Origin of the sequence: Stenotrophomonas sp. 1337, assembly GCF_031455455.1 — a bacterium.
Classification (GTDB): Bacteria; Pseudomonadota; Gammaproteobacteria; order Xanthomonadales; family Xanthomonadaceae; genus Stenotrophomonas; species Stenotrophomonas indicatrix.
The window spans coordinates 1-56,007 of the sequence record NZ_JAVDSR010000019.1 but is presented as its reverse complement, the minus strand read 5'-3'; the positions used below and the strand labels follow the sequence as shown (position 1 = coordinate 56,007).

52 protein-coding genes, 1 other RNA gene and 1 riboswitch (1 of these 54 only partly in view) are annotated in these 56,007 nt (G+C 66.3%); of the genes, 30 read left to right on the top strand and 23 right to left on the bottom strand.

Annotated features, from left to right (window positions below):
* Positions 1 to 1,103 carry the 5' portion of an acetolactate synthase 2 catalytic subunit gene (gene ilvG, locus J2X70_RS19290; protein WP_059065039.1) on the bottom strand. It extends 634 nt beyond the left edge of the window, so 1,103 of the gene's 1,737 nt are visible here — the first part of the coding sequence; it begins with the start codon at positions 1,101 to 1,103; its stop codon lies off the left edge, out of view.
* A gap of 37 nt (positions 1,104 to 1,140) precedes the next feature.
* A complete protein-coding gene (gene ilvC, locus J2X70_RS19285; protein WP_309911733.1) occupies positions 1,141 to 2,115 on the bottom strand; it encodes a ketol-acid reductoisomerase in 975 nt (324 codons plus the stop codon).
* Positions 2,116 to 2,915: 800 nt separating this feature from the next.
* Between ilvC and ggt the strand changes: the two genes are divergently transcribed.
* Positions 2,916 to 4,577 carry a gamma-glutamyltransferase gene (ggt, locus tag J2X70_RS19280; protein ID WP_080149926.1) on the top strand — a complete coding sequence of 554 codons (1,662 nt, stop codon included), beginning with the start codon at positions 2,916 to 2,918 and terminating at the stop codon, positions 4,575 to 4,577.
* A gap of 551 nt (positions 4,578 to 5,128) precedes the next feature.
* Here the strand turns inward: ggt and J2X70_RS19275 are convergent.
* Positions 5,129 to 6,706, bottom strand: coding sequence for a BCCT family transporter (locus J2X70_RS19275; RefSeq protein WP_059065034.1), 1,578 nt, complete (start codon positions 6,704 to 6,706; stop codon positions 5,129 to 5,131).
* Positions 6,707 to 6,953: 247 nt separating this feature from the next.
* Positions 6,954 to 7,055: riboswitch (TPP riboswitch) on the top strand.
* A 93-nt stretch (positions 7,056 to 7,148) separates the two neighbouring features.
* Between J2X70_RS19275 and thiC the strand changes: the two genes are divergently transcribed.
* The 5 genes from thiC (at position 7,149) to J2X70_RS19250 (ending at position 16,303) form a co-directional block, all read left to right on the top strand.
* Entirely contained in the window at positions 7,149 to 8,993 is a 1,845-nt protein-coding gene (thiC, locus tag J2X70_RS19270; RefSeq protein ID WP_059065031.1) for a phosphomethylpyrimidine synthase ThiC, read from the top strand.
* Positions 8,994 to 9,094: 101 nt separating this feature from the next.
* Positions 9,095 to 9,766 carry an ion channel gene (locus J2X70_RS19265; RefSeq protein ID WP_032976761.1) on the top strand — a complete coding sequence of 224 codons (672 nt, stop codon included), beginning with the start codon at positions 9,095 to 9,097 and terminating at the stop codon, positions 9,764 to 9,766.
* 259 nt (positions 9,767 to 10,025) lie between these two features.
* The gene (locus J2X70_RS19260; protein ID WP_140225553.1) at positions 10,026 to 12,350 is read left to right on the top strand and encodes a winged helix-turn-helix domain-containing protein; all 2,325 of its coding nucleotides are present in this window, start codon (positions 10,026 to 10,028) and stop codon (positions 12,348 to 12,350) included.
* 115 nt (positions 12,351 to 12,465) lie between these two features.
* Complete coding sequence (locus tag J2X70_RS19255; RefSeq protein WP_025874158.1) at positions 12,466 to 13,365, top strand: helix-turn-helix transcriptional regulator; 900 nt, start codon at positions 12,466 to 12,468, stop codon at positions 13,363 to 13,365.
* Positions 13,366 to 13,414: 49 nt separating this feature from the next.
* Positions 13,415 to 16,303: a TonB-dependent receptor gene (locus J2X70_RS19250; protein WP_059065027.1), complete on the top strand. Its 2,889-nt coding sequence runs from the start codon at positions 13,415 to 13,417 to the stop codon at positions 16,301 to 16,303.
* Positions 16,304 to 16,604: 301 nt separating this feature from the next.
* On the opposite strand, the gene J2X70_RS19245 is transcribed toward J2X70_RS19250, so the two are convergent.
* Positions 16,605 to 17,726 (bottom strand): HDOD domain-containing protein, encoded by a 1,122-nt coding sequence (locus J2X70_RS19245; protein ID WP_025874160.1) that lies wholly within the window; start codon positions 17,724 to 17,726, stop codon positions 16,605 to 16,607.
* A gap of 151 nt (positions 17,727 to 17,877) precedes the next feature.
* Positions 17,878 to 18,414 carry an inorganic diphosphatase gene (gene ppa, locus J2X70_RS19240; RefSeq protein ID WP_025874161.1) on the bottom strand — a complete coding sequence of 179 codons (537 nt, stop codon included), beginning with the start codon at positions 18,412 to 18,414 and terminating at the stop codon, positions 17,878 to 17,880.
* Positions 18,415 to 18,596: 182 nt separating this feature from the next.
* Between ppa and J2X70_RS19235 the strand changes: the two genes are divergently transcribed.
* From J2X70_RS19235 to J2X70_RS19215, 5 genes are all read left to right on the top strand, one after another.
* Positions 18,597 to 19,088, top strand: a complete 492-nt coding sequence (locus J2X70_RS19235; RefSeq protein WP_025874162.1) for a hypothetical protein — start codon at positions 18,597 to 18,599, stop codon at positions 19,086 to 19,088.
* Positions 19,088 to 19,564 carry a hypothetical protein gene (locus tag J2X70_RS19230; protein ID WP_263929486.1) on the top strand — a complete coding sequence of 159 codons (477 nt, stop codon included), beginning with the start codon at positions 19,088 to 19,090 and terminating at the stop codon, positions 19,562 to 19,564. Before J2X70_RS19235 ends, J2X70_RS19230 begins: the two co-directional genes overlap by 1 nt.
* Before the next feature lie 85 nt (positions 19,565 to 19,649).
* Positions 19,650 to 20,150: an RNA polymerase sigma factor gene (locus J2X70_RS19225; RefSeq protein ID WP_309911727.1), complete on the top strand. Its 501-nt coding sequence runs from the start codon at positions 19,650 to 19,652 to the stop codon at positions 20,148 to 20,150.
* Positions 20,151 to 20,253: 103 nt separating this feature from the next.
* A complete protein-coding gene (locus J2X70_RS19220; protein ID WP_263929487.1) occupies positions 20,254 to 21,195 on the top strand; it encodes a FecR domain-containing protein in 942 nt (313 codons plus the stop codon).
* 168 nt (positions 21,196 to 21,363) lie between these two features.
* Positions 21,364 to 24,279: a TonB-dependent receptor gene (locus J2X70_RS19215; RefSeq protein WP_080149886.1), complete on the top strand. Its 2,916-nt coding sequence runs from the start codon at positions 21,364 to 21,366 to the stop codon at positions 24,277 to 24,279.
* 142 nt (positions 24,280 to 24,421) lie between these two features.
* Here the strand turns inward: J2X70_RS19215 and J2X70_RS19210 are convergent, their stop codons facing one another.
* Positions 24,422 to 24,679, bottom strand: coding sequence for a DUF2789 domain-containing protein (locus J2X70_RS19210; protein ID WP_032976752.1), 258 nt, complete (start codon positions 24,677 to 24,679; stop codon positions 24,422 to 24,424).
* Positions 24,680 to 24,786: 107 nt separating this feature from the next.
* Between J2X70_RS19210 and J2X70_RS19205 the strand changes: the two genes are divergently transcribed.
* From J2X70_RS19205 to J2X70_RS19185, 5 genes are read left to right on the top strand one after another with little or no spacing between them, the layout of a single operon-like run.
* Positions 24,787 to 25,374 carry a biliverdin-producing heme oxygenase gene (locus J2X70_RS19205; RefSeq protein ID WP_263929489.1) on the top strand — a complete coding sequence of 196 codons (588 nt, stop codon included), beginning with the start codon at positions 24,787 to 24,789 and terminating at the stop codon, positions 25,372 to 25,374.
* Positions 25,375 to 25,405: 31 nt separating this feature from the next.
* Positions 25,406 to 25,873, top strand: coding sequence for a YbaN family protein (locus J2X70_RS19200; protein WP_218787953.1), 468 nt, complete (start codon positions 25,406 to 25,408; stop codon positions 25,871 to 25,873).
* Positions 25,860 to 26,588, top strand: coding sequence for a tonB-system energizer ExbB (exbB, locus tag J2X70_RS19195; protein WP_309911722.1), 729 nt, complete (start codon positions 25,860 to 25,862; stop codon positions 26,586 to 26,588). The genes J2X70_RS19200 and exbB overlap by 14 nt, the downstream gene beginning before the upstream one ends.
* Before the next feature lie 8 nt (positions 26,589 to 26,596).
* The gene (gene exbD, locus J2X70_RS19190) at positions 26,597 to 27,022 is read left to right on the top strand and encodes a TonB system transport protein ExbD (RefSeq protein WP_032976747.1); all 426 of its coding nucleotides are present in this window, start codon (positions 26,597 to 26,599) and stop codon (positions 27,020 to 27,022) included.
* Positions 27,019 to 27,738 (top strand): energy transducer TonB, encoded by a 720-nt coding sequence (locus J2X70_RS19185; protein ID WP_301865709.1) that lies wholly within the window; start codon positions 27,019 to 27,021, stop codon positions 27,736 to 27,738. The genes exbD and J2X70_RS19185 overlap by 4 nt, the downstream gene beginning before the upstream one ends.
* A 93-nt stretch (positions 27,739 to 27,831) precedes the next feature.
* Here the strand turns inward: J2X70_RS19185 and J2X70_RS19180 are convergent, their stop codons facing one another.
* Complete coding sequence (locus J2X70_RS19180) at positions 27,832 to 29,859, bottom strand: sodium-translocating pyrophosphatase (RefSeq protein WP_263929490.1); 2,028 nt, start codon at positions 29,857 to 29,859, stop codon at positions 27,832 to 27,834.
* A gap of 306 nt (positions 29,860 to 30,165) precedes the next feature.
* On the opposite strand from J2X70_RS19180, the gene J2X70_RS19175 reads away from it, so the two are divergent.
* A complete protein-coding gene (locus J2X70_RS19175; protein WP_105164602.1) occupies positions 30,166 to 30,669 on the top strand; it encodes a hypothetical protein in 504 nt (167 codons plus the stop codon).
* A 271-nt stretch (positions 30,670 to 30,940) separates the two neighbouring features.
* Here J2X70_RS19175 and J2X70_RS19170 read toward each other — a convergent pair whose 3' ends face one another.
* Both J2X70_RS19170 and J2X70_RS19165 read right to left on the bottom strand, forming a co-directional pair.
* Positions 30,941 to 31,330, bottom strand: coding sequence for a DUF488 family protein (locus J2X70_RS19170; protein WP_105164601.1), 390 nt, complete (start codon positions 31,328 to 31,330; stop codon positions 30,941 to 30,943).
* A gap of 31 nt (positions 31,331 to 31,361) precedes the next feature.
* A complete protein-coding gene (locus J2X70_RS19165; protein WP_025874176.1) occupies positions 31,362 to 32,618 on the bottom strand; it encodes a 6-phosphofructokinase in 1,257 nt (418 codons plus the stop codon).
* Between the two features lie 136 nt (positions 32,619 to 32,754).
* Between J2X70_RS19165 and J2X70_RS19160 the strand changes: the two genes are divergently transcribed.
* The 3 genes from J2X70_RS19160 (at position 32,755) to J2X70_RS19150 (ending at position 35,584) form a co-directional block, all read left to right on the top strand.
* Positions 32,755 to 33,318, top strand: coding sequence for an adenylate kinase (locus J2X70_RS19160; protein WP_025874177.1), 564 nt, complete (start codon positions 32,755 to 32,757; stop codon positions 33,316 to 33,318).
* Between the two features lie 326 nt (positions 33,319 to 33,644).
* The gene (gene mpl, locus J2X70_RS19155) at positions 33,645 to 35,009 is read left to right on the top strand and encodes a UDP-N-acetylmuramate:L-alanyl-gamma-D-glutamyl-meso-diaminopimelate ligase (RefSeq protein ID WP_032976743.1); all 1,365 of its coding nucleotides are present in this window, start codon (positions 33,645 to 33,647) and stop codon (positions 35,007 to 35,009) included.
* Complete coding sequence (locus J2X70_RS19150; protein WP_032976742.1) at positions 35,006 to 35,584, top strand: LON peptidase substrate-binding domain-containing protein; 579 nt, start codon at positions 35,006 to 35,008, stop codon at positions 35,582 to 35,584. Before mpl ends, J2X70_RS19150 begins: the two co-directional genes overlap by 4 nt.
* Before the next feature lie 144 nt (positions 35,585 to 35,728).
* On the opposite strand, the gene J2X70_RS19145 is transcribed toward J2X70_RS19150, so the two are convergent.
* A complete protein-coding gene (locus J2X70_RS19145) occupies positions 35,729 to 37,726 on the bottom strand; it encodes a VTT domain-containing protein (RefSeq protein WP_309911715.1) in 1,998 nt (665 codons plus the stop codon).
* 85 nt (positions 37,727 to 37,811) lie between these two features.
* Here J2X70_RS19145 and J2X70_RS19140 point away from each other — a divergent pair, with 85 nt between their 5' ends.
* Positions 37,812 to 38,474, top strand: coding sequence for a serine/threonine-protein kinase (locus J2X70_RS19140; RefSeq protein WP_025874181.1), 663 nt, complete (start codon positions 37,812 to 37,814; stop codon positions 38,472 to 38,474).
* A complete protein-coding gene (locus J2X70_RS19135; protein WP_080149893.1) occupies positions 38,471 to 38,959 on the top strand; it encodes a DUF2867 domain-containing protein in 489 nt (162 codons plus the stop codon). The genes J2X70_RS19140 and J2X70_RS19135 overlap by 4 nt, the downstream gene beginning before the upstream one ends.
* Positions 38,960 to 39,006: 47 nt before the next feature.
* On the opposite strand, the gene J2X70_RS19130 is transcribed toward J2X70_RS19135, so the two are convergent.
* Positions 39,007 to 39,690: a hypothetical protein gene (locus J2X70_RS19130; protein WP_059065010.1), complete on the bottom strand. Its 684-nt coding sequence runs from the start codon at positions 39,688 to 39,690 to the stop codon at positions 39,007 to 39,009.
* A gap of 107 nt (positions 39,691 to 39,797) precedes the next feature.
* On the opposite strand from J2X70_RS19130, the gene J2X70_RS19125 reads away from it, so the two are divergent.
* From J2X70_RS19125 to J2X70_RS19115, 3 genes are all read left to right on the top strand, one after another.
* Positions 39,798 to 40,616: an NAD(P)-dependent oxidoreductase gene (locus tag J2X70_RS19125; RefSeq protein WP_059065008.1), complete on the top strand. Its 819-nt coding sequence runs from the start codon at positions 39,798 to 39,800 to the stop codon at positions 40,614 to 40,616.
* A 92-nt stretch (positions 40,617 to 40,708) separates the two neighbouring features.
* Positions 40,709 to 41,701, top strand: a complete 993-nt coding sequence (locus J2X70_RS19120) for a YiiG family protein (protein WP_025874185.1) — start codon at positions 40,709 to 40,711, stop codon at positions 41,699 to 41,701.
* Between the two features lie 157 nt (positions 41,702 to 41,858).
* A complete protein-coding gene (locus J2X70_RS19115) occupies positions 41,859 to 42,806 on the top strand; it encodes a YiiG family protein (RefSeq protein WP_309911711.1) in 948 nt (315 codons plus the stop codon).
* Positions 42,807 to 42,992: 186 nt separating this feature from the next.
* Here the strand turns inward: J2X70_RS19115 and J2X70_RS19110 are convergent, their stop codons facing one another.
* The gene (locus J2X70_RS19110; protein ID WP_309911709.1) at positions 42,993 to 43,865 is read right to left on the bottom strand and encodes an ion transporter; all 873 of its coding nucleotides are present in this window, start codon (positions 43,863 to 43,865) and stop codon (positions 42,993 to 42,995) included.
* A 63-nt stretch (positions 43,866 to 43,928) separates the two neighbouring features.
* On the opposite strand from J2X70_RS19110, the gene J2X70_RS19105 reads away from it, so the two are divergent.
* The gene (locus tag J2X70_RS19105) at positions 43,929 to 45,155 is read left to right on the top strand and encodes an acetylornithine transaminase (protein ID WP_088101212.1); all 1,227 of its coding nucleotides are present in this window, start codon (positions 43,929 to 43,931) and stop codon (positions 45,153 to 45,155) included.
* 72 nt (positions 45,156 to 45,227) lie between these two features.
* Here J2X70_RS19105 and J2X70_RS19100 read toward each other — a convergent pair whose 3' ends face one another.
* A complete protein-coding gene (locus J2X70_RS19100) occupies positions 45,228 to 45,830 on the bottom strand; it encodes an HAD-IA family hydrolase (protein ID WP_309911706.1) in 603 nt (200 codons plus the stop codon).
* 122 nt (positions 45,831 to 45,952) lie between these two features.
* Between J2X70_RS19100 and azu the strand changes: the two genes are divergently transcribed.
* The gene (gene azu, locus J2X70_RS19095; protein ID WP_025874190.1) at positions 45,953 to 46,402 is read left to right on the top strand and encodes an azurin; all 450 of its coding nucleotides are present in this window, start codon (positions 45,953 to 45,955) and stop codon (positions 46,400 to 46,402) included.
* Positions 46,403 to 46,559: 157 nt separating this feature from the next.
* On the opposite strand, the gene hemL is transcribed toward azu, so the two are convergent.
* Together hemL and thiE are read right to left on the bottom strand one after the other, a co-directional pair.
* Positions 46,560 to 47,849 carry a glutamate-1-semialdehyde 2,1-aminomutase gene (gene hemL, locus J2X70_RS19090; protein WP_025874191.1) on the bottom strand — a complete coding sequence of 430 codons (1,290 nt, stop codon included), beginning with the start codon at positions 47,847 to 47,849 and terminating at the stop codon, positions 46,560 to 46,562.
* 15 nt (positions 47,850 to 47,864) lie between these two features.
* Positions 47,865 to 48,500, bottom strand: coding sequence for a thiamine phosphate synthase (gene thiE / locus J2X70_RS19085; RefSeq protein WP_025874192.1), 636 nt, complete (start codon positions 48,498 to 48,500; stop codon positions 47,865 to 47,867).
* A gap of 34 nt (positions 48,501 to 48,534) precedes the next feature.
* Here thiE and J2X70_RS19080 point away from each other — a divergent pair, with 34 nt between their 5' ends.
* Positions 48,535 to 48,759 (top strand): rubredoxin, encoded by a 225-nt coding sequence (locus J2X70_RS19080; protein WP_025874193.1) that lies wholly within the window; start codon positions 48,535 to 48,537, stop codon positions 48,757 to 48,759.
* A 91-nt stretch (positions 48,760 to 48,850) separates the two neighbouring features.
* Here the strand turns inward: J2X70_RS19080 and J2X70_RS19075 are convergent, their stop codons facing one another.
* The 8 genes from J2X70_RS19075 to J2X70_RS19040 form a co-directional block, all read right to left on the bottom strand.
* A complete protein-coding gene (locus J2X70_RS19075; protein ID WP_025874194.1) occupies positions 48,851 to 49,696 on the bottom strand; it encodes a SirB1 family protein in 846 nt (281 codons plus the stop codon).
* A gap of 317 nt (positions 49,697 to 50,013) precedes the next feature.
* On the bottom strand, positions 50,014 to 50,460 hold the full coding sequence (locus tag J2X70_RS19070; protein WP_025874195.1) for a DUF192 domain-containing protein: 447 nt from the start codon (positions 50,458 to 50,460) through the stop codon (positions 50,014 to 50,016).
* Between the two features lie 21 nt (positions 50,461 to 50,481).
* Positions 50,482 to 51,129, bottom strand: coding sequence for a ribose-5-phosphate isomerase RpiA (rpiA, locus tag J2X70_RS19065; protein WP_032976728.1), 648 nt, complete (start codon positions 51,127 to 51,129; stop codon positions 50,482 to 50,484).
* A gap of 24 nt (positions 51,130 to 51,153) precedes the next feature.
* Positions 51,154 to 51,633: an EVE domain-containing protein gene (locus J2X70_RS19060; protein WP_025874197.1), complete on the bottom strand. Its 480-nt coding sequence runs from the start codon at positions 51,631 to 51,633 to the stop codon at positions 51,154 to 51,156.
* Positions 51,630 to 52,223, bottom strand: coding sequence for a 5-formyltetrahydrofolate cyclo-ligase (locus tag J2X70_RS19055; RefSeq protein ID WP_032976727.1), 594 nt, complete (start codon positions 52,221 to 52,223; stop codon positions 51,630 to 51,632). The genes J2X70_RS19060 and J2X70_RS19055 overlap by 4 nt, the downstream gene beginning before the upstream one ends.
* An 83-nt stretch (positions 52,224 to 52,306) precedes the next feature.
* A non-coding RNA gene (gene ssrS / locus J2X70_RS19050) (6S RNA) lies at positions 52,307 to 52,492 on the bottom strand.
* Positions 52,493 to 52,589: 97 nt separating this feature from the next.
* On the bottom strand, positions 52,590 to 52,886 hold the full coding sequence (locus J2X70_RS19045; protein WP_025874199.1) for a cell division protein ZapA: 297 nt from the start codon (positions 52,884 to 52,886) through the stop codon (positions 52,590 to 52,592).
* Positions 52,883 to 53,104, bottom strand: a complete 222-nt coding sequence (locus J2X70_RS19040; protein WP_025874200.1) for a TIGR02449 family protein — start codon at positions 53,102 to 53,104, stop codon at positions 52,883 to 52,885. Before J2X70_RS19040 ends, J2X70_RS19045 begins: the two co-directional genes overlap by 4 nt.
* 153 nt (positions 53,105 to 53,257) lie before the next feature.
* Here J2X70_RS19040 and J2X70_RS19035 point away from each other — a divergent pair, with 153 nt between their 5' ends.
* Together J2X70_RS19035 and J2X70_RS19030 are read left to right on the top strand one after the other, a co-directional pair.
* Positions 53,258 to 53,806 (top strand): YecA family protein, encoded by a 549-nt coding sequence (locus J2X70_RS19035; protein ID WP_059064996.1) that lies wholly within the window; start codon positions 53,258 to 53,260, stop codon positions 53,804 to 53,806.
* Between the two features lie 5 nt (positions 53,807 to 53,811).
* Positions 53,812 to 55,134 (top strand): aminopeptidase P N-terminal domain-containing protein, encoded by a 1,323-nt coding sequence (locus J2X70_RS19030; protein WP_309911742.1) that lies wholly within the window; start codon positions 53,812 to 53,814, stop codon positions 55,132 to 55,134.
* Positions 55,135 to 56,007 lie beyond the last annotated feature (873 nt).

Below are 56,007 nucleotides of genomic sequence, written 5' to 3'. Positions count from 1 at the left end.
TGCTGGCCGGGTGCGTCGTAGCGCGCGGCGAAGCGATCGCGATGCTGGGCGCAGCGCTTGCGCCATGCGTCCTGGTGGGCCTTGGGGGAGGGGAAGGCCGCACGCAGGGCGCGGATGGCGTGGCCGACGTTGCCGGGCACGGCGACATCGGCGCTGCGCAGCTTGGAGATCTCGTACGCATCGGCATCGATGTGCACCACGCGGGCAAACGGTGCGAACTCGGCCAGCTTGCCGGTCGCCCGATCATCGAAGCGCGCACCCAGCACCAGCAGCAGATCGCTTTCCTGCACGGCCATGTTCGCCGCGCGGGTGCCGTGCATGCCCAGCATGCCCAGCGACTGCGGGTGCTGGGGAGGCAGCGCGCCCAGCCCACGCAGGGTCATCACGGTGGGGATGGCGCTGGCTTCGACGAATTCGCGCAGGTCCTGCACGGCATCGCCCAGGGCGATGCCACCACCGGCGTAGACCACCGGCTTCTCGGCCGCCGCCAGAGCCGCGATGGCCTCGGCGATCGCCGCGTCGGCGGGAGCCGGCGGCGGTTCCACATTGGCCGGCACATGCGCCGGCAGGTGGCTGGCATCGGCCAGCTGCACGTCCTTGGGCAGATCGATCAGCACCGGGCCGGGACGGCCTTCGCGGGCGATGCGGAAAGCATCGGCCACCACGCGCGGCAGGTCATCGACGCTGCGCACCAGCCAGCTGTGCTTGACGATCGGCATCGTCAGGCCGAACACGTCCAGTTCCTGGAACGCATCGGTGCCCAGCAGCGGCGTGGCGACCTGGCCGGTGATGCAGACCATCGGCACCGAATCGAGCATCGCATCGGCGATGCCGGTGACCAGGTTCGACGCGCCCGGCCCGGAGGTCGCCACGCAGACGCCGACCTGGCCACTGGCGCGCGCAAAGCCGTTGGCGGCCAGTGCCGCGCCCTGCTCATGGCGCACCAGGATGTGCTTCAGCGACGAATCCACCAGCGCGTCGTAGAACGGCATGATGGTGCCGCCCGGATAGCCGAACAGCGTACGGACACCCTCGGCCTCCAGCGCCTGGGTCAGCCAGCGCGCGCCGTTGGGCGGCGCGCTGCGGTGTGTGGGAGAGTTCATGGGGGAACCTTGCAGAGCGGGTGGGGGTGCCGCGTTGTTACGCGGCTTGACCTTGCAACCAGACCATCTTGGCGCGCAGTTCCTTGCCTACCTTCTCGATCGGGTGCTCCAGGTCGGCCTGCTTGAACTTGTTGTAGTTCGGCAGGCCCGCTTCGTACTCCGCCACCCAGTTCTTGGTGAAGGTGCCGTCCTGGATGTCCTTCAGCACTTCCTTCATGCGCGCCTTGGTACCGGCGTCGATCACCCGCGGGCCGCTGACGTAGTCGCCGTACTGCGCGGTCTCGGAGATGAACTCCAGCATCCGCGAGATGCCGCCTTCGTAGAACAGGTCGACGATCAGCTTCAGTTCGTGCAGCACTTCGTAGTAGGCGATTTCCGGCTGGTAACCGGCTTCGACCAGCGTCTCGAAGCCCGCCTGCACCAGTGCCGAAGCGCCGCCGCACAGCACCGCCTGCTCGCCGAACAGATCGGTTTCGGTTTCTTCCTTGAAGGTGGTCTGGATCAGGTTGGCGCGCGCACCACCCAGGCCGGCCGCATAGGCGAGCGCGTACTCGGCGGCCTTGCCGCTCTTGTCCTGGTAGACCGCCCAGATGCATGGCACACCGCGGCCGATCTCATATTCGCGACGGACCAGTGCACCCGGGCCCTTCGGTGCGACCAGCACGACGTCCAGGTCTTCGCGCGGCTTGATCATGTCGAAGTGCACGTTCAGACCATGCGCGAACAGCAGCACCGCGCCCTGCTTCATGTTCGACGCCAGCACGTCCTCGTACAGCTTCTTCTGCACCATGTCCGGGGTCAGCACCGCGACCAGGTCGGCATCCTTCACCGCATCGGCCGGTGCCTTCACGGTGAAGCCATCGGCCTGTGCCTTGACCTCGGTGGGGCCGCCCGGACGCAGGCCTACCACCACATCGAAGCCGGATTCACGCAGGTTCAGCGCGTGCGCGCGGCCCTGGCTGCCGTAGCCGATGACGGCGGTCTTGGTCTGGGGCAGTTCGTTGGTGCTCATGGGGGAGGTTCCTTGCGGGTGGGAAGAAAAAAGACGGCCGGCAGTCGAAGCGACGTACCGGCCGGTCAGGGAAAAGCGGGGAGGGCAGCGCCGCGCATCGCACAGGTACTGCCACCACGAGGGTTCGTGGTGCAGCAGGTCCAGGTTGTGGAGGAGGCGGTGGTCATGGTGGTTGCGTCTGAAACCAGGTCCTGAAATGAAAAAACCCGCACCTGGGCGGGTGCGGGTTTTTGAAGAGTTCCGGTGTGTTTGTTGCTTACACGCTGGCTCGTCCCGCACCTGTTGGTTGGGTAATAAGTACGAGCACAAGAATCGAACGCAGCGAGGCGGCGCCGGTATCGGCGGCTTCGATGTGGGTTCGCGGTGGTGTGTTGTGATGCAACATGTGATCGAGAAAACCACAGCCATTTCCGCTGTGTCAACCCTCGCAGCACTATTTCCGTCAGTTTCCGCTGCATGCAGTGCAATCGCTTGTGGCACAAGGATGGTTGCTGCTGAAAGTGTTTCGGTGAACCCGAATTCACTCTTTTCAACGGGTTTTTTGCGCGGATTCCGGCGATACCAGCTGCGCTCGCCGGGTCGTGCAGCGCCCCGTGTGCCGCGGGAGGTTCCGCGCGCATTGCGATGCGTTCGTGGCAATGGCGCACGTGGCTCCATGAGGCGCCCCATGACCTATGCCCGATGGCCCCCGGTCGCGGTAGCGGCGAAGATCGGGTCACCACCCCTTCCCTCGGAACCTGACCGTGTCCCGACGTCTTGCCCGTTCCCTGCTGGCAGCTGCCGTGCTGGCTGCCGTGCCCATGCTGTCCCAGGCCGCCGACCGCATTACCGGCCACACCTTCGCCACCCGTTCGGAGGTGATCGCCCCGCATGCGATGGCCGCCACCTCGCAGCCGCTGGCTACCCAGATCGCGCTGGACGTGATGAAGGCCGGTGGCTCAGCCGTCGATGCCGCCATTGCGGCCAACGCAGCGCTGGGGTTGATGGAGCCGACTGGCAATGGCGTCGGCGGCGACCTGTTCGCCATCGTGTGGGACCCGAAGACGCAGAAGCTCTACGGCTACAACGGCTCGGGCCGTTCGCCGAAGTCACTCACCCTGGCCGAGTTCCAGCGTCGTGGCCTGAAGGAGATCCCCGCGACCGGCCCGCTGCCGGTATCGGTGCCGGGCGCGGTTGATGGCTGGTTCGCGCTGCACGAGCGCTTCGGCCGCAAGCCGATGGCCGACAACCTGGCCCCGGCCATCCGCTACGCGCGCGACGGTCATCCCGTTGCCGAAGTGATTGCCTATTACTGGGATCGCTCGGTGCCGAAGCTGTCGCAGTATCCGGGTTTCAAGGAACAGTTCACGATCGATGGCCACGCGCCGCGCAAGGGCGAGATGTGGAAGAACCCCAACCTTGCCGACACCCTGCAGAAGATTGCCGACGGCGGCCGTGATGCCTTCTACAAGGGCGACATCGCCCACACCATCGGCGATTACTTCAAGAAGAACGGCGGCTACCTGAGCTACCAGGACATGGCCGACCATCATGGCGAGTGGGTCGAGCCGGTCAGCAGCAACTACCGCGGCTACGACGTGTGGGAGCTGCCGCCCAACAGCCAGGGCATCGCCGCGCTGCAGATCCTCAACGTACTGGAAGGCTACGACTTCTCGAAGATTCCGTTCGGCTCACCCGAGCACGTGCATCTGTTCGTGGAAGCCAAGAAGCTGGCCTTCGCCGATCGTGCGCGCTTCTACGCCGACATGGCGTTCCAGCCCGCGCCGGTACAGAAGCTGATTTCCAAGGAGTACGCAGCGCAGCGTCGCGCGCTGATTTCGATGGACAAGGCGCTGAAGGAAGTGCAGCCGGGCACGCCCAAGCAGCTGGAAGAGGGCGACACGATCTACATGACCGTGGCCGATGCCGACGGCATGATGGTGTCACTGATCCAGTCCAACTACCGCGGCATGGGCAGCGGCATGGCCCCGCCGGGGCTGGGCTTCATCCTGCAGGATCGCGGCGAGATGTTCGTGCTGCAGAAGAACCATCCCAACGGTTACGCACCGGGCAAGCGTCCCTTCCAGACCATCATTCCGGCCTTCATCACCAAGGGCGGCAAGCCTTATGCAAGTTTCGGCGTGATGGGCGGTGCGATGCAGCCGCAGGGGCACGCACAGATCGTGATGAACCTGGTGGACTTCGGCATGAACCTGCAGGAGGCCGGTGATGCACCCCGCATCCAGCATGAGGGATCGACCGAACCGACCGGGCAGGCGACGGCGATGACTGATGGTGGCGAGGTCAATCTGGAAACCGGGTTCCCGTACGAGACGGTGCGGGCGCTGATGCGCAAGGGGCACCGGGTGGTGTTCGCCGATGGTCCGTATGGTGGTTATCAGGCGATCCTGCGTGATCCGGAAACCGGCGTGTATTACGGCGCGTCGGAGAGCCGCAAGGATGGGCAGGCGGCGGGCTACTGAGGTTTCCCGGCCAACGGGCTGAGCCCCCTCTGCGGTGGTGGCAGCAATGCTGTGGTTGGCCGGGTGGGTAGGTTGCCTGGGGGACGCCGCAAGTACGTCCTTGTAGGCTCGGGCGCGCCATCCATGGCGCTCACGCCCCCAGCCAACCTACCCACCCGGCCACGGACAGTTTCCTGTGGCCGCCACCGCAGCAAGAGAAAGAAGAAGATCAAAAGCAAAGGCAGCAGCAACAGCCGCGTGCTGATGGTTGGGGTCGGATCCGTTTTCCTTTGGAAAACGGATCCGACCCCTCCTTGTTTTCCGATACACCTTCATCCACGCATGGCGTGGATCCACCAACCGTCACCGGGAAATTGTCGGAGGCGGGGAGGGGGCCGATGGCGGGACCGTCCACGGCATGGATGCCGTGGCCGAGCCTACAGGGACGTACTTGCGGCGTGTCCCGCCATCGGCCCCCTCCCTGCCAGGCAAGCAGCAACCCAGAGCCGCCTTGGCTTTGGCCGTTGCCTTTGCCTGAAAAAAGCGGTGCAGCCGCAGGCTGCAAAACACCCTCAATCCTGATCCTGCGCGCGTGCCGCCTCCGCCTGGGTCTCTTCCTGCGCCGCCATCTCGCGTGCGATCCACGCATCGATCATGCGTCGCTGGCGCTGCGCCTGCCGCCGCTCCCGCGTGTACTCCTGGTCCAGCACCCGGTACAGCGACACCATCACCAGCACCATCAGCAGCGCGAATGGCAACGCCGCAATCGTGATCATGCCCTGCAACGCCTCCAGACCACCCGCCAGCAGCAATGCGCCCGCGATCAGTGCGATGCCCACACCCCACGCAATCTTGTGCCTGCGCGATGGCTCACCCGCATCGTCGGTGGACATCGTGGCCAGTACCAGTACCGCCGAATCGGCCGAGGTCACGAAGAAGATCATCAACAATACCAGTGCGATGCTCGACAGCAGCAACGGCAGTGGCAGGCTGTCGAACAGGGTGAACAGCACCGTCTCATAGCCGTTGCCCAGCGCCTGCACCAGGTCGGCGTGGCCGAAGATCTGCGACCAGATTGCGGTGCCACCGAAGACCGAGAACCAGAAGAAGCCCAACAGGGTTGGCGCAAGCACCACACCCACCACGAACTCGCGCACGCTGCGTCCGCGCGAGATGCGCGCGATGAAGGAACCGACAAACGGTGCCCAGGAAATCCACCACGCCCAGTAGAAGATCGTCCAGTCCGCCACCCAGGTGCTGGACGAGAACGGCGACATGCGCAGGCTCATGGTCACCAGCTGGTTGAGGTAGGAGCCCAGCGTGGTGGTGAAGGTGTTGAAGATGGCGCCGGTCGGGCCGAGCACCAGCACCAGTGCCAGCAGCAATGCCGCCAACGCCAGATTGACGTTGGACAACCACTTCATGCCGCGGCCCACGCCACTCAGCGAGGAGGCCATGTACAGCACGAACGCCACTGCGATGATGGTCAGCTGCAGCGGTATGCCTGCGTGCAACCCGAACACCCGTTCTACGCCGGCGGCGATCTGCACCGTACCGAAACCCAGTGCCGTGGCTACGCCGACCGCGGTGGCGACCACGGCGGAGATGTTGACCACCTTTCCGATCCAACCGCGATGGTGGCGGCCGATGATCGGCTGCAGCATGTCGCTGATCTGGCCACCGCCGTTGCGGTTGAACTGGAACCAGGCCATCGCCAGACCGATCAGCGCATAGATCGCCCACGGATGCAGGCCCCAGTGGAAGAACACGTAGCGCATGGCGGCACGCGCGGCATCCATGCTCTGTGGCGCAATGCCTTCCGGTGGCTTGGTGAAGTGTGAGATCGGCTCGGCCGCGCCCCAGAACACCAGGCCGATGCCCATGCCGGCGGCGAACAGCATCGACATCCAGCTGGCGCGCGAAAATTCGGGTTCGGCGTCTTCGCCACCGATGCGCAGGTTGCCGAAGCGGCCGAAGGCCAGGTACATCAGGAACACCAGCGCCAGGAACACCACCAGCAGGTACAGCCAACCGACGCTGCGGATGACATCAGCCAGCGCCGCCTGCACGACGGTATTGAAGGGGCCGGGCGCGAGGCCGGCCAGCAGCACCAGGGCAAGCACCAGTGCGATGGAAATGCGAAACACCATGAAGGAGCTTCTCCGATCAAGGGATTGAGGGGAGCGAGCGAAAGCTTGCAGGGAGTAGGCCGGCGACAGTGTGCGCGCACCGGACAGGCACCGCGATGGCGGCAGGGAAAGCGCCACGTGCAACGGTGCGGCGCGCGTGCACGTTACTGAATGCGACGTCACGGTTCTGTTAACGCGGCTGCGGCAGATCTGCGCCCTGCGTGGATGAACGGCCAGGAGGCCGAGTGGTTTCTATGCTCTAATGCCCACCAAGAAGCGGGGGTACCGCGGCCTTGTGGCCACGGTTGAGATAGTCCCTTGGAACCTGATCCGGCTCATACCGGCGTAGGGAAGCTTTGCAATGCAGCCGTACCCGGAACCTGCCCAGGGAGCGCCTTGGTGCCGTCCGGGCGCGGTGGCAGTGCGCCGCCGCTTCGTCCCTGACCTTCCTGGACGATGCCCGATGAACGCACAGCTCTCCGCCCTGCAGCAACAGGCCCAGCAACTCTCCGAATCCGTGACCCGGCCCATTCCCGGCTCGCGCAAGATCCACGTGCCTGGCTCGCGCCGGGACCTGCAGGTGCCGATGCGCGAGATCGCGCTGACCCGCACGCCGACCGTGTTCGGTGGCGAAGAGAACGCACCGGTCACCGTCTACGACACCTCCGGCCCGTACACCGATCCGGACGTGCGCATCGACCTGTCTGCGGGCCTGCCGGCACTGCGCCGTGGCTGGGTGGAGGAGCGCAACGACACCGAACAGCTCGACGGCCTCAGCTCCTCGTTCGGCCGCGCGCGCGAACATGATCCGAAGCTGGACCCGGTGCGTTTTCCCGCGCGCAGCCTGCCACGTCGCGCGCGGGCCGGCGCCAACGTCACCCAGATGCACTATGCGCGCCGCGGCATCATCACTCCGGAAATGGAATTCGTGGCAATCCGCGAAAACCAGCGGCTGGAAGCGATCCGCGATGCCTCACTGCTGCAGCAGCATCCTGGCGAGGCATTCGGTGCGTCGATCCAGCAGATCATCACCCCGGAATTCGTGCGCGAGGAAATCGCCCGCGGCCGTGCGGTGCTGCCCAACAACATCAATCACCCGGAAAGCGAGCCGATGATCATCGGCCGCAACTTCCTGACCAAGATCAACGCCAACATCGGCAACAGCGCGGTGTCCTCGGGCATTGCCGAGGAAGTGGAAAAGCTGGTGTGGGCGATCCGCTGGGGCGGCGACACGGTGATGGACCTGTCCACCGGCAAGCACATCCATGAAACGCGCGAATGGATCATCCGCAATTCGCCGGTGGCGATCGGTACGGTGCCGATCTACCAGGCGCTGGAGAAGGTCGACGGCCGCGCCGAAGCGCTGACCTGGGAGATTTTCCGCGACACCCTGATCGAACAGGCAGAGCAGGGCGTGGACTACTTCACCATCCATGCCGGGGTACTGCTGCGCTATGTGCCACTCACCGCCAGGCGTGTTACCGGCATCGTCAGCCGCGGCGGTTCGATCATGGCCAAGTGGTGCCTGGCCCACCACAAGGAAAACTTCCTCTACACGCATTTCGAAGACATCTGCGAAATCATGAAGGCCTACGACGTGACCTTCTCGCTGGGTGACGGCCTGCGTCCTGGCTGCATTGCCGATGCCAACGATGCGGCGCAGTTCGGCGAGCTGGAGACGCTGGGCGAGTTGACGAAGATTGCGTGGAAGCACGACGTGCAGACCATGATCGAAGGCCCCGGCCATGTGCCGATGCAGCTGATCAAGGAGAACATGGACAAGCAGCTGCGCGAGTGCGGCGAGGCGCCGTTCTACACGCTTGGCCCGCTGACCACCGACATCGCACCGGGGTACGACCACATCACCAGCGCGATCGGTGCGGCGATGATCGGTTGGTTCGGCACTGCCATGCTCTGCTACGTCACGCCGAAGGAGCATCTGGGCCTGCCCAACCGGCAGGACGTGCGCGACGGCATCATGGCCTATCGCATCGCCGCCCATGCTGCTGACCTGGCCAAGGGGCATCCGGGGGCGCAGGTGCGTGACAACGCGCTGAGCAAGGCACGCTTCGAATTCCGCTGGGAAGACCAGTTCCACCTCGGCCTGGACCCGGAGAAGGCCAAGGAATTCCACGACGAGACCCTGCCCAAGGACGCGCACAAGCTGGCCCACTTCTGTTCGATGTGCGGCCCGCATTTCTGTTCGATGAAGATCACCCAGGACGTGCGCGAGTACGCCGAGAAGGGCATGCAGGAAAAGTCCGAGCAGTTCCGGGCGGCCGGCGCCGAGGTGTACCAGCAGGGCTGATCGCAGATGGGCAGTGCCGGGTCATGCCCGGCACCGTCCAGTCACCCAACTCACCGACATGCCGCTATCCTCGCCCCATCGTTCCCCGGGGACACGGAACCATGCCCATTGCCGTCACCACCCGCTGGCTGGCCATCGCCCGCCGTCATCCCTCTGCCTGGCTGCTCGGCGCACAGCTGTTGTCGGTGCTGCTGTACCCGGCGCTGGACGAAACTGCTGCCGGGCGCGCGGCAGTAGGCGTATTCGGCATGGCCGTGCTCGGCCTGGCACTGTGGGTGGTGCAGCGCAGCCCGCTGGGGACATGGCTGGCGTTGGTGCTGGCCATCCCGGCGGTGGTGTTTTCCCTTTCGGCGGCCCTGCTCGACCGGCCTGCACTGGGCATCACCGCGCAGCTGCTGGAAAGCCTGCTGTATTTCTACACCGCCGGTGCGCTGATCGCTTACATGCTGCAGGACCACAAAGTGACGCGCGACGAGCTGTTCGCCGCCGGTGCCACGTTCACTCTGCTGGCATGGGCATTCGCTTTTACCTTTGCCGTATGTCAGCAGTGGTATCCGGGCAGTTTCCAGGGCGCCAGTGGCGGCGCGCAGCGCACATGGATGGAGCTGCTTTATCTGAGCTTCAGCTTATTGTCGGGGGTAGGTCTCAGCGACGTCGTGCCACTGCATCCGCAGGCCCGCGCGCTGGTAATGCTGGAGCAGTTTTCCGGCGTCATGTACGTAGCGCTGGTGGTTTCGCGGCTGGTTGGCCTGACCATGCTGAAACGCTTCTGAAAATGAACGCCAGATAAAAATATCGCGCCCAAAAGGGCGCGAATGATGATGCGTATTATGTGAATGCGTCGGCGAGAGAGAGCCTGATGTCGACCACGCGATAGGCGAGGTAACTCGCATAGGCTAATATCCGGAGGCTTCGTTTTTTTTGCGGTATGCGCCGATGCTTTGTGCGGAATCTGGCTTCTTGCTGTGCCAAGGATGGGAAGGGATCGATGGTGAACAGTGTTTGCGGCCTGTTTCAGCCCCATAGCAACGAATGATCAACAGCGAAATCCAGTCGCCTGAATCCGACCGCGTCCGCGTCGGTGAGTGCATCGTTACTTTGTCCTCGCGTGAGGTCGAAGTCGCCGGTGCCCGCCGTACACGCCGTTTGACGCCCAAGTCGCTGGGCGTGCTGCGCGTGTTGATGCGGCAGCCGGGGCGGGTGGTGACCCGTGACGAGCTGTTCGCCGAAGTGTGGCCGGACACGCTGCCGACCAACGATGTGCTGACCCAGGCCGTGACCCAGCTGCGCAAGGCGTTCAGCGTCGACGACGACAACGGCCAGGCGTACATCGAAACCATCGCCAAGACCGGTTACCGCCTGCTTGTGCCGGTGCAGCCGCTGGCGGACCACGAGACCGATGCGATCGCCGTTGCAGAGGACTCGACCGCATCACAGCCGCCTGCGCCGGATGCCGTAGCTCCCGCCGGCGTGCCGGTGGTTGAACGCGGAAGCCGCCGCTGGCGCCGTCTGCGCCGTCGCCTGCTGCTGGCACTGGGCGTGGTGATGCTGCTTGCGCTGGTGGTGTTGAGCGTACTGCTGCTGCGCCGCCCGGCGCCGGTGAATTCTCCGGTGGATGCGGCAGTGGAGAACGGCACGCGGGTGATCGGAAGCCCTGAGCGGCCGTATCGATTGATTACCGCGACGGCCGGTTTTGAGACCTATCCCACACTTTCTCCTGATGGATCGCAGGTCGCCTACGAAGGCGCCAACGACGATGGCACCGGCGGCAACGCCATCAAGGTGCAGACCTCCGGCAATGCCCCCGCGCGCCAGCTGCTATCGCCACCGGCAGGTGCCAGCGACCGCTTCCCGAACTGGTCGCCCGATGGCCGCGAAATCGCCTTCGCCCGCTTTGGTGCCGATGCCAGCTGCCAGGTGCTGATCGCCAGCGCCACCGGCGGCGCCGTGCGCCAGGCCACGCGCTGCGACGGCACCGAGCTGCTCAGTTTCGACTGGACGCCCGATGGTCGTGGTCTGGTCTTCGGCAGCATGGTCGGTCGCTATGCCCATCGCGGCATCCGCGTGCTCGATCTGGCCACCGGCCAATGGCGTGCGCTGGAGTACGCTGTCGACGAGGATGATTTCGACTACGCCCCGCGCTATTCCCCGGATGGCCGATGGCTGGTGTTTGTCCGCAACCCTCAGCTGGGCGACCTGTGGCGGATGCCTGCCAGCGGCGGCACGCCCGAGCAGTTGACCACCGAATCGGCCGAACTGCGTGGTTGGGCGTGGCTGGGCGACGGTCGGCATATCGTGTTCGGTCGCCGCGTGGACAGCGAAGCACGCCTGTACTACCTCGACGTCGAGCGCCGCACGTTGCGCGACGCTGGGCTCGACGATGCGCAGTGGCCGGCAGTGTCCCGCCGCGGTGACATGCTGGCGTTCGTGCATCGGCGCGCGCAGTTCGGGGTGTTCAGGATGCCCGCGCAGGGCGGTGCCGGTGAGCGCCTGTTCGCCTCCAGTGGCCGCGACGGGCAACCGATGGTGGCACCGGATGGGCGGCAACTGGTGTTCAGTTCCGATCGTTCCGGCAGCTTCGCCCTGTGGTGGGCCGACATGCAGCGGCCGGAGTCGCTGCGGCCGATCGAGGGGCTGAAGCCCGAGGCACGGCAGGCGCCCGACTGGTCGGCCGACAGCCGGCATCTGCTGGTGGTGGGCCGCGATGAGCATGGCGAAGCGGTTGTCTACGAGATCGCACCGCGCGATGAACAGCTGCATCGCCTTCCGGTTCCCGCCGAGCAGCCATTGCAGGCGTTGTACGGCGCAGACGCGGAGCAGTTGCTGGTGGTCGAACGTGATGCCGACCAGCACACCCGCTTGAGCCTGTTCGACCGCAGCGCGCAGCCATGGCGGCGGTTGGCCAGCCTGGAAGGCGTATCGCAGGCGCGCTTCGACCGCAGTACCGGGCGGGTGCTGTTCACCCGGCTGGCAGCCGGTGGGCTGTGGTCGGTGGACGCGGCGTTGACCCCTGCCAGCGTGCAGCAGGTCAGTGAGGACCGGCCCAGCCGTTGGCGCTACCGGACCTGGACAGTGGCCGGCAACGGCAGCATCGACTACCTGGGCAGCAGTGCCAGCTGCGGCACGACCCTGGTCCGTATCCAGTCCGGACGCGAAGAAGCCGAGCGTTGCCTGGACGCCCAGCGGCTGAGCGCGGGCAATGGACTGAGCGCCAGTGCCGACGGAAACAGCCTGTACCTGGCCCTGGCCATCAGCGATGGTGCCGACATCGGTGTGATGCGACTGCCCGAACAACCGCCCGCACTGTTCCCGGCATTCTCCAAATTATTGATCTTGAACGAGAAAGGGCCTTCGTAATTTCTTCGTGACGATCTCGCCGCGAATTCGTGGCGATCTCGGCAGTCTTTCCTGACGCGCTGTCACCTTATTTGGCAAAACGGAGGCCTGTACTTGGCAAATCCGTGGTGCCCCTATGCGTCAACTCTCGCTGGCCGACCGTGGCCAAACCGTATCCCTGGACAAGGCGATCGACGATGTCGCGCCGACCTGCATGGGGGTTGCCCGCCTCGGCAGCCTGCAGACCGCCGGCACCAGTTTCAGCGTCTGGATGCAGGTGCGCGGCACCTCGTGGGTGGAAGCCAAGGAAGGGCGGTTCCGGCTTCGCCAGGGCGAGTGGATCGCGTTCGAGAAGGAGTCCAGGCCGCTGGTCCAGGCCGGACGCAACGGCTTGTGCGTGGGCATGAACCTGAACGTGGAAGCGCTGCGCGTGCTGACCGAAATGGCCGACTGCGGCCTGTACGCCGGTCGTGGCCAGATGAACCGTGCTGATGCGCGGGTGGCGCTGCGCCTGTGGCGTGATGCCCTCGCCAGCGGGCAGCCGGCGCAGGCACTGCGTCCGTTGCTGCTGCATCTGGCCGGTCTGCAGCGCAGCCTGGCCGACAACGTACAGCGTTGCCCGGGCCGCTCGCGCAGCCGCAAGCGCCAGGTGTTTGGTCGCATGCAGCGCGCGCGCCTGTATCTGGAAGGCAACAGCCACCGTGTGGTGCGCATCGGCGAACTGGCCGAGCTGACCAACTTCTCCAGCTGGTATCTCTCCAAGACGTTCCAGAGCCTGTACGAGGAAAGCCCGCAGTCGCTTTCGGCACGGTTGCGCCTCGAACGTGCGGCCGATCTGCTGCGCGATACCGACATGATGGTCGGCGAAGTCGCTGCCGCCAGCGGTTTCGACAACTGCTGCAGCTTCGCGCGTGCCTTCCGCGCCCGCTACGGCCAGTCCGCCTCGCGCTTCCGCGAGAATGACGGACAGCTTCCGCCACACTCCGCAAAGTCTCCGGTTGTGTCGCGCAAATACAGCGCTGCAACGCAATCGTAACGTGCTACGGCGTTTTAACACGCTACTAACACGTACCTTGGAGAGATTGATGAACGTTCGTATTCCCGCAGTGCGGCTCGGCTTGCTGCCGGCCGGCATTGCGCTTGCCTTGGCACCGTCCTTCGCTTCGGCGCAGGACGCAGCTGCCGGCGGCACGACCGACCTGGACCGCATTTCGGTCACCGGTTCGCGCATCCGCCAGGCGAGCATGGAAACCGCGCAGCCGGTGATCGCGCTGCAGCGCGCCGACATTGAAAAGCAGGGCTTCACCAGCGTTGCCGACATCGTCCAGAACCTGTCGGCGACCGGTTCGCCGGCGATCAGCCGCGCCGATGCCCTGTCTTCGGGCGAAGAAGTCGGCGGCCAGTACGTCGACCTGCGCAACCTCGGCCCGGAGCGCACCCTGGTGCTGCTGGACGGCAAGCGCATGGGCACCAGCACCGGCGGCTACACCGACCTGGCCTCGATCCCGACCTCGGTCGTGGAACGCATCGAAGTGCTGACCGACGGTGCATCGGCCATCTATGGTTCCGACGCCATTGCCGGCGTGGTCAACATCATCACCCGCAAGAACTTCGACGGCCTGGAAGCCAGCGTCTACGGTGGCCAGTACGGCCAGGGCGACGGCCAGAAGCAGGTCTACAACTTCGTCTACGGCCAGACCGGTGAGCGCGGTTCGATCACCTTCGGCGCCGAGTACAGCAAGGAAGACGAGGTCCAGGCCAAGGATCGTTCCTTCAGCCGCTACCCGAACGGCCGCTTCCACCCGTTCCCGACCGACGACGATGCCAATGGCTGGTCGCCGGCGTCGAACCAGGGCGTGCTGATCGACGACATGGGTACCCCGAAGGACGCCAACGACGATATCTGGTACACCCGTGCCAATACCGGTGCCGGCAACGGCATGGGCGACTTCCGTGAGTTCGGCACCGCCGACTACACCAATGCCAGCCAGGAAATGTGGCTGCAGAACAAGCTGACCCGTCGCTCGGTGTTTGCCAACGGCAACTACGACCTGACCGACAACATCCGCGCCACCGCGAACGTGCTGTACACCAAGCGCACCGCGACCTCGCAGATTGCCGGCTACCCGTACCAGTCCGAGGTCTACGGCACCCCGCTGTCGGCCGACAGCATCTACAACCCGCTGGGCAAGGACGCGAACTTCATCCGTCGCACCTCCGAGTTCCCGCGCCAGACCGAATCCGAGCAGGAAACCTTCCGCTTCTCGGCCGGCCTGGAAGGTTCGTTCGAGTTCGCCGACAAGTTCTGGGACTGGGACGTGGGCTACGTCTACAACCAGAACAAGGGCGTCAAGACCGGCACCGGCAACCTGTTCATCCCGAACGTGCAGAACGCCGTCGGCCCGTCCTTCATGGACGGCGACGTTGCCCGTTGCGGCACCCCGGGCAAGGTGATCGCCGGTTGCACCCCGTGGAACCCGCTCGCACCGTACGGCTCCACCGGCAACGGTTCGCTGGCTGACCCGGCACTGCAGGCCTACCTGTTCCTGCCGAGCCACGACACCTACACCAACACCACCAAGGCCTACAGCGCCAACATCTCCGGTTCGCTGTTCACGCTGCCGGCCGGTGACCTGGCCATCGCTGCCGGTTACGAGCACCGCCAGGAAAGCGGTGAGTACAACCCGGATGCACTGCTGCAGTCGGGCCTGAGCACCGACCTGGCCGGCGCACCGACCAAGGGCAGCTACAAGCTCGACGAGTTCTACGTCGAACTGAACGTGCCGGTGCTGGCCGACATGCCGTTCGCCAAGGAACTGTCGCTCGACATGGCCGGTCGCTATTCGGACTACAACACCTTCGGCGACACCATCAACAGCAAGTTCGGCCTGAAGTGGAAGCCGATCGACGACCTGCTGGTGCGTGCGACCTATTCGACGGGCTTCCGCGCGCCGAATATCGCCAACATGTACGGCGGCACCTCGCAGACCTTCGACGCCTACACCGATCCGTGCGACAGCAGCTTCGGCTCGGCTTCGCGCAATCCGTCGGTTGCCGCGGCCTGCGGCGCACGTGGCGTTCCGGCGAACTTCCGCCAGATCACCTCCGGTGGCGCACAGTCGACCGGCCCGGGCACCCAGTCCTACAGCGCCTTCGAGTCGGGTTCCAACCCGGAACTGCAGCCGGAAACCTCCAAGACCTGGACTGCCGGCCTGGTCTACAGCCCGAACTTCGTGCAGGGCCTGGACGTCAGCCTGGACTGGTGGAAGATCCGCATCAACAACGTGATCGCCGCCGAGTCGGTGACCTCGATCCTCAACCAGTGCTACGTGCTGGGCGTGGCGTCGGCGTGTGACCGCTTCAGCCGCGGTACCGAAGGCCGCACCGTCAACCAGGTGGTCGACGTTACCCGTACCCTGATCAACGGTGGTTACCAGGAAACCGCAGGTTACGACCTGGGCATCAAGTACCGCCTGCCGGAGTTCTCCTTCGGCAAGATCGTGGTTGACTGGAAGACCACCTACGTCGACTACCTCGAGTACAAGCGCGACAATGAAGCCGAGACTCCGGTCGAGCAGCACACCAGCTGGGCAACCGGCGACTGGGGTGCGAACTTCCGCGTCCGCTCGAACCTGAATGTCGATTGGAGCCTGGGCAACCTGGGCGTCAACTGGGCCGTGCGTTACTACTCGAGCATGAAGGAGCCGTGCTCCTACGACACCGAGTGCAACCTGCCTGACTTCAACTCGGCCTACACCTTGGGCCAGCCGACCCGCAAGGTCGGTTCGAACACCTTCCACGATGTGCAGGTGCGTTACACCCTGCCGTGGCAGGCCACGGTCTCGGTCGGTGCCAACAACGTGTTCAACCACGAAGGCCCGGTCATGTACAGCCAGCCGAACTCGAGCTTCTCCTACTACGGTGGCTTCGACATCGGTCGCTACTACTACATGAAGTACACCCAGCGCTTCTGATCCATCGAAGCGTGACAGCAGAAAGAGGAGGGCGGGCCGCAAGGTCCGCCCTTCTTGTTTGTGCGGTCGAGCAGCGCGGCTGTCCACGCCGCGCGCGCCGATCCTCCGGTCACCGACGGTTGATTCATGCCCGTGCCAAGCAGCCTCCGGCCGTTTCCAGTAGATCCACGCCATGCGTGGATGAACTTCCGATCACTTCCAGTAGATCCACGCCATGCGTGGATGAACGTCCGGCACAACGAAAAAAGGCAGGCCACACGGCCTGCCTTTCGTCCCCTTCGTACCCGCCTGACGCTGTGCCTCAGGCCTCGCTCGGCACCAGCCCCATCAGGCTGTTGGCGTGCTCGCGCCACTGCGGCAGCTTGTTCAGCACACCGGCGCGCTGCAGATACTCTTCATCCACCGGGTCACCGTTGACCAGCGCCAGTGCCACGTGCACCGCACCGGTCACCCAGAAGCTGCGTGTATTGGCGCGCTGCGGCTGCAGATGGAACGCCACCGCCTCGATGATCGGCATCGGCAGGCCCCACAGGCCCAGCAGATAGGCGCCGGCTTCGGCATGCCCGGGGCGATCATCATCGGCCGGCTCCGGTTCGCTGCGCTCGTTGCGTACGCCCGGCAGCAGCAGGCCGATGTCGGCCAGCAGGGCGGCGGTGGCACCGAGTTCGGCGCTGGAGTCGGGCAGCAGGCGTGCGGCCAATCGCGAGGCCATCAAGGCACGCTGCTGCAGCGAGTTGCGTTCGGCCCCGGACAAGGTAGGCGCGGAGAACACCTCACTGGCCAGCACCAGGTCACGCAGCGTGGCCAGGCCCAGCCGGGTCACGGCGGTGCGCAGGTCGGCGATTGTGCGGCCCTGGCTGAAGAACGCCGAATTGGAAAGCTGCAGCACCTTGGCCGCGATCGCCGGGTCGGCGGCCACCAGCTTGGCGACATCGGCGCTGTCGGCGTCGTCGTCATGCTCCAGTGCCTGGGTCAGGCTCAGGTACAGGTGCGGCGGCGAAGGCAGCTTCTCGATGCGGCCGATGGCATCGCGCAGGCGCGGGCTGTCCAGCACTTCGCGCAGCTCTTCCAGGCTGGTCAATGCTTCCAGCAGTACTTCTGGTGCCAGCGGCAATGGCAGGAAGCGATGGGCGACCCCGATCAGGCGTGCCGGCGGCGGCCGGTTGCCATGCTGTGCATCGACCAGTGCGATGCGGATGGTCTCCGGGCGCAAGGTGCGGATCTGTCCCAGCAACGTGGTCGCGTTGAGATCGGGCAACTGCGGGCAGACGATCACCGCGTCCACGCCCTGGGTGGCGACCGCGGTCATTGCGGCATGGCCATCGGTGGCGGTCAACGGCTGCCAGTCTTCCCCAAGATCGGCAATGAATTCGGTCAGCTCAGCCGGCAGGCTGGCTGTATCCCCAACAAGCAGAATACGCACGACACATTCCCCTGGCTGTCTCGACGGTCGATGTCGATGACGTGTGAAGTGACGCAATTTACCTAATACGGCGGCAAAGGTGATGTGCCGCCGTCATGAAACGTGACCCGCATCGCTCCGACGCCGTGCGCCGGAGCAATGCTGTTCAGTCTCAGGCCTTGCTGTCGAGGTGGCGCTGGTGCGCCTCGATCAGGATCTGCTTGGCCTCGGCCGCGCCGCCCCAACCGTCCAGCTTGACCCACTTGCCCTTCTCCAGGTCCTTGTAGTGCTCGAAGAAGTGGCCGATGCGCTCCAGCCAGTGGCTGGACACCTGCTCGATGTCTTCCACGTGCGCGTAGCCGCCGAACACCTTGGTGACCGGCACGGCCAGGATCTTCTCGTCGCTGCCTGCCTCATCGCTCATCTTCAGCACGCCGACCGGGCGGCAACGCACCACCGAACCCGGGACCAGCGGCAGCGGCAGCACCACCAGCACGTCGGCCGGATCGCCGTCGCCGCACAGGGTGCTCGGCACGTAGCCGTAGTTGCAGGGGTAGCGCATCGGGGTGGAGAGGATGCGGTCGACGAAGATCGCGCCGGTTTCCTTGTCCACTTCGTACTTCACCGGCTCGGAATCCTTCGGGATCTCGATGATGACGTTGATTTCTTCCGGCGGGTTCTTGCCGGGCGAGACGAGTTCCAGACCCATGGTGTGCTCCAGGTGGGGGATGTAGACGGATAGCCCTCCATTTTATGCCTTTGCCGGTCGCTGTGCAGGGTGGGGCGCCGACGGGCCGTCGCGGTAGCCGACGACCGGCCAGGCCGGGGTTTCCCGATGGGGCCGGCCGGGCGGCCGGGGCAGGCTGGAACCCTGAACCGAGGAGACCTGCCATGAACTGGAATCGTTGGCGCTGCGGCGTCCTGCTGTTGCTTGCTCCGTTGGCCGCGCTCGCGCGCGGGACGCATGTCGACCTGATCCACTACCCGACCCGGGAGGCCGGGTGGGACAGGGCCTACGCGCTTGAGGGAGCGCTTGCGCAGGCGTTCGACCGTGTGTGCGCCGATACCTTCTGCGAAGGCGATTACAGCAACTACCGGGTGATGGAGTTCCGTTGTGCGGTGCTGGCCCATCGGGGCACGGTGCAGCGGTGTGTGTGGGTGCTGGCGGCCAGCGAACTGGTGGTGCAGGGTGACACCGGCCAGGTGCAGGTCGACAACGGTCGCTGGACCTGCCCGGTGGAGATGCGGCCCGGGGTGCCGGTTGAAGCCTTCTTTGCCGCGCTGGAGGCGCCGGATGGGCTGATGGCACCGCTGCCCGGGCTCGATCATGGGCTGTTCGACGGGCTTGCCGACTGCCTGCGGGCGCAGGGGAGGGACGCCTGATGCGCACTTTCCCGGCACGATGGCTGCTCTGCGGTCTGATGGTGGTTGGCGCTGCGCAGGCCGCGCCGGCGTTCGTGGACGCCCGTGACTATCCCGATCCAGCGACCGGCCGGGAGCGGTTCCTGGCCGCCGAACGGATGCTGGTGCGCGGGTTCGATGATGTCTGCGGCGACACGTTCTGCGAGGGGCAGTACTACAACCTGTGGGCCATGCGCCTGCGCTGTTCGGTGGAGCGAGCGACAGGTGTGGTCGGCAGTTGTATCTGGACCTTCGCCGGCAGCGATACCTGGGTGCGGAAGGAAGGACGGATCGATGTCGACCTTGGCAGCTATGCATGCGTGCTGCCGCTGGCATCTGGAACCCGGTTGGAGCAGCTCCTGCAGGTCTGGCAGGTGGGTTCCGGGGATGAGGCGATCCACGCGCCCTTGCCCGGTACGACCAGGAGCGTCTATGACGGGCTGACAGACTGTCTTTGACGTCGATGATTGCGAATGCAAACGTGATTTATTCGCATTAACGGAGTAGCATGCGCGCCGCCCTGTCCGTCCCTTGGCTCCGCGCATGTCCTCCAATGCCCTCACCCTGACCGAACTGCTGATCCGCGAACGACCGGCACTGCTGCGACGCGTGCAGCGCATCCTCGGCGGCGACAGCGGGGCCGAAGACGTGATCCAGGCGGTCTGGTTCAAGGCGCGTGGGGTAGACAGCAGCCAGGGCATCGACAATCCGCGCGCCTATCTCTATCGATTGGCCATCAACCTCGCCACCGACCACGGCCGCGAATCGACGCGCCGCAACCGCCTGCTGGCCGAGCACTACCTGTGGCAGGAGGACGAGCAGATCTCCACCGAGGAACAGGTGATGGCGCAGGATGAACTGCAGCGTGTGCTTGATGCCGCCAGCCACCTGCCCGAGCCGACGCGTACCATCTTTCATCTCAATCGTCTGCAGGGCCTGAGCCAGGCCGACATCGCCCGGCGCCTCGGTGTGTCGGTGACCACGGTGGAGAACCACGTACGCACCGCGCTGCAGCGGCTTGCCTGGGCGCGCAGTGGCCGATGAACGATCCGGCTTGGGGGCGCACACCCGCCATGCGTCTTGATTCGCAGGCCGCCCATGCGCTCTAGTCCTTCCGCCCACCTCTGACCGTGTCCACTGCCAGCCGATGAGCCCGCCCCCGACACCCCGCAGCACCGCCGATGATGCCGTGGCCGAACAGGCCAGGGACTGGATCGTGTGCCTGGCGTCCGGCGATATCAGCGACGCGCGCATGGACGCGTTCGAGCAGTGGCTGGCCGAGCCCGCGAATCGGCGTTCGTTCGAGCATGAGCGCATGCTGTGGCGCAGTGTGGGCCCGCGCCCGGCCGCCACCGAACGCAGGCAGGCAGCGCGCCGTCCGAGGCGGCTGCGCTGGGCCATGGCCACGGCCGCTGCGCTGGCGGTGCTGGTGGCCTGGCCCGATGCCTGGCTGCGCCTGCAGGCGGATCATCGCAGCGACCACCGGGTGCAGGATGTGCATCTGCCCGATGGCAGCCGCGCCGTGCTCGATGCCGACAGCGCGATCGCCGTGCACTTCGATGACCAGCGCCGTCGCGTTGAACTGCTGCGTGGCCGCGCCTGGTTCGACGTGGCGCCCGATGCGCAGAGGCGATTCAGCGTTGCTGCTGGCAACGGTGTAGTGGAAGACATCTCCACAGCTTTCACGGTCGCCCACGTTGCGGCCGGGGTGGAGACCGAAGTCGGGCAGGGCCGGGTACGCGTGGCCAGTCCTGTCGATGGCGGCTGGACCTATCTGCAGGTGGGGCAACGTGCCAGCTATGGCGAGCACCGAGGCGTGCAGCGCCTGGCTGACGTTGCTGCGGATGGCGTCGGCGCCTGGCGCCAGGGCGAACTGCTGCTGGAGCAGGCCAGTGTGGCCGACGCCGTGCACGCGGTCGGCCGCTATCGCGCAGGGCCGACCTTCGTGCGCGGCGATCTTTCCATGATTCCAGCCGTGAGCGCGGCGCTGCGCGTCGATCATCCGGAGCAGGCACTGGATGCACTGGCGGCCACCGCCGGCCTGCAGGTCGCCCGCCTGCCGCTGGGCGTGGCGATCGTGTACCGGTAGTACCACGCCAGGCGCGGATGCAGCGGATGCAACGCATCGGTCTTGGGGAAAGCGCGCCGCCACTCGTCTCATCCACGAACGTACCCGCCGCCGCCACGTACGTCGTTGGGTCCGCGCATGCGCGGATGATGCCGCGCCCGCGGCCACGCTTCTCTGACAGGTTCCCCCATGTACGAATTCCGCCGCCCGGGCCGCGCACCGCGCCCGTCCCGTCTGTGCATCGCGTTGCTGGCCGCCGGCCTGGCAACCGCCGCCCCCGCCGTGATGGCGCAGTCCAGCAGCGCTGCTCCGGCAGCGGCCCAGCACTTTGATATTCCCGACCAACCGCTGGACGATGCACTGCGCGCCTACATGCGCCAGTCCGGTGTGCAGGTGGTCTATCCGAGCACGCTGGCCAAGGGCGTGATCTCGCAACCGGTCAGTGGCACGCTGTCAGCCGACGAGGCCCTCGCCCGCCTGCTGCGCGGCAGCGGCCTGAGCGTGCGCCGGGTAAGCGCCGATGCGGTCACGCTGGAGGTCGCTGCGGCGGGACAGACGGGCGGCGTGATCGTCACCGATACCCTCAGCGTGGCCGGAGACCGCGTGCAGGGCGGTGCGGTCAGCGATGAAGCGCGCCTGCTCGACAGCTACCGCAGCGTGGGGTCGACCACCACCATCGGCCGCGTCGCGCTGGAGCGTTTCCGCGGCACGTCCAACGGCGACATCGTCAAGGGCGTGGCCGGTGTCACTGCGGGCGATCCGCGCGTGGGCAACGGCTTCGACGTCAACATCCGCGGCATCCAGGGCCAGAGCCGGGTGCCGGTCATCATCGACGGTGGCCAGTCCAGCATGGACACCTACCGTGGCTATGCCGGCCAGTCGCAGCGCACCTATCTCGACCCGGACCTGATCTCGCGCCTGACCATCACCAAGGGCCCGAGCCTGCAGGCCAATGCCTCCGGCGGCATCGGTGGCGTGGTCGAAATGGAAACGCTGAATGTCGATGACGTGCTGCGCGAGGGGCGTGATGTCGGCGTGCGCGTGCGCGGGGGGCTGGCCAACGGCAGCGCCAACAACCTGCCCGGCTACGAAGCCGCGCCGCGCAGCGATCGTAGTGCCACCGGCAGCCAGTTCTTCAACGTGGCCGCTGCCGGTCACTGGGACCGCTTCGACCTGGTGGCCGCCTATGCATACCGCGACAACGGCAACTACTTCTCCGGCAAGCACGGCTATGACGACTTTCCGCAGACCCGTCGCACGCTGGCGCCGCTGAATCCGCCACGCACCGAAGTGTTCAACACTTCCTCGCGCTCGAAGTCGACCCTGCTCAAGGGCACCTGGCGCATCGACGACGCGCAGACGCTGGAAGCGGGCTATCGTCGTTACGAAGGTACTGCGGGCGAGATCATGGCGTCGCAGATCATCCGCGTCGACCGCGACCGCGTGCCGCAGTGGGACCCGGGCCATGTGGACATGGACAGCTACAGCCTGCGCTACCGGTTCAACCCGGACAGCGAGCTGATCGACCTGCGCGTCAACGCGTGGTACACCGACGCCGACAGCGTGATGTACAACAGCCTGACCGGCATCACCCCCTGGTACTTCGATCGCCGCACCGAGTGGTACGACGCACCCAGCTTCAGTGGCAATCCCGGCTACAAGGATGCCTACCGCAACCCGTTGCGGCAGAAGCGCTTCGGCCTGGACGCCAGCAACACCTCGGTGTTCGACGGCAGTGCCGGCCGCTTCACCCTCGATTACGGCCTGTCCTACAGCGACGAGGACATCGCCCCGGGCAGCTCCGGGCCGATCATGCACGACGACCTGGTCAACAACCGCTTCCTGCGCAATGCCGAGCGCAAGGAATACAGTGCGGTGGCATCGCTGAAGTGGGCACCGGACGAACACTGGGAGATGCTGCTGGGTGGGCGCTGGAACCGCGTGGACGTGCATGACCGCAACCGCCTGGCCACGCCGGACGGATACGAAGTGCAGGGTCAATACCGCTACACCGAACTGCTCAACGGCAATCCCAAGCTGCCGTCGTGGCGGGCCAAGCGCATCGCCCTGTTGAACTGGTATCCGGACGCCAACGGCAACTTCACCCAGGAGTCGCTGCTGGCCTCCCCGTACAAGAAGGGCACCGTCGGTGACATCGGTGGCTGGAACTTCCATGACGCTGACGCCGCGGAGGACCTGAAGGTACCGGTGAGCTGGACCTGGTCGCAGCCGATCCGCCGTCGTGACAGCGCGTTCTCGCCGACCGCCAGTGTGGCCTTCCGTTTCAGCGAAGACAGCATGGTCTACCTGAAGTACGCAGAAGGCACCAAGCTGCCGAGTCTGTTCGAAACCACGCTCGGCCTGTTCACCGCGGCCAAGCCGGTGGATGAACTCAAGCCCGAGCGTGCGCACAGCTGGGAACTGGGCGCGAGCACGATCCAGCACGACCTGTTCACTGCCGGTGACCGCCTGGCGCTGAAGCTGGCCTACTTCGATACCCGCATCGATGACCTGATCACCCGCGACTACCGCACCCTGTCGGCCGGACTGATCCGCAACGTCGACCGCTTCAAGGTGTCGGGCATGGAGTTCCAGTCCAGCTATGACAGCGGCAAGGTGTTTGCCGATCTGTCGGCGCACTACTACTTCAAGGCCAAGACCTGCGCACCGGACATCGCGGCCGAACGCCGCGCCTACGGTGTCCAGCGCAGGATCGAGGAACTGGTCGGCACGCCGGACTGCGTGGATGGTGGTTTCGAAGGCTCCTACAGCAACACCCAGAACCCGCCGCGCTACATGGTCAACCTGACCCTGGGCTCGCGCCTGTTCGACGAGCGGCTGACCTTCGGCACCCGCGTGGTCCACAACGCTGGCCCGATCAGCAAGCTGGACAAGGAATGGAACGTCGGCCTGTCGGCGATCCAGCAGCTGTACCGGCCGACCACACTGGTGGATCTGTTTGCGAGCTGGAGCTTCAACGACCAGCTGTCGGTGGAAGCGAACGTGGACAACGTGACCGACCGCTACTACCTGGATCCGCTGGCGCTGGGCGTGATGCCCGCACCTGGCCGGACTGCGCGACTGGCCTTTACCTGGCGGTATTGATCAACCCTCCACGCTTGCACCGGTGGAGGGGTCGGATCCCTTTCCCGCGGAAAGGGATCTGGCCCCATCGGGTCCGGTCATCCACGCATGGCGTGGATCTACTGGGGGGCGCCGGGCCATGCCCGGCGCTGCCGCCAGGCGCTTACAGCCCGGTCGCGGCCTTCACCGCCGCTTCGTGCAGCGCTTCATTCAGTTCGTCCACCACGGTGGTCCATGCCGCATCGGCCTGCAGCGATTCGGCCAGGAACTGGCGTTGGGCTTCGTTCCAGTACGGGGCATCGGCCACTTCCACGCCGGCGGCCAGCTGATGGTCGGCGATGAACCGGGCAATGCCCTCGGCACTGGCATCCAGGCCCAGCTGCAGGAACAGGTTGGTCATGCGCGGTTCGGTGGTGATCATCGGTGGTGCCCTGGCAATGGAAAGGAACCTGCATTATCGACGCAAGCAGGGTTGGGGGAACCCTCGCCAGGATCGTCTACAGGGGGACGCTTTCCCTGGCACTCCCGATGACCGTTCAGACATCCCTCGAAGACAGCCGCAGCGTGCGGCTGAAGGCCGCCACCCGTGACAGCCATGGCGCCCTCGACAAGCGCATCATGGCCGGCGACATCTTCGCCGACCGCCGCAATTTCGCTCGCTTCCTGCGCGTGCAGTACCGCTTCCACCGCAGCATCGACGCGTTGTACGCCAGCCCTGCGCTGGACGCATTGCTGCCGGACCTGGCGGAGCGTCGCCGCCTGCAGCAGGTGCGCTGCGACCTGCAGGACCTGGAGCAGGCGCTGCCGGGCGAGGACATCGCGGCCCTCCGCGACGACCTGCCGCTGCCGACCGCGTTGGGCTGGTTGTATGTTGCCGAAGGTTCCAACCTGGGCGGCACCGTGCTCTACAAGATGGCCGCTGCACTCGGCCTGGATCGGAGCTTTGGTGCTCGTCACCTGGCGGCACACCCCGATGGGGCCGCGCGGCATTGGCGCGAATTCACTGCTGCTCTCGATGCAGTGGTGCTGTCGCCGGTACAGGAACAGGAAGTGATCGATGCCGCCGATGCCGCGTTCCGCAGCGTGCACGGCCATGTTGAAGTGGAGTTCTCCTGATGTACCTGCACCGCCCGCTGGCGCGCGATTGATGCGCTGGCTCTGGTTCGCGCTCGGCTGGTTGATGGTCGCGCTGGGGGTGATCGGCGCACTGCTGCCGGTCATGCCGACCACCATTTTCCTGATCCTGGCGGTGGGCTGCTTCGCACGCAGTTCGCCCAGGTTCGAACAGCGGCTGCTTTCCCATCCGCGCTACGGTCCGTCGCTGCGCCTGTGGCGTGAGCAGGGCGCGGTATCGCGCAAAGGCAAGGCGTTTGCCAGCGCCGGCATGGCGGTGGGATTCGCGATGTTCTGCTGGGGCGCACACCCGTCCTGGCGTCTGCTGCTGGGCGTGGGCCTGTTCTTTGCGGTCAGTGCCGGTTATGTCCTGAGTCGACCGGCACCCCGTTTCGATCCAGCGCCGCTGGTGGGCGTGGACGACGCCACCGATCCGCGCGCTGCCCGCCGTCGCACTGCTTCTACCGATTCCAATGGAACCTCCGACGATGCTGCCTGCTGATCTGGCTCCCATGGCCGCCCCCGCACTGACCCCCTGGGGCATGTACCTGGCCGCCGATGTGGTGGTGAAGGGCGTGATGATCGCCTTGGCCGTGGCCTCGCTGGCCACCTGGACCGTGCTGCTGGCCAAGGGCTGGGAACTGGCCCGGCAGGCACGCGCGCTGCGCCTGGCGCGAAGCGTGCTGCTGTCGGCACCCAGCCTGCCGGTCGCAGGCGGCGAGCCCGCACTGCAGCAGAACATCGCCGCAGCCATGCTGGATTTCGCGCGCACCGAACTGCATCTGTCGCAGGAACTTGATCACCGCGAGGGGATCAAGGAGCGGGTGGCATCACGACTGGAGCGCCTGGAACTGGAGACCGCACGCAACCAGCGTCGTGGCATCGGCGTGCTTGCCAGCATTGGCGCGGTGGCGCCGTTCGTAGGCCTGTTCGGCACCGTGTGGGGCATCATGAACAGCTTCATCGGCATCGCCCACAGCAATACCACCAACCTTGCCGTGGTGGCGCCAGGTATTGCCGAGGCGCTGCTGGCTACAGCGCTCGGTCTGGTCGCGGCGATCCCGGCGGTACTGGTCTACAACCACTTCACTCGGGTGCTGGCAGGCCTGCGCGGCCTGCTGGGCGATCTTTCCGCGGCTGTGCAGCAGCTGGTGTCGCGTGATCTGGATCGGGCTGCACGCCGGGCGCCGACAGGCACGCTGCGTGCAGTGAACTGAGGCACGCCATGGCGATCAGGACCGCATCCACACGCGATGACACCCCGGAAGAAGCTCACGAGATCAATGTCACGCCCTTCATCGACGTGATGCTGGTGCTGCTGATCATCTTCATGGTGGCCGCGCCGCTGGCCACGGTGTCGGTGCCGGTGCAGCTTCCTGCCAGTAGTGCGCAGGCGGCGCCGGCAGAAAATGCGCCGGTGTATGTGACCGTGCAGGCCGATCTGTCGCTGCGGGTGGGCGAGGCGCCGGTGGCACGCGATGGCCTCGCCTCTGCGCTGCGCTCGGCAACGCACGGCGATACGTCGCAGCGCCTCTATCTGCGTGCCGATCAGCGCGTCTCCTATGGAGACCTGATGGCGACGTTGGATGCGTTGCGCAGTGCCGGTTACCTGAAGGTCGCCCTGGTCGGGTTGGAGCAGGGCGCACGATGAGCGGGCTGCAGCGCTGGGCAACCAGCCTGGCGATCGTGCTGCTGGCCCATGCGGTGCTGATCGCTACGGCGTGGTGGTGGGCATCGCGTACGCCGCGGGTCGTCGCAGCGGCACCTCCTGCCGCCTTGATGCTGGAACTGGCTCCCGCCGCACAGGCCCCACCGGTACCGCCGCGCGCGCTGCCGGCCGGACCGCTGCAGCAGGAGCAGCAGCGGCGCGTGACCGTGCCCAGGCAACAAGAACAGATCAAGGCGCCGATGCTGCCCCAAGGCGAACTGGCGGCCCCGGCCGAGCCACCTGCGAAACCGGCAGAGGAAGCGGCGGACAGCAACATCGATCGCACGCTGGCGCCGCCGGACGTTCCTGCCCAGGCCGCAGCGAGCTACGCCGCACCGCGTACCACGGCCGGCGAACGCAGCAGTGCCAACGCCACCTGGCAGGGGGTGCTGCTGGGACACCTGCAACAGCATCGGCGCTATCCACGCCAGTCCGAACGGTTGCGCCAGCAGGGCGTGGCCTATGTGCGCTTTGCCGTTGCCCGCGACGGCCGCGTATCGGCGCCGCGTATCGAGCGCAGCAGCGGCTTCGCACTGCTCGACCAGGAGACGCTGGACACGGTGCAGCGCGCCAGCCCGGTGCCGGCACCGCCGGCCGATGTGGCCGGCGACCCGGTGGAGGTGATGGTACCCGTCGCGTTCTTCCTGCGCGGGCGGTGATCGTCGGCGGGGTCGGATCCCTTCCCGCAGGAAAGGGCTCTGACCCCATCGGAGGCGACCCCATCGGAGCCGCCATCCACGCATGGCGTGGATCTACAGCAACGGCACCAGCAGCAGCGCCACGATGTTGATGATCTTGATCAGCGGGTTGATCGCCGGGCCGGCGGTGTCCTTGTACGGGTCACCGACGGTGTCGCCGGTCACCGCTGCCTTGTGTGCCTCGCTGCCCTTGCCGCCGAAGTGGCCATCCTCGATGTACTTCTTGGCGTTGTCCCAGGCACCGCCGCCGGTGGTCATCGAAATGGCCACGAACAGCCCGGTGACGATCGTGCCGATCAGCAGCCCACCCAGCGCGCGTGGCCCCAGCAGCAGGCCGACCACCACCGGCACGGCCACCGGCAGCAGCGACGGTACGATCATTTCGCGGATCGCCGAGCGGGTCAGCATATCCACCGCCTTGTCGTACTGCGGCTTGGCGGTGCCCTGCATGATGCCGGGAATCTCGCGGAACTGCCGCCGCACTTCCTCCACGACCGCGCCGGCCGCGCGACCGACGGCTTCCATCGCCATCGCACCGAACAGGTACGGAATCAGGCCACCGATCAGCAGGCCGATGATCACCGTGTGGTCGCTGAGGTCGAAGCGGAACTCCTGGCCGGGATTGGCCGCCTGCAGGTTGTGCGTGTAGTCGGCGAACAACACCAGCGCGGCCAGTGCTGCCGAACCGATGGCATAGCCCTTGGTGACCGCCTTGGTGGTGTTGCCCACCGCATCCAGCGGATCGGTGATGTCGCGGATCTCCGAAGGCAGCTCTGCCATCTCGGCGATGCCACCAGCGTTGTCGGTGATCGGCCCGTAGGCATCGAGTGCGACGATCATGCCCGCCATCGACAGCATGGCGGTGGCGGCGATGGCGATGCCGTACAAACCGGCCAGCGCGTGCGCGCCCCAGATCGCCGCGCAGACGGCAATCACCGGCAGCGCGGTGGACTTCATCGAGATGCCGAGGCCGGCGATGATGTTGGTGCCATGGCCGGTGGTCGAGGCCTGTGCCACATGTTGCACCGGCTTGTACTGAGTACCGGTGTAGTACTCGGTGATCCACACGATCAGGCCGGTCAATACCAGGCCGATCAGCGCACAGCCATACAGCGCCATCGGCCCGTACACGTTGTCCGCCATCAGTCCTGTGGTGATCGGATAGAACGCGATCGCTGCCAGCACACCAGAGACAATCACGCCCTTGTACAGCGCGCCCATGATCGAGCCACCGGGCTTCACCTTCACAAACAGCGCGCCGATGATCGAAGCGATGATCGAAACACCGCCCAGCACCAGCGGATACAGCACCGCATTGGCGCCGGCCTCGGCCAGCATCAGGCTGCCCAGCAGCATGGTGGCGATCACGGTGACCGCATAGGTTTCAAACAGGTCGGCGGCCATGCCGGCGCAGTCGCCCACGTTGTCGCCGACGTTGTCGGCGATCACCGCCGGGTTGCGCGGGTCGTCTTCGGGAATGCCCGCTTCGACCTTGCCGACCAGATCGGCGCCGACATCGGCCCCCTTGGTGAAGATGCCGCCGCCCAGGCGCGCGAAGATCGAGATCAGCGATGAGCCGAAGGCCAGGCCGACCAGTGCATGCAGTGCCTGTTCCATCGGCAGGCCCATGCGCAGCAGCAACGCGTAGTAGCCGGCCACGCCGAGCAGGCCCAGGCCGACCACCAGCATGCCGGTGATCGCACCGCCGCGGAAGGCCACGTCCATTGCCGCGCTGATGCCGTGGCGCGCCGCCTCTGCGGTGCGTACGTTGGCGCGCACCGACACGTTCATGCCGATGTAGCCTGCTGCACCGGACAGCACCGCACCGACCGCGAAGCCGATCGCGGTGTACCAGCTCAGGAAGGTGCCGACCAGCACGAACAGCACCACGCCGGCGATGCCGATGGTCAGGTACTGGCGGTTGAGGTAGGCGCGCGCGCCTTCCTGGATGGCCGTGGCGATGGCGACCATGCGTTCATTGCCGGTGGGTTGGCGCAGGATCCAGCGCGCCGAGACGATTCCGTACAGGATCGCGAGAATGGCGCAGCCCAGCGCCAATGACAGCCCGTGACGTTCCAGCATTAGACCCCTCCGCAGAATGGATGGACAAGCATCCAGTGGCGATGAACGGCACCACGAGGGGGACGACGGGCTGCAGCCTGGAACCAACCCGTACCGACCTTGGTGGTCGTCCGACGTATGGCGGTGTTCAGCATTCCCTGGTGTCCGCAGTATGCGTGCACCCGCGCCCGGATGGTAGCGCCGGGCCGCGCCCGGCGAGCGCAGCGGTTGCTGCAACGACGCGATATCCGTCGTCCCCATCGCCACCTTTGCACCCCGTTAAGCCAACCTCTGCAAGCCTGCGCGCAGTCCCGTCGGAGAATCCCCATGCGCCTGTCCCTGTTGATGCTTGCCGTTCTGGCCCCGGCCCTGCCTGCCTTCGCGGCGGAAGCACCGGAACTGCAGCGCGCGGTGGGTGCACCACAAGCGATCGGCGCGGTGCACACGCTGCGGCAGATTCCCGAAGCCTGTGCCCGCCTGGAAGGCGCGTTCACCGGCCAGGCCGCGGAGCCCTATCGTTTCTCGGCGGTGCGCACCAGCGAGCAGTGCCAGCCGCGTGCCCGCTTTGTCGACTACAGCAAGGCGCAGCCGAGTGCTGACAAGGGCTGGAAACTCAATGATGTGATCCGTGTTCCGAATGCCGCCTGCCCGGCGCAGCAGGCGGTGGTGCGCGTGTGGCGTCTGCCGGTGAACAACGCCCAGGCGCTGGATGGGCAGGGACAGTCGCGCATCTATCTGGAGGAAGCCAAGAAGCAGGCCGCTGCCGGCAAGATCCCGCAGGTGACGATGTTCGCCGCGCAGCTGCAGATGGAAGGCAAAGCCTGCAATTGAGGCCGAGCATCCACGCATGGCGTGGATCTACTGGGAGGGAGACTTGGGCAAAGCCTGCAATTGAGGCCAAGCATCCACGCATGGCGTGGATCTACTGGGTGTGAGACCTGGGCAAGGCCTGCAATTGAGGCCGAGCATCCACGCATGGCGTGGATCTACTGGATGGGAGACCTGGGCAAAGCCTGCAATTGAGGCCGAGCATCCACGCATGGCGTGGATCTACTGGGTGTGAGACCTGGGTAGTGCCGGCCGCTGGCCGGCAACCCCGCGATCAATCCGCAAGCCTCGCCCCACGCGCCACCAGAAGATCGCGCAGCGCCGACCGGTGGCAATGCGCCTCGTCCTCGCAATAGCAGCCCACCGCGATATCGCTGTGCTGCGACAGCGCTGCGAGCAGGTCCAGCGCATGCGCTGCATCGGGCGCCTTCATTTCGGCGTTGTAGTGACGGAAGAACGCCGTCCAGTCGGCGGCGCTCTTCGCCTCATGCGCCTGTTTCACCAGCTCCGCGCTGGGTGACAGCGTCGGGAACCACACGTCGTACCAGTCCTGCCGGGCAAATTCGCTGCGCGGCACACCGCGCGGCGGGCGCCGCACGGTGCCGATGCGCAGGCCTTCACCGGGCGCGCGCGCTGAGCCAAGTCGAACAACACGCAACGCCATGGCATTCCTCGCAAAAAGGGGACGGAGGGGGTCAGCCTTCGAACGCAGGCAGCTTCTGCTTCACCGCCACGTTCTTCAGCGTCACGTACTTGGGCAGGCCATCGCTACCGTAGGGCAACGGTGCTTCGCCCTTGATCAACGGCTGCAGGTAGGCGCGCGCCTTGGCCGTGATGCCGAATCCATCGCGACGGATGAAGCTGGCCGGCATCTTCTTCTCGTGGTTGGCAATCTTCGACAGCGGTGCGGCTTCGATCTTCCAGCGATACGGTGCATCGCTGCTGCGCACGATCACCGGCATCACCCCGTTCTGGCCCTTCAGCGCCAGCTGCACCGCGGCCTTGCCGACCGCCTGGGCCTGTTCCCAGTCGGTTTTGCTGGCCAGGTGGCGGGCTGAGCGCTGCAGGTAGTCGGGCAGGGCCCAGTGCACCTTCAGCCCCAACTGGTCCTTGACCCGCCCGGCCAGATGCGCGGCCACGCCGCCCAGCTGCGAATGGCCGAAGGAGTCCTTGCCGCCGCCGGCGTCGGCGACGAAGCGGCCATCGGCGGTGGCGATGCCTTCCGACGCCACCACCACGCAGTAGCCCACGCGCGCGACCACGGCCTTGACCTTGGCCAGGAACGCGGCCTCGTCATAGGCGCGCTCGGGCAGCAGGATGATGTGCGGGGCGTCGTCCTCGCCGGTGCCGGCCAGGCCGGCGGCCGCGGCCAGCCAGCCGGCGTGGCGGCCCATCGCCTCGTAGATGAAGACGCGGGTGGAGGTCTCGGCCATCGCCGCCACGTCCAACGCCGCTTCGCGCACGGACACGGCCGTGTACTTGGCCGCCGAGCCGAAGCCGGGGCAGGTGTCGGTCACCGCCAGATCGTTGTCGATGGTCTTGGGCACGCCGATGCAGGTCAGGTCGTAGCCGGAGCTTTTTGCCAGCTGCGACACCTTCAGTGCGGTGTCGGCCGAGTCGTTGCCGCCGTTGTAGAGGAACCAGCGCACGTCATGGGCGCGCAGGACCTCCAGCAGGCGGTCGTAACGGGCACGGTCGGCCTCCAGCGATTTCAGCTTGACCCGGCACGAGCCGAACGCGCCGCCGGGGGTGTGGGCCAGGGCGCGGATGGCCGCAGCACTCTCCTTGCTGGTGTCGATCAGCTCCTCGCGCAGGGCGCCTAGGATGCCGTTGCGCGCAGCCAGGACCTTGATTCCCTTGGCGCGGGCCTGTTCGATCACCGCCGCGGCAGTGGCGTTGATGACGGCGGTGACGCCGCCGGACTGGGCGTAAAGGAGGGTGCCATTGCGCATGCTTCTACCTGTTCGGGGGAGGGGACATTGCAGGGACATTACCCGGATGCGCTAAAGTGGCGCTATTGCGGTGCAGCGATACCGGACCGTCCGGGGCGCGAACCTTCTTTATTTTCAACACGTTGGAGTCAGGTCAATGCGATTGGTTCTGTTGGGACCGCCCGGTTCGGGCAAGGGGACACAGGCGACGCGCCTGAAGGAAAAGCTCGAGATCGCCCACATTTCCACCGGCGACATGCTGCGCGCTGAAATTGCCGCCGGCTCGGAGCTGGGCAAGCAGGCCAAGTCGGTGATGGATGCCGGCAACCTGGTGTCCGATGAGATCCTGCTGGGCATGCTGAAGTCGCGCCTGGCCCAGGCCGATGTCGCCAAGGGCTTCATCCTTGACGGCTATCCGCGCAATGTGGCCCAGGCCAACGCGCTGGACGGCATGCTGGCCGAGATCGGCCAGCCGCTGGATGCGGTGGTGCAGCTGGACGTGGCCACCGAACTGCTGGTCGAGCGCATCGCCGGCCGTGCGCAGGAGCAGGGCCGCGCCGACGACAATCCGGAATCGGTGCGCAAGCGCCTGCAGGTCTACACCGAGCAGACTGCTCCGGTGGTGGACTTCTACGCCGGCCGGGGCACCCTGGCCCGCGTCGATGGCGTCGGCGAACTGGACGAGATCGAAGCCCGCATCCTGGCGGCGATCAAGCGCTGACCCTCGTGGCCGGTTGATGCCGGCCACCGCAGGCGCAAAAAACAGGCCTGATCCGCGAGGATCAGGCCTGTTTCGTTTCATAGGTGCCAGCAAAGGGCTTGCTCAGGGCCCCCACAGCATGAGCTCCCTTGGGGATGGCCTCTTGGGGAGTAGGACCGGTTCGGGTACTGCGGCTGGCATCCTGAATTGTGTCCGGGTTCACAGAACATCGCTATCAGGAATTCCCTGACATGTGGCTGGAGTTTTCTCACAGCAGCTGTAGGGGTTCTCTTACCCCGGTGCTGACAATGGCCCTATACAGCCGTGATCGGTCACAATCCCCGGTCATGAGCAGCGTACATATCCTTGCAATCGCCGGCACCTTCATGGGTGGCGTGGCCGCCCTGGCGCGGGAACTGGGCCATACGGTCAGTGGCAGCGACCAGGCCATCTATCCGCCGATGTCGACCCAGCTCGAGCAGCTGGGCATCACTCTGGACCAGGGCTACCGCGCCGACAGCGTGCCGGAGGGCACCGGGCAGGTGGTGATCGGCAACGCGCTGTCGCGCGGCAATCCCGCCGTCGAAGCGGTCCTGGACGCCGGCCAGCGTTACATTTCCGGCGCCCAGTGGCTGTCCGAGCAGGTCCTGCCGGGCCGTGACACCCTGGCCGTGGCCGGTACCCATGGAAAAACCACCACCACCACAATCCTGACCTGGCTGCTGGAGAATGCCGGTCGCTCCCCCGGCTTCCTGATCGGCGGCGTGGCCGAGGACTTCGGCGTGTCCGCCCGCTTGGGCCAGGGCCGCGAGTTCGTTGTCGAAGCCGACGAGTACGACACCGCGTTCTTCGACAAGCGCAGCAAGTTCGTGCACTACCGGCCGCTGGTGGCGATCCTCAACAACCTTGAGTACGACCACGCCGACATCTTCCCCGACGTGGCGGCGATCCAGCGCCAGTTCCACCACCTGGTGCGTACCGTGCCGGCGCGCGGCCGCCTGATCGTCAATGGCGAAGACGCGCACCTGGCCGAAGTGCTGGCGATGGGCTGCTGGACCCCGGTCGAACGCTTCGGCTTCGACCCCGCGCTGGAATGGCATGCCGAGCTGTTGGCCGCCGATGGCAGCGCGTTCCGCGTCCATCATCGCGGGCAGGCGCTGGGTGATGTGCACTGGTCGCTGCTGGGCCGGCACAATGTGCTCAATGGCCTGGCTGCGCTGGCCGCTGCGCACGCCGTGGGTGTCGCGCCGGCCGAGGTGATCCCGGCGCTGGCGCGCTTCCGCAGCGTCAAGCGGCGCATGGAAGTGATCGGCAACCACGATGGCATCACCGTCTACGACGACTTCGCCCATCACCCGACCGCGATTGCGACGACCCTCGAAGGGCTGCGTGCCAGGGTCGGTGATGCCCGCATCGTGGTGGCGATGGAGCCGCGCAGCAATTCGATGCGGTTGGGCGCTCACGCACAAGCGTTGGCACCGTCCTTGGCACTCGCCGATGAGGTGGTGTTCCTGCACCGCCCGGAGCTGGCCTGGGATGCGGCAGCGGTGATCGCGGCGGTGCGCGGACAGGCGCATGCCGTGGCCGACACCGATGCGCTGTTGGCGCAGCTGCAGGCCGACGTGCGCAGCGGCGACCATGTGGTGTTCATGTCCAACGGCGGCTTCGACGGCGCGCCGCGCCGCTTCCTTGCAGGGCTGCAGGCACGATGAGCAGTGAGGGTTCGCTGCCGCTGTTCCCGCTGCATACGACGCTGCTGCCGGGCGCGGCCATCGGCCTGCGTGTCTTCGAGCCACGCTACCTGGATCTGGTGCGCGAAACCGGCCGCAGCGGTGAAGGTTTCGGTGTCTGCCTGATCCTGGAAGGAAACGAAGTGGGAGCGCCTGCAACGCCGGCCGCCTTCGGCGTGCAGGTGAAGATCGAGGATTTCGATGTCGGCGCCGATGGCGTGCTGCAGCTGCGATTGCGCGGCACCCGTCGTTTCCACGTCGAGCGCACGCGCGTGCGCGACAACGGGCTGGTGGTTGCCGATGTGCGCTGGTGCGATGAGGATCCCGATGACGAACTGCGTCCGCAGCATGCGTTGCTGGCGACGGTACTGGACCACATCATCGAGCAGGCGGGCACGGCGTTCGCACCGGCCTCGCCGGCCTTGATGGACCAGGCCAGCTGGGTCAGCTGGCGGCTGGCCGAGCTGCTGCCGCTGAGCGAACAGCAGCGCCTGCAACTGCTGCAGCTGGACGACCCGCACCAGCGCCTGCAGCAACTGCTGGGCTGGATGCCGTAAGAGCCCGGCCGCGGTGCTCGCCGGGCATGGCCCGGCGTCGTCGGTAGATGTCAACCTTGGTTGGCAGCCTTTCCCGAAAGCGCCAACCAAGGTTGGCGACTACCAGAGCGGAGCAGTCGCGCCGGGCAATGCCCGGCGGCTTCGTTACGGCGTGGCGGTCTTCAACCGCAGTACCGGCAGCCCGGTCTCCGGCTGCAGATCCTCGCGCTGCGGCAATGACTGCACCGCTTCCTTGACCGCATTCAACGCCGGGTCGATGCCCCGCACCGGGTGCCACATGCCGATCCACTGGAAGTGGCGCTCGTAGCGCAGGGTCTGTGCGCTGCCCAGCCACAACGGGGTGTCGCCCGGCTGCAGCTGCGCCGGCGCCTGCCACAAGCGCAGCACGTAGCGCTCGTCGGCCTGCGCGCCCTGGCGCACCATCAGCAGCGCTTCAACGCGCGTATCCAGTGTCGCCGGCAGTACCGGCAGTTCATTGGCGCCGGTGTTCTTGTCCAGCATCAGCAGCGCTTCCTGCCAGCCGGCCTGGGCCTGTACCTGCCAGCCGCGCGCTTCCAGCTGCGCCTGCAGCGGCGCCAACGAACCGGCCATCTGCACGTCCAGTGGCCAGCGCTGGTCATCATCGAATTCGTTGCGACGCGCCGGCAGCTTCGCCCAGTCGTGCTGCCACCAGGCCTGCGCGTCCATCGCCAGCGGCGCCGGCAGGGTCGGCTCGAAGCGTTCCAGCTTGATGGCGATGTTGCGCGGCGCGTACCACATCGCCGCCACCACGAAGACGCCGTAGAACAGCCATGCCACCGGCTTTACCCAGAACGAGCGGTTGAAGCGGCGGCGGTAGGCGATGCCCAGCACCAGCAGCCAGAAGGTGCCGAACAACATGCCGCCGATGACATCGCTCAGCCAGTGCGCGCCCAGGTACAGGCGCGCAAAGCCGATCAGGCTGACCACGATGCCCGACACCAGGTAGGGCCAGACGCGCGTGCGGCCGGGCATTTCGCGGGCGATCAGCACCGCGAAGAAGCCGAAGGTGATGGTGGCCATGGTCACCGACACCGACGGGAAGCCGAAGCCGCTGCTGGCATCGATCGGGCGCACCACATCGACGGTGGCGCCGAGCAGTTTGGTCAGGGCCAGGCCGAAGGCCAATGCGGCCAGCCAATGGGCGGCCGCCATCCAGCGCCGGCGCCAGACCAGATAGCCCAGCGCGGCAGCGGTTGCCGGCAGCAGCACCTGCCATGCGCCGAGCGAGGCCAACGCGGCCATCGGGTAGTCGGCCAGCGGATTGCGCAGGGCCAGCATCGCCTGGTGCACCAGCAGGTCCACCGCCAACGGCTCGCCATGGGCGACCACCACCGTCAGCAGCGCGAACCAGCCCCAGCCCAGCAACAGCAGCATCAGCGCCAGCATCGCCAGCGGCACCGATTCGCGGCGCTTCGGGTCGAGCACGCCCACCGTGTAGCGGCCCAGCGTCGGGTGCCGGTTGGACCAGTCGAGCAGCCGCGCCAGCCAGCTGTCCATGCGCGCGGCCGACCAGCGATAGCCGTACAGCACGATAGCCCAGACCAGGCTGAGGATCACTGCCAACAAGCCAACCACCACCACCAGCCGGCCGGCAACAGCAGCGACGGCATCATAGGCTTCGCCAAGAATCCAGCCCGGTGCCAGGAACAGCACAGCCCAGGAAATACTGGCGATGCCACTGGCCTGCACGTAACGGCTGGCGGGCATTTTCATCATGCCGGCAATGGCGGGCACGAACGGCCGGATGGCACCGACATAGCGGGCGATCAGGATGCTCTTGAACGCATTGCGGCGGAACAGGTTCTCGCCCCGGTCAAGCAGCTGCGGGTAGCGGCTGAACGGCCAGACGCCACGCAGGCGGTCGCCCCAGCGCCGGCCTATCCAGTAGCTGATGCCATCACCGGCGAACGCACCCAGCGCCGCGGCGGCAACCGCATACGGCCCGGAGATCTGGCCCAGGCCGATGAACACGCCAACGGCGAACAGCAACGGCAGCGCCGGCACGATGGCGCCAAGAATGATGACCGCATCGCAGAAGGCGATCAGAAAGATGACCGCACCCGCCAACACGGGATGAGCGGCAATCCACGCGAGGGTGGCGTCGATCCATGAAGAGTCCATTGCCCGATTATAGGGGCGTGAAGGTGACTGGTTCCCAGCCGCTTGGTGACCGTTTGCAACCGGCGCCATCGCCTAGAATGTCGCCATGCCTGTATCCAATGACGCGCCAACGCATGCACTGAAGGCCGACAGTTTCGGCCGGATCCTCCTCGTGCAGGGGCCTGAAGGCCCCTTCGTGCGCCGCGATCTGGGGGCCACGCCGCTGTGGCTGCGGTTGCCAGCGTGGTGGTTGGCGCGACGCGAAGCGCGTGCATTGCGCCACATCCATGGCATGGCCGACGTGCCGCAACTGCTGGACTGGGATGGCCGCCACCTCGACCGCAGCTTCATGGCCGGCGACGCGATGTACCAGCGTCCGCCGCGCGGTGACGTGGCTTGGTTCCGCGCCGCACGCCGCCTGCTGCAGCAGCTGCATCGGCGCGGTGTGGCCCACAACGACCTGGCCAAGGAAGCCAACTGGCTGGTGACCGAGGACGGTCGACCGGCCCTGATCGACTTCCAGCTGGCAGTGATCGGTGACCCGCGCTCGCGCTGGATGCGCCTGTTGGCGCGCGAGGACCTGCGCCACCTGCTCAAGCACAAGCGCATGTACTGCCGGGAGTCGCTGACGCCGGTGGAGAAGCGCGTGCTCAAGCGCACGTCGTGGGTGCGCGATCTCTGGTTCGCCACCGGCAAGCCGGTCTACCGCTTCGTCACCCGCCGCATCCTGCATTGGGAAGACAACGAAGGGCAGGGCCCCAAGCCGTGAGCACCCAGCTGAGCGAAGGCAGCGTGCTGCGTTCGCAACTGCCGGGTGCCGATTTCGTCCATGCCTGCCAAGAGGCGGCGCCGCGCAACGGCCGTTCGGCGCTGCAGGCCTACCGCGATATGGCCGCGACGGTGCCCGGCTGGTTCGATGGACTGATGGCGCTGCGCAACAGGGGCATGCGGCTGCTGGGCATGAAGGATCTCGGCTCGCTGCGCGGAGTGCAGCAGACCGCCGATCCGCAGCCCGGGCAACGCCTCGGCATCTTCACCCTGCAGGCGCTGGACGAGGATGCCATCGTGCTGGAAGACAACGACCGCCATCTGCGCGTGCAGCTGGCGCTGCAATGGCACGGCGATATGTTGGAAGTGGCGACGGTGGTGCACACCCACAACGCGTTCGGCCGCCTGTACATGCTGCCGGTGGCACCGGTGCATCGATGGATCGCGCCGCACCTGCTGAGCAAGCAGGTGCGCGGATATCAGTAGATCCGCGCCATGCGTGGATGCGCGTTGCCGCATGGCGCGGCAAACCCCTACGGCATCACCGGCACCACCTGCTGGCCGATGAAGTTGCGCTTGCCATCGAAGTCATAGCCGATCTGCAGCTGGCCCACGTCCGGGCACGCATGGCAGTCGCGTAGCGGCGTGCGGTACAGCAGGCGGATGCCGCCCCCATCCAGCGCCGCGGTACCCGCGGCCTGCGCCGGCGCGAACGGCGTGGCCTGCGGATGCGCCTTGAGCACCTCCTGCACGCCGGGATCGGCGCGCAGCGTGTCGTCCAGCTGCACCGCATCCACGTCGATACGCTTGCCTGCGGCATCGACCAGGCGCGTGCCTTCATTGGTATTGGCGCGGAACGGATACTCGACGGTGGCCACGCCCAGGCCGTCGTGTTCATGCCAGGCGGTCACGTAGGCCAGTTCGCCACCGGTGGACAGCTGCTCGGCCGCAGTGACCGCATCGGCACTGGCCCCACCGGACCGCATCGCATCGCGCAGGCAATCGCGGGTGGCCGCGCTGTCGCCCTGACGGCAGGCGTTGAGGTCACCATCCCAGACAACGGCCTCGCTCCAGCGCAGCTTGCCATCACCGGTGGCCTTGTCGACGCTGGCGGCGTCATCCTTGGCCGGCGCGCTGCCGGGTTCGGGCGAGCGGCCCTGGCAGGCGGTGAGCAGGGCCAGGCCCAGGGCAGGCAACAACAGGCGGGAACAGCGCATGGCATGGACCTCGTGCAGTGACCGGGGCGCCAGTATCGTCAACGTGCGGTGAACTCCGCGTCGGCGCGGCATACTAGCGGCTCATTGCATACGCTGGAGTGTGGAACGTGGGCAGTCTGCAGGGCAAAACCCTTTTCATCACCGGTGCCTCGCGTGGCATCGGCCTGGCGATCGCGCTGCGGGCCGCGCGTGACGGCGCCAACGTCGCCATTGCCGCCAAGTCGTCGGTGCCCAATCCGAAGCTGCCGGGCACCATCCACAGTGCTGCCGAGGCCGTCACTGCAGCCGGTGGCCAGGGCCTTGCGCTGAAGTGCGACATCCGCGAAGAAGACCAGGTGCAGGCGGCCGTTGCTGCCGCCGTGGACACGTTCGGTGGCATCGACATCCTGGTCAACAACGCCAGCGCCATCTGGTTGCGCGGCACTCTGGACACGCCGATGAAGCGCTTCGACCTGATGCAGCAGGTCAATTCGCGCGGCAGCTTCCTGTGCGCGCAGGCCTGCCTGCCGTACCTGCTGCAGGCGCCGAACCCGCATATCCTGACCCTCGCGCCGCCGCCGAGCCTCGAGCCCAAGTGGTGGGGCGCGCATACCGGCTACACGCTGGCGAAGATGGGCATGAGCTTTGTCACCCTCGGCCTGGCCGCCGAGTTCGGCCCGCAGGGCGTGGCGGTCAATGCGCTGTGGCCGCGCACGGTCATTGCGACCGATGCGATCAACATGATTCCCGGCGTGGACGTCGGTGGCTGCCGCACGCCGCAGATCATGGCCGACGCTGCACACGCGGTGCTGGTGCGCGAGGCGGCCGGTTTCCACGGCCGTTTCCTGATCGATGACGAGGTGCTGGCCGAAGCTGGCGTGACCGATCTTTCCGGGTATGCGGTGGATGCGTCGCGTCCGTTGCTGCCGGATCTGTTCCTGGATTGAGCCTGCCGGTAGGGAAAGGCCGATGGCTGCCGCCTTCGGCCCGCTGCGCTAGAATGCGCGGCTGTAATCGTTTTCAACAGGGATGTGAGCCCATGTCACGTACTCTTTCCATCGCGGCGCTCGCCGCTTCGCTGTCGCTTCTTCTGGCTGCCTGTGGTGGCAAGGCGCCCGCAACTGACGGCGACGCGGGTTCCGCCGGCAAGCCGGAGGCCAGCACGGCGCCGGCTGACGCCCAACAGCAGTTGACCGCAAAGCTCAACGCCTACATCGGCTGCTTCAACGCGCTTGATTCGAAGACGCACGGCAGCATCCAGACCTACACGCGCTGGATCAAGGACGTGGACGCCGGCCCGAGCGGGCGCGAGACGAACGTGTACGGACCGTTCGAGATCGGCGATTACGACATGAAGCAATGCGACGCCCCCGTGACCGAGGCGATGGCTGCCAAGCCGGCGCTTGCCGATCTCGATGCCGCTGCGGGTCGCTATCAGCAGGCGCTGAAGGCCCTGGTGCCGATCAGCAAGGACGCGCACGACTACTACGATCGCCAGGACTACGAAGACGACGGGTTTGCCAAGGGCAAGCAGCTGCACGCGCCATTGATGGCCGCCTTCAAGGATTTCGTCGTTGCCAGTGAAACGTTCAACGCCGAACTGGAGCGCCAGAACGACGCTGCCCAGCGCGAACAGCTCAAGGCGCTGGAGCAGGCCGAAGGACGCACCCGCGAGTACTACCGACTGGCGATGATGCTGGAAGCGAAAGCGATCATGGAGATGATGGGCGAGGACGACTTCGACGTGGCCCGGGCACGGGAGCGACTGGACGCCTTCAACCGCATTTCCGACGAAGCGCATGCCAAGGTGGCCGATCAGGAGCCGGGCAAGCTGGACTGGAACAGCTTCGAACGCGAGGCCGAGAACTTCCGCCGCGAAGGCAAGGAGCGGCTGCAGCGGGTCAGCGGCAAGGTTCCGTACACCGATTTCGAGCAGAGGATGCTGGCGTCGCCGTCGATGGCGCCGAGCGGCTCGACCGGGCGACTGCTGCACATCTACAACGCACTGGTGTTCCAGAGCAATCGCCAGTAATCCGGCGCACTGCCCCCACTTTTGTCGCATTCGACCTGGCTGATTGCGACGTGAAGGATGGGGTGTCCCGTCGTCTCATTGGCATCGGCGTCCGCGTATGCGGGCTGTTCCACCGCGCGCGAGAATGTGCGCCGTCTCTTATCTGCAAGGAACCGGTTTGAATTCTTCCGCGCGTGTACTTTCTCTGCTTATGCTCGGCGCTGCCGCCGCCCTCTCTGGTTGCAACGGATCGACAGGACTGGCGGTGGCCGATCCGGGCCTGCAGAAGATCAACGCCTACATCGAGTGCTACAACGGCGTCGAACAGCCCATCCACGAGGGCTTCCAGACCTATACCGGCTGGATCAAGGATCCCGAAGCCGGGCCGACGGGCAAGGAAGCGCAGCCGCGCTCGCCGGGTAAGGTGCTGTCGCATCGTGTCGAGTACTGTGGTCAACCGCTGACCGATGCATTGGCCCGGACGCCGGCCACGCCGCTGGATGAGCCGGTGCGGCAGTACCAGACGGCCTTCCAGTCGTTGTATGCGCTGATCGAACGCGCTGATGGCTATTTCACCCGTGAGGACTATCGGCGCGACAACGGCGAAGGCATGCGCGCGCAGCATGCGCCGCTGATGCAGGCCTACGCTGACTTCTTCAAGGCCAGCGAGGCCTTGGATGCGGCGCTGGAGAAGAACGAGGAGGAACGCCGTGCCGCGCAGCTCAAGCAGATCGAAGCGGACGAAGGTCGTTCACTGGCGTACTACCACCTGCGCATGATCGGTGACGGCAAGCGCTTGGCGCTGTCGCTGCAGGGAGAGGCGCCGGACCTGCAGGTGGCGCGCACACAGCTGGCCGATTACCAAGCGCTGGTCAAGGAAATGCAGGATGCAGGCGTGGGCAAGGACAACCCGCTGTGGGCGCATGTACAGCGGTCGACGGACGTACTGATCCGGGATGCCGGCCGCCGCGTCGACCGCCTTGCATCAGGCAAGGCATTCACCGAACGTGAGCGCGAGGAAGAACGGACATCCAGTGGCCGTGTCGGATCGGCGCCTGCGGGCTCGGAGGCGGCAGTGATGGCCGCCTACAACGATCTGGTGACCACCAGCAATCGCATGAATTGAGCCAGTGGGTCGACTGCGATGGATGGATGCGGGATGCCGCATTCGTCCATCGCGCGGATCTGCTGTGTGCCTTTGGTGGGTGCGGACCTTGGTTCGCACCGCGATGGCTTGGGTGGGGTTCATGCACGCATGGCGTGGATCTACTCCGCAGGCTTCGGTGGGGCCGGCCGTCGGCTGGGCTCATCGTCAGTGGCTGAACGTATCCGGCAGCGGTCCGCCACACTTGCGGCAGTGCCGCGCATCCGGCTCGTGGCCTTCCAGCCCGCAGTGCGGGCAGCCACGTGCATCGCGGCGCGCGGCCAGCTCGGCATCGCGCATGGTGCTGGCCAGTTCGGCGGTGTAGATGCCGGTGGGCACGGCGATGATGCTGTAACCGATCAGGATCAGCACCGAGGTGACGAAGCGGCCGAGCACGGTCTGCGGCACGATGTCGCCGAAGCCGACCGTGGCCATCGTCACCACCGCCCAGTACATGCTGCTGGGAATGCTGGTGAAGCCATGGTTCGGTCCCTCGATCACGTACATCAGCGTGCCGGCGATGATGGTGATGGTGACCACCGTGAACAGGAACAGCAGGATCTTGCGCCGGCTGCGCCACAGCGACTGCATCAGCACGCCGCTTTCTTCGATGTAGCGGGTCAGCTTGAGGATGCGGAACACGCGCAGGATGCGCAGTGCGCGCACCACCAGCAGGCTGTGCGCACCGGGAATGAACAGCGACAGGTAGGTCGGCAGGATCGAGGCCAGATCGATGATGCCCCAGATGCTCACCGCGTAGCGCAGCGGGCGCTTGACCACCACCAGCCGCAGCACGTATTCGGCGGTGAACAGGATGGTGAAGCCCCATTCCAGCACGTACAGCCAGTCGGCATGGGCGATGTGGAAGCGCTGCACGCTGTCGAACATCACCACCAGCACGCTGGCGATGATCGCGTAGACCAGCAGCAGGTCGAAATTGCGCGAGGGCCGGCTGTCGTGGCGGTAGATGATGTCGAACCACCGGCGGCGCCAGCCGGTCTCGGTGGCGGGGTTCAGCTGGGGGGCGGAAAACGGTCGCATGCGTGCATTGTGCCGCACGGGTTCCAGCGCGAGAATGGGCATTCCTGAACCCTGCTGACCGCCATGACCGCCGCTACCGATCCGCTGATCTCCCTGTCGCACTACTACCTGCCGGTGTACAAGCCCCGCCAGGTGGTGCTGGAGCGAGGCCAGGGCGCCCGCGTGTGGGACAGCCAGGGCCGTGAGTTCATCGACCTGGCCGCGGGCATCGCCGTGTGCGGCCTGGGCCACAACGACCCGGACCTGGTCGCCGCGCTGGTCGAACAGGCCGGCAAGCTGTGGCACACCAGCAACGTGTTCTACAGCGCGCCGCCGCTGCACCTGGCCGAGGAACTGGTGAAGGCCAGCCGCTTCGCCGAGCGCGTGTTCCTGTGCAACTCCGGCGCCGAAGCCAACGAAGTGGCGATCAAGATGGTCCGCAAGTGGGCCTCCAGCCAGGGCCGCCCGGCCGACAAGCGCGTCATCATCACCTTCCGCGGCAGCTTCCACGGCCGCACCATGGGCGCGGTGACCGCTACCGCCCAGCCGAAGTACCAGGAAGGCTACGAGCCGCTGCCGGGGGGCTTCCGCTACATCGACTTCAACGATGAAGTGCAGCTGGAAACGGCGATGGCCGCCGGCGACGTGGCGGCGGTGATGCTGGAGCCGATCCAGGGCGAGGGCGGGGTGATGCCGGCCAAGTCCGGGTTCCTCAAGCGCGTGCGCGAACTGTGCGACCAGCACAACGCACTGCTGGTGCTGGACGAGATCCAGGCCGGCATGGGCCGTACCGGTACCTTGTTCGCGCATTGGCAGGATGACGTGGTGCCGGACATGGTGACCCTGGCCAAGGCACTGGGCGGTGGTTTCCCGATCGGCGCGATGCTGGCTGGCCCGAAGGTGGCCGAGACCATGCAGTTCGGTGCCCACGGCACCACCTTCGGCGGCAATCCGCTGGCCGCGGCCGTCGCCCGCGTGGCGCTGCGCAAGCTGGCCTCGGCCGAGATCGCAGCCAATGTCAGCCGCCAGTCGAAGGCGCTGCGCGATGGCTTTGCCCGCATCAACGATGAGTTCAAGGTGTTCAGCGAGGTGCGCGGTCGCGGCCTGATGCTGGGTGCGGTGCTGAGCAAGGAGTTCGCTGGCCAGGCCGGTGCCATCCTCGACCACGCTGCGGAGCAGGGCCTGTTGACCCTGCAGGCTGGCCCGGACGTGCTGCGCTTCGTGCCGTCGCTGAACATCACTGACGAAGAAGTGGCGGAAGGCCTGAAGCGCCTGCGCGCGGCGATTGCCGCGTTCGTCGCCGCGCGCTGATCATTGACCAAGGTAGCGCCGGGCCATGCCCGGCGTTGCTTTTCCGCTGCGCTCGTCGCGCATGGCCCGGCGCTACCGCACCCCGTAGCGCTTCAGCACCTTCCCCAGTCCGCGTCCGTCCTGCACGGTTTCCGCGTGCAGGCCCGCTGCGCGTGCACCGCGCACGTTGACGAACAGGTCATCGACGAACAGCGTGTGCGCCGGTGCCACCTCGAGGGCTGCGAGCGTGCGCAGGAATACCTCCGGTGCAGGCTTGCGCAGGCCGAAGTCCGCGCTGCAGAACACCCGGCCCTGCAGCTTGGGAAACAGCTCCGGCAGCAGCGTCGGCAGCGCCTGCGTCATCAAGGCACCATTGTTGGTCAGCACCGCCATCGGCACCCGCAGGGCGTTCAGCCGTTGCAGCACGGCGTGCTGCGGGTGACTGGCCGCGTGCCGTGCGGCGATCCAGGTGTGCAGCGTTACCGTTGTGCCGAGCCGTTCGCCAAGCTGGGCCAGATAGCGCGCGCCATCCAGCGTACCGCTGTCGTGTGCGGCTTCGAGCCCGCTGTCGTACAGCGCGGCCTGCACGTGCGCGGTCGGCACGCCCAGCGTCTGCGCCAGATGCAGCACGCGCTGTGCGCGCTGGTAGTGCAGCAGCACGCCATCAACATCGAGCAGGAGAAGATCGATCCGCATCGGTCGAGCATGCCATTGCCGTATCCCCGCGCAAACCCTGGACCACCACTGCGACACACGGTCGCAGCCGGGTGGCCAGGTGTCTGCCTAGAATGACCACCGAACCTGCAGGAGACGCGACGATGAAGGCTTGGACGGTAGCGGTGGGGCTGGGTGCGCTGATGCTGGCGCCATCAGCGATGGCGCGCGTATGTGCGGTGAGCATCGACAGCACCGACCAGATGAGCTTCAGCAGCCGGGAGATCAAGGTGGCCGCCGATTGCAGCGAAATCGACCTGACCCTACGCCACACCGGCAGGCTGGCCGCCACCGCGATGGGCCACAACTGGGTGCTGACCCGCACCGCCGACTACCAGCCGGTGGCGATGGCGGGCATGCGCATGACCCTGGCCGACAGCTACCTGCCGAAGGCCGACAAGCGCGTGCTGGCCCACACCAAAGTGATCGGTGGTGGCGAGACCGCCCGCGTGCGTTTTTCCACGAAGGGCATGCAGAAGGGCGGCGATTACACCTTCTTCTGCTCGTTCCCCGGCCACTTCGCGATGATGAAGGGCAAGTTCGTCTTCGGTTGAGTGCGCAGCAGCCACGCATGGCGTGGCTCTACTCCAGAGACGCAGCTCAGTAGATCCACGCCATGCGTGGATGAAGCACATCGATCCAGTAGATCCACGCCACGCGTGGATGAGGGCAGGCAGTGCCGACCACGGTCGGCACCTACCAAGCCGGGGTTCAGCCCTTGGCCGCCTTGAACGCCACGCGTGCCGCTGCCAGCGTGGCCTCGATCACGTCATCGTCGTGTGCGCTGGACAGGAAGCCGGCCTCGTACGCCGACGGTGCCAGGAACACACCCTGGTCCAGCATCGCGTGGAAGAAGCGGTTGAACGCCGGGATGTCGCAGGCCGTGGCCTGGGCGTAGGTCTCCACCTTCTCAGCGGTGAAGAACAGCCCGAACATCGCGCCCACCTGGGTGGTGGTCACCGCTACGCCCGCATCGGCGGCGGCAGCTTCCAGCCCCGCGCACAGGCGTGCGGCGCGCGCGCTCAGATCGTCGTGGAAACCCGGCTGCTGGATCAGCTCCAGCATGGCCAGGCCGGCGGCCATCGCCACCGGGTTGCCGCTGAGCGTGCCGGCCTGGTAGATCGGGCCAGCGGGCGCGATCTGCTGCATCAGCTCGCGGCGGCCGCCGTAGGCGCCTACCGGCATGCCGCCGCCGATGATCTTGCCGAAGGTGGTCAGGTCCGGGCTGATACCGTAGTGCGCCTGCGCACCGCCAAGGGCAACGCGGAAACCGGTCATCACTTCGTCGAAGATCAGCAGCGCGCCATGCTGCGTGCACAGCGCGCGCAGGTGCTGCAGGTAGCCTTCGCGGGGCGGAATGCAGTTGGCGTTGCCCACCACCGGCTCGATGATCAGGCCGGCGATCTCGCTGCCGCGTGCGTCGAACAGGGCGGTGGCCGCCTCGAAGTCGTTGTAGGGCAGGGTCAGGGTCAGTTCGCTCAGGCCGGCCGGCACGCCGGGCGAGGTCGGCACGCCCAGGGTCAGCATGCCGCTGCCGGCCTTGACCAGGAACGAGTCGCCGTGGCCGTGGTAGCAGCCCTCGAACTTGACGATGCAGCTGCGGCCGGTGGCACCGCGCGCCAGGCGGATCGCCGACAGGGTGGCTTCGGTACCGGAGTTGACCATGCGCACCATCTCGCACGACGGCACCAGCCGGGTGATGGTCTCGGCCATGGTCACTTCCGCTGCGCACGGCGCACCGAAGGACAGGCCGTTGTCGATCGCCTTCTTCACCGCCTGGCGTACGGCGGTGTGGTTGTGGCCGACGATCATCGGGCCCCAAGATCCCACGTAGTCGATGTAGCGGTTGCCGTCGACGTCGTACAGGTAGGCGCCGTCAGCGCGCTCGACGAAGAAGGGTTCGCCGCCGACCGACTTGAACGCGCGCACCGGTGAGTTGACGCCGCCAGGCAGCAATTCCTGGGCGCGGGAGAACAGGGCGTGGGACTGGTCGTGGTTCATGGGGTTTCCTGGGGGTTACTGCTGCGTATCGAATCGGGCGAGGTAGGCGCGCTGGGTCGCGACCGGGTCCTGCGCGGCGTAGATGCCGCTGACCACGGCCAGCAGGTCGGCGCCGGCATCGATGATGGGACCGACATTGTCCGGGCTCAGGCCACCAATCGCCACCCGCGGCACGCCCAGTGCGGCGCTTTGCCGCAGCAGGTCGGGGTGGGCGCGGCTGCTGGTGACCTTGGTGGTGGTGGGGAAGAACGCGCCGAAGGCCACGTAGCTGGCGCCGGCCGCCACGGCACGCTCGGCGTTGGCCAGCTGGTCGTAGCAGGAGGCGCCGATGATGGCGTCCGGGCCGAGCAGGCTGCGTGCGGCGCCGATGTCACCGTCGGTGCCGCCCAGGTGCACGCCCGCCGCGCCGATGGCCTGGGCAAGCTCGGGGTCGTCGTTGACGATCAGCGGCACGCCGTGGGCGGCGCACAAGGCCTGCAGCGCCGTGGCCTGTTCCCGTCGCAGGGCATCGCTGGCGCTCTTGTTGCGGTACTGCAGCCAGGTGGCGCCGGCGGCGAGCAGCGGCGCGGTGCGCGCCAGCAGGCGGGCGGTATCGGGTTCATCCGGGGTGATCAGGTAGACGCCGCGGGGCGCCGGGGAAGCAGAAGTCATCGATGGCTACCGGTGAGTGGACCGCGATGGGACAATGGCGGCCCGTGAATCCAGCCCCGATTATCCGATGAGCGAAGCCACCCCCACCACCCTGCGTACCTGGATGTGCGTGGTCTGCGGATTCCTGTACCGCGAAGCGGATGGGCTGCCGGAAGAGGGCATCGCCCCGGGTACGCGCTGGGAAGACATTCCCGAGACCTGGACCTGCCCGGATTGCGGTGTGACCAAGGACGATTTCGAGATGGTCGAGATCGATTGATCGCAATCGCCGCCGGGCATGGCCCGGCGCTACCGGCGAGTGCGCACCGTTGGTGGTGTGTGCGGACCGTTGGTCCGCACACCGGACAACCTCAATGCAGCCGCGGTACCGGTCCGCCCAGGTCGATCAGCTTCTCGCGCAGCCATTGCGCGTCGCTGGCCTCGGGGTTGCGCTTGAGGTACAGGCCCAGGTCGTTGCGCGCGCCGGCCAGGTAGTCCAGCTGCAGGTAGGCCAGGCCGCGATCGCGCAGGGCATCGTCCTGTTCGGGGGCGAGCTTGAGCAGGCGGTCGGCACTGCGCGCGGCACGATCCCACTCGCTGGCCTCGGCATAGACCCCATGCAGGTTGCGCAGCATGCGGATCAGGATCGCGCGGCTCGGTGCAGGATCGAGGATCTGCGCCAGCACCTGGTCGTCGGGCATCTGCCCGCCCAGGTGCGATTTGGCGCGTTCGCGCAGTTCGTCCACGTCCAGCGGCCGGCCCCCATTGAACGGGTCCATCACCAGCACGCCATCGTCAACCGGCAGGCGCACCAGGAAATGACCGGGGAATGACACGCCGTCCAACGGAATGCCCAGCCGTCGCGCCACCTCCATCTGCACCAGTGCCAGCGAGATCGGATTGCCCAGACGGCGCTCGAAGACCTGGTTGAGGTAGCTGTTGCGCGGGTCGTAGTACTCCTGGTGGTCGCCGCTGTAGCCCAGCTCATCGAACAGATGCCGGTTGATGGCCGCCATCTTCAGCGGGCTGTGCTCGATGCTGTCCACCTCGGCGCGCAGGTGCTCGACGTGGCTCTGCACCAGCGCATCGTAGGTCGACGGCTGCAGATCGGGATATTCATCGCGCGCGATCAGCAGCGCGGTCGGCAGCAGTGGCAGCGCCTCGTCGTCGAAGTCGGCCAGTGCATCCCAGTCGGGGAGTGTGATCCGGTCCTGCATGTCCACAGACTGGCGGCAATCGCAGGCGGTTTCAAGCAGCGTGGCGTGAATTCGTCACGTCGCCGTCCTTCCATCCACGCATGGCGTGGATCTACCGTGTCGACCAAGGTCGACACCCACCAACAGCGGCAGGAAGCTGTCAGAGGTGGGGTGGTGTGGGCTTGCAGGACCGCAGGCGCCATGGATGGCGCCTACGAGCCCCCAGGGATGGGTTTACGGCGTGTCCTGCAAGCCCACACCGCCCCACCATGCCTCGATAACCCAGCTCTTGCTTTTGATGTTGATTCAGCGGGTGCCGGGCGCTGCCCGGCCGCCCCCTACTTCTCGATGCCCGGGCCGAAGATCAGCTCGGTGCCATCCTTCAGCTTGAGCTTCTCCGCCTGGCCGGCATTGAGTTCCAGCACGAAGCGTGCCGGGCCACCGCTGGGGTAGGGCGGGCACATGTCACCGGCCGAGCACGGCGGCACGTCGCGCTGCTGGCTCACCAGCCGCCGCTCGCTGTCGAAGTACAGGATGTCCAGCGCGATCTTGGTGTTCTTCATCCAGTACGCCTGCATTTCCTCGCGGTCATGCACGAACAGCATGCCGTGGTCCTCGGCCATCTGGTCGCGGAACATCAACCCGCGCGCACGGGTTTCATCGTTGGTGGCCAGTTCAACGTCATAGCGCGCACCATCAAGTTCCACCCAGTGGCGGGCAGCATCGGTGGCGCAGCCGGTCAGGGCCAGCAGCGGGAGCATCAGCAGTGAGCGCAGCAACGACATCGTCAGGGTCCTTCGAAAGGGTCAGAGCACGATCGGCGGCTCGCCGCCGACGATCACCACATCGGCACGGCGCCGTGCGAACAGGCCGACGCAGACCACGCCCGGCAGCTGGTTGAGCTCACGCTCCAGTTTTTCCGGATCGGTGATCTGCAGGTTGTGGATGTCCAGGATCTGGTTGCCGTTGTCGGTCACCACGCCCTCGCGCCAGGTCGGCTGGCCGCCGGTCATGTCGCGGATCTGGCGGGCAACCAGGCTGCGGGCCATCGGGATCACTTCCACCGGCAGCGGGAACCTGCCCAGCACCGGCACCTGCTTGCTCGGGTCGACGATGCAGACGAAGCGCTCGCTGGCCTCGGCGATGATCTTCTCGCGGGTCAGCGCAGCGCCGCCGCCCTTGATCAGGCACTTGCCCGGATCGCACTCGTCGGCGCCATCCACGTACAGCGACAGGGTGCCGGTGTGGTTCAGCTCGATCACCTCGATGCCATGCTGCTTCAGGCGCGCGGTGCTCTGTTCGGAACTGGACACCGCACCCTTGATGCGATGCTGGATGCGGGCCAGCGCATCGATGAAATAGGCGACGGTGGAACCGGTGCCGACACCGACGATCATGCCGTCTTCGACGTACTCGATGGCCTTTTCGGCGGCCAGGCGCTTGGCTTCAGACATTGCGGAGAGCTCTCAGGCAGGGAATCAGGATTTCTTTTCCAGCGACAGCAGCAGCTTCCACTGCGCAGCGGTCACCGGGAACACCGACAGGCGGTTGCCCTTGGCAACCAGCGGGAAGCCTTCGCCGAGTTCCTCGGCATGCAGCTTGATCTCGTCCAGCGCGATCACCTGCTTGAGCTTGCGGTCGAAGGCCACGTCCACCAGCATCCAGCGCGGGTTCTCGCGCGTGCTCTTGGGATCGTGGTAGTCGGATTTCGGGTCGAACTGGGTGTCGTCCGGGTAGGCCGCGCTGGCCACCGTGGCCAGGCCGACGATGCCGGGCACCTTGGTATTGGAGTGGTAGAACAGGATGCCGTCACCGACCTGCATGCCATCGCGCATGAAATTGCGCGCCTGGTAGTTGCGCACGCCGTTCCAGGGTTCAACCTTGACCTTGGCCAGGTCATCGATGGAAAAGGCGTCCGGTTCGGACTTCATCAGCCAGTAGCGCTTGCGGGCGGTCATGCGTTCACGGGGGCAGCGGAAGGGAGCAGGGTGCCGGCTTCAGTGCAGATCGCATCCACCGGCACGTCCCAGGACGCCACCGGCAAGGACTCGACCTGCTGCACCGAGAATGCCGCGCCGACCAGCCAGGGTGGCGCCGGCCGATCATGGCGGAAGGCGAAGCTGCGATCATACCAGCCACCTCCCATGCCCAGCCGCCGGCACCGTGCGTCGAAGCCCACCAGCGGCGTCACCACCAGGGCCATCTGCGCCGGTTCCAGCGTGTCTTCGAGGGCGATGTCCGGTTCGGGAATGCCGTAGCGGTTGCTGGTCAACGGTTGGCCGGGGCGCCAGGGCGCGAAGCGCAGCACGTCGCCGTGCAGCACCGGCAGGCAGTAGGTCAAGCGATCGGGCAGCTGCAGTTGCCAGCGGTGCAGGGCGATTTCGCCATCCAGCGCCCAGTAGCCGGCCACGGCGCCTTCGCGCGGGGCGAACGGCAGCGCCAGCAGCGCATCGGCCAGCGATTCGGCAGCGGCGATACGGGCGGGGGCGGAAAGGTCGCGGCGGCGTTGCCGCAGGTCGTGGCGCAGGGCCTGTCGCGGGTCGGTCATGGCAGCGTGCGGCAAGGATCAGCCGTCATTGTGCCGGAAAGAACAAGGGCGACGCCCGAAGACGCCGCCCTTGCTGGAATATTGCATTCTCCGCAATGTCGATGCATGCGAAACGACCTTGAACCCGGGGGCTCAAGTGGGAACGCTGGAGAACCATCGGGCTTCCCGCTGCAAGGCGGACCTGCACTCCCGGCGCTGTCGCGCTCCCGGTGTCGTTCTTAAGGGACAAGGCGAATGTTTGCACATGCCGTCGAGTACCGCAGAGAACGCGTGGCCATTATAGCTACCGCGCGTGATCTGGATAGGCCGTTCGTCGGCAACAGTGCGTGCCAATTCAGAAAAGAGAAGGCGCATTCCGCGCCTATCTCAGGTGCTGCTGTCGATCGCCCGGTCCAGGCGCCGGTTCAGGTCGGCCAGGGTCTGTTGCAGGGCGACCGCCTGGCGGGCGTTCTCATCGCGCAGCAGCTGCAGTTCGTGTGCCAGGTTGAGTGCCGCCAGCACCGCGATGCGGTCCACCGCGGCCATCCGGTTGCTGCCGCGGATCTCGCGCATGCGCGCATCCAGCAGGCGGGCGGCCGCCATCAGGCTGTCGCGTTCATCGCCACCAACGCCGACCGTGTATTCGCGGTCAAGGATACGGACGCTGACCGGTTCGGCACTCATGTGTGCTGCTCCAGGGATTTGAGCCGGGTGATCATCGCTTCCACCCGCGAACGCGCCTGCTCGTTCTTGGCCAGCAGCGTCGAGCGCTCGGCCACCAGCTGTTCCTGCTGGTGGCGCAGGCTGCGGTTCTCCTCGGCCAGCCGCTGGTTGCGGTCGAGCAACGCCTCCACACGGGCGGCGAAGGCCTGCAGCTGGGCAAGGGGATCGGCGGGTTCCATGCCCGCACGATAGGCAAGCCGGGTCAGGGCGGTCAAGCACTGTCGCAGCAGGGCCCGGCGGCTACGGAGAGCAGGCGGACACATTGCTACACTACCGGGCTCACGGGCGCGCGCGTGCGCGCTCCGCAGTTTCCCTTCCGAACGAGCCGCACGATGACCGAACTTCCCTCCGTCGACGACGTTACCCGCGCCAGCCAGGAACTGGGCCTAGGCGCCACTGCTGCCGAGCTGCATGGCGGGCTGTGCGGCTGGCTGGCCGCTGGTGGTGCTCCTGGCAACGATTGGCCGGCGCGCGTGCTGGCCGACGACAATCTGCCGCAGGTGGCTGCCGACAGTGCGCTGGCGCAGTTGCTGGAGGCCACCATCAAGCAGCTGGAAGACCGGGACTTCGCCTTCGAGCTGCTGTTGACCGACAGCAGCGACGTGGCCGCGCAGGCGGACGCCATGTTCAGCTGGACCCGTTCCTTCCTGGGCGGCTTCGGCCTGGGCAGTGGCGGCCACCGGCCGGCCTTGTCCGAAGAAGGCGAGGAGGCGCTGAACGACCTGGCCAGCCTGGCCCGTGCCTCGAGCGAGGATTTTGAAGCGGGCGGTGATGACGACGACGAAGCCCTGTCGGAGATCGAGGAGTTCATCCGCGTGGCGGTGCTGCTGCTGCACGGTGACGTGGTGCTGGCCGCGCGCCATCGGCAGCGCCTGAACTGATGGATATCAAGCAGCGCACCGGCATCGCTGCCGGCGAGTACAAGCGTCGTCGCCGGCAGTTGATGGACATGGCGGGCGAAGACGCGATCCTGGTGCTGCCGGCGGCATCTGAGAAGGTGCGCAGCCTTGATACCCATTATCCGTACCGGCAGGATTCGGATTTCCAGTACCTGAGCGGCTTCCCGGAGCCGGAAGCGGTACTGGTGCTGATTCCCGGCCGGCGCCACGGCGAAGCGATCCTGTTCTGCCGCGAGCGCGACCCCGAGCGCGAAGCCTGGGATGGCGGTCGCGCCGGCCAGGACGGCGCCGTGGCGCAGTTCGCGATGGACGATGCCTACCCGATCACCGACCTGGACGACATCCTGCCGGGCCTGCTGGAAGGGCGGTCGCGGGTGTACTACCACTTCGGCCGCGATGCGGATTTCGACCTGAAGCTGATCGGCTGGGTGAACCGCGTGCGTTCGCAGGTGCGCCACGGTGCGCAGCCACCGCATGAGTTCCTGGAACTGGGCCATCTGCTGCACGAGCAGCGGTTGTTCAAGTCCGGTGCCGAGGTGGCGTTGATGCAGCGTGCGGCCGACATCAGTGTGCTGGCGCATCGCGCGGCCATGCAGGGTGCGAAGGCGGGCATCCACGAGTACGAACTGCAGGCCGAACTGGAGCGGGTGTTCCGTGCCAACGACGCGGTGCCTGCGTACTGCAGCATCGTCGGCGCCGGCCGCAACGCCTGCATCCTGCATTACCGCGACAACAACGCGCGTTCGCGCGACGGCGAACTGGTGTTGATCGATGCCGGCGCCGAGTACCGCGGCTACGCCAGTGACATCACCCGTACGTTCCCGGTCAATGGTCGTTTCAGCGCCGAGCAGCGCGCGCTGCATGATCTGGTGGGTGCGGCGCAGGCGGCGGCGCTTGCCCAGGCCAAACCGGGCGTGGCGTACGAAATGGGCCATCTGGCGGCGGTGCAGACCCTTACCGAGGGGTTGCTGCAGCTGGGCCTGTTGAAGGGCACGCTGGAAAAGAATCTCACCGAAGGCTTGTACCAGCGCTTCTACCGGCACAAGACCGGGCACTGGATCGGGCTGGATGTGCACGATGTAGGTGACTACCGCCTGGCCGGCGATTCGCGCCTGCTGGAGCCGGGCATGGCCTTCACCATCGAGCCGGGGCTGTACATCGGCGTGGACGACACGACGGTGGAACCGCGTTGGCGCGGCATCGGCATTCGTACCGAAGATGACGTGCTGATCACCGATGACGGGCATCGGGTGTTGACCGAAGGGCTGGAGCGTAGCGCCGACGAGATCGAAGCGTTGATGGCGGGGTAAGGGTGTTTCTGCAGGGCTTGCAGCCCTGCACCCGCTACAAGCCAGAGCAACAGCAACAGCGGCATTCCGTGGGATGGCGGGGTACTGTGGGTTTGCGGGGCCGCCGCAAGTACGTCCTTGTAGGCTTGGTCGCCGCATCCATGCGGCTCACACCCCGCAAACCCACAGTACCCCGCCTTCGACAGTTTCCCGCGGTTGTTGGTAACGGCGGTTGTCGGCACGCGGGACTATTGGTAGGTGTCGACCTTGGTCGACACGGAGCGAGCGCAGCAGGCGACCCGCTTCTGCTTTTCTTTTTTCTTTCCGTGGTTGGACGCGCGCAAGGAACTGTCAAAGGCGGGGTACGAGGGGTTTTGGCAGGGCTTGCAGCCCTGCATCCGCTACAAGCCAGAGCAACAGCAACAGCGGCATTCGGTGGGGGCGGGGTACTGTGGGTTTGCGGGGCCGCCGCAAGTACGTCCTTGTAGGCTTGGTCGCCGCATCCATGCGGCTCACCCCCCGCAAACCCACAGTACCCCGCCTTCGACAGTTTCCCGCGGCTGTTGGTAACGGCGGTTGTCGGCACGCGGGACTATTGGTAGGTGTCGACCTTGGTCGACACGGAGCGAGCGTAGCAAGCGACCCGCTCCTGTTTTTCTTTTTTCTTTTCCGTGGTTGGACGCGCGCAAGGAACTGTCGAAGGCGGGGTAAGGGTGTTTCTGCAGGGCTTGCAGCCCTGCACCCGCTACAAGCCAGAGCAACAGCAACAGCAACAGCGGCATTCGGTGGGGGGCGGGGCACTGTGGGTTTGCGGGGCCGCCGCAAGTACGTCCTTGTAGGCTTGGTCGCCGCATCCATGCGGCTCACACCCCGCAAACCCACAGTACCCCGCCT

Bases quoted from the DNA above. Each gene is read 5' to 3' on its own strand.
- ilvC (WP_309911733.1), bottom strand. From the start codon at position 2,115: ATGAGCACCAACGAACTGCCCCAGACCAAGACCGCCGTCATCGGCTAC.
- ggt (WP_080149926.1), top strand. From the start codon at position 2,916: ATGCTGTCCCAGGCCGCCGACCGCATTACCGGCCACACCTTCGCCACC.
- J2X70_RS19275 (WP_059065034.1), bottom strand. From the start codon at position 6,706: ATGGTGTTTCGCATTTCCATCGCACTGGTGCTTGCCCTGGTGCTGCTG.
- thiC (WP_059065031.1), top strand. From the start codon at position 7,149: ATGAACGCACAGCTCTCCGCCCTGCAGCAACAGGCCCAGCAACTCTCC.
- J2X70_RS19265 (WP_032976761.1), top strand. From the start codon at position 9,095: ATGCCCATTGCCGTCACCACCCGCTGGCTGGCCATCGCCCGCCGTCAT.
- J2X70_RS19260 (WP_140225553.1), top strand. From the start codon at position 10,026: ATGATCAACAGCGAAATCCAGTCGCCTGAATCCGACCGCGTCCGCGTC.
- J2X70_RS19255 (WP_025874158.1), top strand. From the start codon at position 12,466: ATGCGTCAACTCTCGCTGGCCGACCGTGGCCAAACCGTATCCCTGGAC.
- J2X70_RS19250 (WP_059065027.1), top strand. From the start codon at position 13,415: ATGAACGTTCGTATTCCCGCAGTGCGGCTCGGCTTGCTGCCGGCCGGC.
- ppa (WP_025874161.1), bottom strand. From the start codon at position 18,414: ATGGGTCTGGAACTCGTCTCGCCCGGCAAGAACCCGCCGGAAGAAATC.
- J2X70_RS19235 (WP_025874162.1), top strand. From the start codon at position 18,597: ATGAACTGGAATCGTTGGCGCTGCGGCGTCCTGCTGTTGCTTGCTCCG.
- J2X70_RS19230 (WP_263929486.1), top strand. From the start codon at position 19,088: ATGCGCACTTTCCCGGCACGATGGCTGCTCTGCGGTCTGATGGTGGTT.
- J2X70_RS19225 (WP_309911727.1), top strand. From the start codon at position 19,650: ATGTCCTCCAATGCCCTCACCCTGACCGAACTGCTGATCCGCGAACGA.
- J2X70_RS19220 (WP_263929487.1), top strand. From the start codon at position 20,254: ATGAGCCCGCCCCCGACACCCCGCAGCACCGCCGATGATGCCGTGGCC.
- J2X70_RS19215 (WP_080149886.1), top strand. From the start codon at position 21,364: ATGTACGAATTCCGCCGCCCGGGCCGCGCACCGCGCCCGTCCCGTCTG.
- J2X70_RS19210 (WP_032976752.1), bottom strand. From the start codon at position 24,679: ATGATCACCACCGAACCGCGCATGACCAACCTGTTCCTGCAGCTGGGC.
- J2X70_RS19205 (WP_263929489.1), top strand. From the start codon at position 24,787: ATGACCGTTCAGACATCCCTCGAAGACAGCCGCAGCGTGCGGCTGAAG.
- J2X70_RS19200 (WP_218787953.1), top strand. From the start codon at position 25,406: ATGCGCTGGCTCTGGTTCGCGCTCGGCTGGTTGATGGTCGCGCTGGGG.
- exbB (WP_309911722.1), top strand. From the start codon at position 25,860: ATGCTGCCTGCTGATCTGGCTCCCATGGCCGCCCCCGCACTGACCCCC.
- exbD (WP_032976747.1), top strand. From the start codon at position 26,597: ATGGCGATCAGGACCGCATCCACACGCGATGACACCCCGGAAGAAGCT.
- J2X70_RS19185 (WP_301865709.1), top strand. From the start codon at position 27,019: ATGAGCGGGCTGCAGCGCTGGGCAACCAGCCTGGCGATCGTGCTGCTG.
- J2X70_RS19180 (WP_263929490.1), bottom strand. From the start codon at position 29,859: ATGCTGGAACGTCACGGGCTGTCATTGGCGCTGGGCTGCGCCATTCTC.
- J2X70_RS19175 (WP_105164602.1), top strand. From the start codon at position 30,166: ATGCGCCTGTCCCTGTTGATGCTTGCCGTTCTGGCCCCGGCCCTGCCT.
- J2X70_RS19170 (WP_105164601.1), bottom strand. From the start codon at position 31,330: ATGGCGTTGCGTGTTGTTCGACTTGGCTCAGCGCGCGCGCCCGGTGAA.
- J2X70_RS19165 (WP_025874176.1), bottom strand. From the start codon at position 32,618: ATGCGCAATGGCACCCTCCTTTACGCCCAGTCCGGCGGCGTCACCGCC.
- J2X70_RS19160 (WP_025874177.1), top strand. From the start codon at position 32,755: ATGCGATTGGTTCTGTTGGGACCGCCCGGTTCGGGCAAGGGGACACAG.
- mpl (WP_032976743.1), top strand. From the start codon at position 33,645: ATGAGCAGCGTACATATCCTTGCAATCGCCGGCACCTTCATGGGTGGC.
- J2X70_RS19150 (WP_032976742.1), top strand. From the start codon at position 35,006: ATGAGCAGTGAGGGTTCGCTGCCGCTGTTCCCGCTGCATACGACGCTG.
- J2X70_RS19145 (WP_309911715.1), bottom strand. From the start codon at position 37,726: ATGGACTCTTCATGGATCGACGCCACCCTCGCGTGGATTGCCGCTCAT.
- J2X70_RS19140 (WP_025874181.1), top strand. From the start codon at position 37,812: ATGCCTGTATCCAATGACGCGCCAACGCATGCACTGAAGGCCGACAGT.
- J2X70_RS19130 (WP_059065010.1), bottom strand. From the start codon at position 39,690: ATGCGCTGTTCCCGCCTGTTGTTGCCTGCCCTGGGCCTGGCCCTGCTC.
- J2X70_RS19120 (WP_025874185.1), top strand. From the start codon at position 40,709: ATGTCACGTACTCTTTCCATCGCGGCGCTCGCCGCTTCGCTGTCGCTT.
- J2X70_RS19110 (WP_309911709.1), bottom strand. From the start codon at position 43,865: ATGCGACCGTTTTCCGCCCCCCAGCTGAACCCCGCCACCGAGACCGGC.
- J2X70_RS19105 (WP_088101212.1), top strand. From the start codon at position 43,929: ATGACCGCCGCTACCGATCCGCTGATCTCCCTGTCGCACTACTACCTG.
- J2X70_RS19100 (WP_309911706.1), bottom strand. From the start codon at position 45,830: ATGCGGATCGATCTTCTCCTGCTCGATGTTGATGGCGTGCTGCTGCAC.
- azu (WP_025874190.1), top strand. From the start codon at position 45,953: ATGAAGGCTTGGACGGTAGCGGTGGGGCTGGGTGCGCTGATGCTGGCG.
- hemL (WP_025874191.1), bottom strand. From the start codon at position 47,849: ATGAACCACGACCAGTCCCACGCCCTGTTCTCCCGCGCCCAGGAATTG.
- thiE (WP_025874192.1), bottom strand. From the start codon at position 48,500: ATGACTTCTGCTTCCCCGGCGCCCCGCGGCGTCTACCTGATCACCCCG.
- J2X70_RS19080 (WP_025874193.1), top strand. From the start codon at position 48,535: ATGGCGGCCCGTGAATCCAGCCCCGATTATCCGATGAGCGAAGCCACC.
- J2X70_RS19075 (WP_025874194.1), bottom strand. From the start codon at position 49,696: ATGCAGGACCGGATCACACTCCCCGACTGGGATGCACTGGCCGACTTC.
- J2X70_RS19070 (WP_025874195.1), bottom strand. From the start codon at position 50,460: ATGTCGTTGCTGCGCTCACTGCTGATGCTCCCGCTGCTGGCCCTGACC.
- rpiA (WP_032976728.1), bottom strand. From the start codon at position 51,129: ATGTCTGAAGCCAAGCGCCTGGCCGCCGAAAAGGCCATCGAGTACGTC.
- J2X70_RS19060 (WP_025874197.1), bottom strand. From the start codon at position 51,633: ATGACCGCCCGCAAGCGCTACTGGCTGATGAAGTCCGAACCGGACGCC.
- J2X70_RS19055 (WP_032976727.1), bottom strand. From the start codon at position 52,223: ATGACCGACCCGCGACAGGCCCTGCGCCACGACCTGCGGCAACGCCGC.
- J2X70_RS19045 (WP_025874199.1), bottom strand. From the start codon at position 52,886: ATGAGTGCCGAACCGGTCAGCGTCCGTATCCTTGACCGCGAATACACG.
- J2X70_RS19040 (WP_025874200.1), bottom strand. From the start codon at position 53,104: ATGGAACCCGCCGATCCCCTTGCCCAGCTGCAGGCCTTCGCCGCCCGT.
- J2X70_RS19035 (WP_059064996.1), top strand. From the start codon at position 53,258: ATGACCGAACTTCCCTCCGTCGACGACGTTACCCGCGCCAGCCAGGAA.